We start from the raw sequence: 52,766 nt of genomic DNA on the forward strand, positions 1-52,766 counted from the left end.
CGGCAGCAGCGAGTGTAACGGTGTTATCGTTAGCACTTGTGAATGGCCCGTCACGGCGGAACCATACCGGGCAAAAACCGCGCCTTTACCACGCTCGTCGATCCTGGTTCGCCCCCATCGACTCCGCCCGAGGGCAGAGGTGAATGGTGGAGGCGCCGGGTACTGCCCCCGGGTCCGAAACGCTTATGCCACGCGGCGTTTATCGCCATAGTCGGTTTCCCGACCCCCCTAATATAGGCGTTCCCGCCGCCGTTTTGAAGACGAGTGCCGGCATGCCGAATTTATGCCGCGATTCTTCCTGTGATTTCCCCATGGTCGGCACCGTCCGCGGCCCATAGAGTCCGCGGCCAACGAAGGACAATGACGATGCCCCTCTCCACCGACCAACAGGCCGAGATCGACCAGGCCCGGGCCGGCGCGCAGCTGACCCTGCGCCCGGTCGCCCCGGCGCTGGAGGAAATTCTCTACCAGGCGATGCCGGTGCTCGATCACGGCTTCGTCCGTGTCGTCGATTACATGGGCGACGATGCCGCCGTCGTGCAGGCGGCGCGCGTGAGCTACGGGCGTGGCACCAAAAAGGTCAGCGAGGATCGCGGGCTGATCAACTATCTCATGCGGCATCGCCACACGACGCCGTTCGAGATGTGCGAGATCAAGTATCACGTGAAGCTGCCGATCTTCGTGGCGCGTCAGTGGATCCGCCACCGCACCGCCAATGTGAACGAATACTCGGCGCGTTACTCGATCCTAGACAACGAGTTCTATGTCCCGAAGCCCGAGCATCTGGCGGCGCAAAGCCAACAGAACCGGCAGGGGCGCGACGCGGTGCTGGCCGGCAAGGAGGCCGAACGCGTCTTCACCCTGCTGAAGAAGGACGCCGAGCTCGTCTACGAGCACTACATGGAGATGCTGAACGAGGGTGAGACCGGCGAGCCGCTCGATCCGGAACGCTCCGGCCTGGCGCGCGAGCTGGCGCGCATGAATCTCTCGCTCGGCTTCTATACCCAGTGGTACTGGAAGACGAACCTGCACAATCTGATGCACTTCCTGTCGCTGCGCGCCGACGCCCATGCGCAGTACGAGATTCGTGTCTATGCCGAGGTGATGCTCGACACGCTCAAGCGCTGGTGTCCGATCAGCCACGACGCGTTCGTCGAATACCGGATGGGCGGCACGCATCTTTCGAAGACCGGCCTTGCGATCGTCAAACGCCTGCTGGCGGGCGAAGCGGTCGATCAGAAGTCGAGCGGCATGAGCGCGCGCGAATGGCGCGAGCTGATGGCCGCGCTCGGTCGGTCCTGACGGCAGTCGGACGATGGCGGCGCCAACCCGTGATCCCGGTCGGCTGCGGTTGCTGCGCGAGCGTGCGCGCGACGGCGAGGCGATCGAGGAAATGAACGAGGCGGCCTTCGGGCCGGACCGCCAGCACAAGACGGTCTATCGGCTGCGCGAGGATGTGAAGCCGATCAAGGAGCTCTGCTTCGTCGCCATCGACCAGAAAGGCCGCATGGTGGCATCGATCCGCAACTGGCCGATCCTGATCAACGAGCGCTGGCCGGCCGTGTTGCTGGGGCCACTTGCCATTTCGCCGGAGCTGCGTGGACTGGGCTACGGCAAGGCGCTGATGTGGCACTCGATGGCGCAGGCTCGCATGCTGGGCCATAGCCGCATCATCCTGGTCGGCGATCCCGAGTACTACAATCAGTTTGGCTTTCGACGCGACCTGGCGCTGAACATCCAGCTGCCTGGCTGGGTCGAGGAGCGCCGCTTCCTCGCGCTCGAACTGGTCGCCGGCGCCATGATCGGCGTCCACGGCATGATCGGAAAGTGGCAGCCCGGCTGGCGCCCCAGCCGCAAACGCAAGAAGTAGCGTTTTCGGATCGTGGGCCTCCAGGCCCACGATCCGAACTACTGCACCACGATCCGCGGCGCGGCGCGGGGGCCGCGCTGGTTGGCGGAGAGCTGTTTCCAGACCCGGCCTGCGATGTTCTTGTAGACCTGCGCGTGTGCACTCTCCGGCTTGGAGACGACGATGGGATGTCCACTGTCGGAGGTCGTGCGGATATCGAGATGTAGCGGGATCTCGCCCAGGAACGGCACGCCGAGCTTGTCGGCTTCCTCGTGGGCGCCGCCATGGCCGAAGATTTCGGAACGCTCGCCACACTTGGGGCAGAGGAAGTAGCTCATGTTCTCGACGATGCCGAGGACGGGCACGGCGACCTTGCGGAACATGTTGAGGCCCTTGCGCGCATCGACCAGGGCGATGTCCTGCGGCGTCGAGACGATGACCGCCCCGGCAAGCGCCACGCGCTGCGCCAGAGTGAGCTGGGCATCGCCCGTGCCCGGCGGCATGTCGACCACCAGCACGTCGAGATCGCCCCACAGCACGTCGCGCAGCATCTGCTCCAGCGCGCTCGACACCATCGGGCCACGCCAGATCATCGGCGTGTCCTCGGCCACGATGTAGCCGATCGACATCGTCTTGATCCCGTAACGCTCGATCGGCTTCAGCTGCTTGCCGTCGATCGACTCGGGCTTCTCCTTGACGTCGAGCATGCGCGGCATGGAGGGGCCGTAGATGTCGGCGTCGAGCAGGCCCGTCGATATGCCGTTGGCGGCAAGCCCGAGGGCCAGATTGACCGCCGTCGTCGACTTGCCGACGCCGCCCTTGCCCGAGGCGACGGCGATGATGTGCTTCACCCCCGGCACCTCGATGCGGCCGCCACCGCCTGTCGTCTTGCCGCCTGGGGCGTGCGAATGGCCATGTGCGGGGCCGCGGCCACCAGGCGCCGGAGGCGGCGGCGTGGCTGGCCGCTCTGACGTCATGACAGCCGTCGCGGACAGGACGCCCGGCATGGCGCGCACCGCCTGTTCGCAGGCTTGCCGCAAAGGTTCCAGCGCGGTACCGCGTGACGGATCGACGTCGAGGGTGATTGCGACATGGCCACCACGGGTCGCGATACCGCCCACCATTCCGAGGGCAGCGACGCTACGTCCCGTCGCTGGATCGATGACGGTATCAAGAACGCTGCGGATGGCCGATTCGCTTATTTCCGCCATGATCCAATGCTTCCGCTGGCTGGCAATTTCGTGTCGCCGCTTGATTGAAGGAGTGCCTGCCGTCACATATATGCAGCGCGGCGTGAAATCAAAAGCGACAATGCGCCGAGGTGAGGCAGTGAGAGCGGCCCTGAGGTGAATATGGCGTGGAATAACAACAGCGGCGGCGGCGGCGGCCCATGGGGCGGCGGTGGCAGCGGTGGCGGCGGCGGCGGTCCCTGGGGCGGCGGCGGTGGCGGTGGCAATCGTGGTGGCGGGGGCGGCGGTCCGTTCGGCTCGCGGCGGCCTCCTGACATGGAAGACGTCATCCGCAAGGGCCAGGAGCGCCTCAAGAATCTCATCCCCGGCGGCTTCGGTTCCTACAAGGGCATCGCTCTCGTCGTGCTGGGTGCCCTGGTGATCTGGCTCGTCACCGGCTTCTTCCGCGTGCAGCCTAACCAGCAGGCAATCCAGCTCGTCTTCGGCAAGCCCTATGGCAAGCCAGTCGAGCCTGGCCTGCACTACAATTTGCCGAGCCCGATCGGTAACGTCGTCGTGGTCAATGTGCAGGATCAGCGCCGCACTGTACTGGGCTCACGCGGCAGTCAGGCCAGCACGCCGTACAATCGCGGCCCGCGTCCGACATCGACGGAAAACCTGATGCTGACCGGCGACGAGAACATCGTCGATATCGAGTTCGCGGTGCTGTGGCAGATCAAGGACGTGTTCAACTACGCCTTCGACGTGCGCAATCCCGAGGAGAACGTGCGTGCCGGCGCCGAGGCCGCGATGCGCGAAGTGATCGGCAAGTCGAACCTGCAATATGCCCAGACCGAGGGCCGCAGCCGCATTGAGCAAGACACCAAGGATCTGCTGCAGCGCATACTCGACGAGTATGGACTGGGCGTGCGCATCTCGCAGATCCAGTTGCTGCGTGTCGACCCGCCGCAGGAAGTGATCGCGGCCTTCCGCGACGTCCAGGCGGCGCGTGCCGACAAGGAGAGGCTGATCAACGAAGGCAACACCTATCGTAACCAGCAGCTCCCGCGGGCCAAGGGTGAAGCGGAATCGATCGTGCAGCGCTCCGAGGCCTACAAGGCGGAGATCGTGGCGCGTGCCAGCGGTGACGCTCAGCGCTTCGACCAGGTCTACGAGCAGTGGGCCAAGGCCAAGGACATCACGACCGAGCGCCTCTACCTCGACACGATGGAAGAGGTACTGCGTAACGTGAACAAGGTGCTGGTCGACAAGAACACCTCTGGCACGGGCGGCGTGTTGCCGTACCTGCCGTTGCCCGAGCTTAGGTCCGGCCAGCAGCCCGCGACCGGCGCGGCGCAACCACCCAGACAGCCACAGCCGCTGCCGGGAGCAACGCGATGAGCAACCGTTCGATCATTGCGCTGATCGCGCTCGCGGTCCTGGGCTTCCTGGTGACCCAGACCTTCTACACCGTCGATCCGACCAAGCAGGTCCTGGTACGCCAGTTCGGCGCCATCGTCGGCGAACCCAAGACCGAACCCGGTCTCTATGCCAAGATCCCGCTGGTGCAGGACATCCAGCGGATCGACCGCCGTCTGCTCGACTATGAAGCCGAGGAGTTCGAGGTCATCGCCGGCGATCAGAAGCGCCTCGTGGTCGATGCCTACGCTCGCTACAAGATCACGGCGGCCAAGCTCTATGCTCAGACCGTCCCGGGCGGCGAATCGGCCCTTCGCGGGCTGCTCGACTCGCTGATCAACTCCGAGATCCGCGGCGTTCTTTCCTCAGTACCCCTGCACGCAGTCCTGACCGACCAGCGCGCCAACCTGATGGACGAGATCACGAAGCGCGTGAACTCCAAGACCAAGGAGCTGGGCGTCGAGACGGTCGACGTGCGCATCAAGCGCGCTGACCTGCCGCAGGCCAACTCGCAGTCGGTCTACAACCGCATGAAGACCGACCGTGAACGCGAAGCCGGCCAGCTCCGCGCCGAGGGCGACGAGGAGAATGCCCGTATCAAGGCAACCGCCGACCGCGAGGTCGCCGTCATCAAGGCGGATGCCGGCCTCAAGGGCCAGATCCTGAAGGGTGAAGCCGATGCCGAAGCGACCCGGATCTATGCCCAGGCCTTCAGCAAGGACAAGGACTTCTATGCCTTCTACCGGCGCATGGAGGCCTACAAGCAGGCGTTCAGCTCGGGCGGCTCGACCATGCTGCTGAGCCCGGACAGCGACTTCTTCCGCTACTTCAACGACCCGTCTGGACCGGGACTCAACAACAAGAAGTAGCAGCGCCCGAAACCGAACCGAGCCGGCGGCTGTGGCAGTCCTGCCACGCCGCCGGTTCTTTTTTGGTCAGAGCCGTAAAAGGCTGAAATAATCAGCAACATAACGGCCTCTTTATTTGCGCCACAATCTGCCCACATGTAGACAGTCACTCTAACGCGCGGCGCCGGCCGTTACCGACCGTAGGGCCCTGAGCGCCGTTGGAGGTCGGACGTGATTCTGGCTGATTCTCATCGCTTTTTTCGGGGTGCCGCTCTCGCGGCTGTTGCAGCATTCGGCCTCGTGGTGACAGAGCCCGCCCTGGCTCGACAACCCAACCAGGTCAGTGAAAGCTTCGCCGACCTGGTCGACAAGCTGATGCCGACCGTCGTCAACATCACGACTACCCAGAACGTGCCTCAGCAGGGGCCGCGCCTGCGCGACATGCCGCAGTTGCCGCCGGGCTCGCCGTTCGAGGAGCTGTTCAAGGAGTTCTTCGACCGCCGTGGCGGCGGCGAGGAGCAGAAGCGGCGCGGCACGTCGCTGGGCTCGGGTTTCGTGATCGATGGTGAAGGCTACATCATCACCAACAATCACGTCATCCAGGGTGCCGAAGACATCACTGTCATCTTCAAGGACGACACGCAGCTCAAGGCCAAGTTGATCGGCTCCGACAGCCGCATCGACGTCGCCTTGCTCAAAGTCGAGCCGCCTAACAAGAAGCCGCTGCCTGCGGTGAAGTGGGGCGACTCGGACAAGGAGCGCGTGGGCGACTGGGTGATCGCCATCGGCAACCCGTTCGGTCTCGGCCATTCGGTGACCGCCGGCATCATCTCGGCACGTGGCCGTTCGCTGAACGATTCGCTGGACGACTACCTGCAGACCGACGCCGCCATTAACAAGGGCAACTCGGGCGGCCCGTTGTTCAACCAGGACGGCGAGGTCATCGGCGTCAACACGGCGATCTATTCGCCCTCGGGCACCAACGCAGGTCTCGCTTTCTCGATCCCGTCCAACCTCGTGAAGCAGGTCGCCGACCAGCTTCGCGAGTTCGGCAAGGTCAAGCGCGGCTGGATCGGCGTCAGCTACCAGAGCGTCACCGACGACATCGCCGACTCCTTTGGCCTCGACCGCGCGCGCGGCGTGCTGGTGGCCAACGTCACGGCCGACAGCCCGGCTGCGAAGGCCGGCCTAAAGCGTAACGACATCATCATCTCCTTCTCCGGTCAGGATGTACTCGACCTGCGCCGTTTCCCGCGCGTGGTCGCCAATGCCCGCGTCGGCAGCACGGTCGACGTCGTGGTCTGGCGCGGCGGCAAGGAAGTGCCGCTGAAGCTGCGTGTCGGCGAGCAGGAAGAGGCAGACAAGCAGAACGCCTCGGCACAAGGCAGCCAGAAGAAGCCGCCCGAGCCCGACCAGCAGATCACTTCGACCATCGAACAGCTCGGTCTCACCCTGCAGAAGGTCACTGACCAGCTGCGTGAGCGCTATGGCCTCAGCGACCAGATCAAGGGTGTCGTCATTACTAAGGTTGCCGCGAACAGCCCGGCGGCCGAGAAGCAGCTTCAGGCGGGCGACGTCATCCTTGAGGTCGACCAGAAGCCAGTGACGACGCCGCAGGAGGTCACCGATCTGGTGGCCAAGCTGCAGCAGCAGAAGAAGCGTTCGGTGCTGCTGTTCGTCGAACGCCAGGGCGATCCGCGCTTCGCCGCGCTGCGCCTGACGAAGTAGCGCCGCAGCCACCAAGAAAGAAAAAGGGCCCTGCTCGCGAGAGCGGGGCCCTTTTCCGTGGAGCGTCCCGGCAGACGCTAGACCTTCACCACCAGTTTGCCGAAATTCTCGCCCTTGAGCAGGCCCATGAAGGCCTGCGGGGCACTGGCCAGGCCGTCGATCACGGTTTCGCGGCTCTTGAGCTTGCCTTCCTTCACCAGCCCGCCGACCTCGTTCACGAAGTCGCCCATCAGGGCTGCGTGGTCGGAGACGATGAAGCCCTGCAGGTTCAGCCGGCGCTGCACGATGGTGAACATCTTCGGCGGGCCGGCCATCGGCTCCTTGTCCTGATATTCTGAGATGGCGCCGCAGAAAGCGACGCGGCCGAAATTGTTCAGCCGCTCGAATACGGCATGGAAGATCTTGCCGCCGACATTCTCGAAGTCGGCGTCGATGCCCTGCGGGCAGAGCTTGTCCAGAACCGCGCCGTAGTCGCGCTCCGTCTTGTGGTTGAAGCAGGCGTCGTAGCCCGCTTCGCGCACCGCCCACTGGCACTTCTGCTCGTCGCCGGCGCAGCCCACGACCTTGGCGCCGGCAAGCTTGGCGAGCTGGCCCGCCACCTGGCCCACCGCGCCGGTGGCTGCCGAGACGAACACGGTCTCCCCGGCCTTGGGCTTGCAGATGTGCTTCATGCCGTACCAGGCCGTGAAGCTCGGCATGCCCAGTACGCCGAGATGGGCCGACAGCGGCACGCCCGCGGCGTCGAGCTTGCGCAGGCCCTTGCCGTCATGGAGCGTGTGAGTCGCCCAATCCAGCATGCCCATCACGATGTCGCCCTTGGCGTAACGCGGGTTCTTCGACTCCACCACTTCGCCGACCGAGCCGCCGGTCAGCGGCTTGTCGAGGTCGAAGGGTGGTGTGTAGGAGCGCAGCTCGGTCATGCGCGGCCGCATGTAGGGATCGAGCGAGAGGAAGCGCGAGCGCACCAGGATCTGGCCATCGGCAGGCGCCGCCAGGGTCGCCGTCTCGTCGCGGAAGCAATCTGCAGTGACATCGCCCACCGGGCGCTTGGCGAGGACGATCCGTCGAATCTCGGTCATGGGTCTTTCCTTTCGTCGAAGTCAGTGCGGCGATAGCCCTGCAGGTAGAGCAGCGCGGTGAGATCGCCGTGGTCGATGCGGGCGTCTACCTGAGCCGCGACCGTGGGCTTGGCATGGAAGGCGACGCCAAGGCCTGCAGCCTGCAGCATCGGCAGATCGTTGGCGCCATCGCCGACAGTCACGGCCTCGGCCGGTGTGACACCCTGTTCGGCGGCCAGGCGCTGGAGGGCGGCGAGCTTCGCCTCCTTGCCCAGGATCGGCGGTTCGACCGTTCCCGTCAGGGTCTTGCCGTCGTGCTTCAAGATGTTCGCGGCGTCGAAGTCGAAGCCCAGCGACTGGCGGACCATCTCGGTAAAGTAGGTGAAGCCGCCCGAGACCAGCGCACAATGAGCGCCATGCTTCTTCATGGTGGCGAGCAAGGTCGCGCCGCCCGGCATGTAGCGGATGCGCGTTGCGGCCTCGTCGAGCTTCGCCACCGGCAGCCCCTTCAGCAGGCCGACCCGCTCGGTCAGCGCGCCGGCGAAATCGATCTCGCCGTTCATGGCGCGCGCGGTGATGCCGGCGATCTTCTCGCGCAGGCCCAGAAAGTCGGCCAGCTCGTCCAGCATCTCGTTGTGGATCATGGTCGATTCCATGTCGGCCACGAGGAGCTTCTTGCGTCGACCCGCGGCCGGAAGTGCGACGACGTCGACGCCGGGCACAGTCACGGAGGCCGCGGTGCCTTCGAAAGGCAGATCGCAGGCGATGCCAGCCGCCAGCCAGTCGGGCGTACCGACGGTGGCGCCCGCGGCGCGCAGCGCGTCAGCCGCGGCGTCGAGGACGGATGCGTCGAGAGCCGGACGGGCGGGATCTGAAATCAGGACGAGGACGTTTTTCACGCCATCGGCTCTAGCGGTGGGGTCGCGGATTTGCAATCTGTGCGCCGGTCTCATGGGTTCCAGGGCACAGGATCGCGTCATCGTCGTCACCGGCCCGACTGCCAGCGGCAAGTCGGCGCTGGCGCTCGCGCTTGCAGAACGGCGCAACGGCGTCGTGATCAACGCCGACGCCATGCAGACCTACGATGCCTTTCCCATTTTGACGGCGCAGCCTAGCGCCGAGGAACGGGCACGGGTACCGCATGTCCTGTACGGCATCCTGCCGCTCAGCGAGACGCTCACTGCCGCACGGTGGCGCGGCCTGGCTTCGGCCGAGATCGAACGCGCCCACGCCGAAGGCCGCGCCCCCATCCTGTGCGGTGGGTCGGGCCTCTATCTTCGGACCCTGATGCAGGGCATTGCTGTCATCCCCGATACGCCTGCGGAGCTGCGCCTTCAGGCCAATGAAGAATGGCAAGCAATAGGCGCAGACGCCTTTCGCGTGCGGCTGGCCGAGAAGGACCCCACCATCGTGGCCCGCCTCAAGCCGGGCGATCGCCAGCGCCATGTGCGGGCCTGGGAAGTGTGGCTGGCAACCGGCCGGCCGCTCAGCGCCTGGCAGGAGGGCGAAGCCAAGCCTGCGCCCTGGCGTTTTGCGAGCCTGCTGCTGGCGCCGGAGCGTGGCTGGCTGCGTGAGCGGATCGAACGCCGGTTCGACGCGATGCTGGCGGGTGGTGTGCCGGCCGAAGCGCGCGCTGTATTCGACCGAAGTCCCGATCCGCACTGGCCGGGCCTCAAGGCCCACGGCGCGCCAGAGCTTTTCCGTCACTTTCGGGGCGAGTTGTCGCTGGCAGAGGCACGCCGTATCGCCATAGATCACACCCGCCAATACGCCAAACGGCAGATGACGTGGTTCCGACATCAGATGGCACCAGATCTTGTGTTGGCTCCGGAGGCTGACCAAAGTTTGGCCGCTACTGAGAAATATTTGGACAATTCTGGGGTCTGAAACTTTACGTTTCGTGCATTTCGGGTTGACCCCCTCTGGCCCGGCCTCTATCTTCCGCCGCGCCGCAAAACCCCCGTTTTGCGGCACATTTGTCAGAAGGAGACTGCTGTCATGAAGCCCGAGGAGTCAGCCACGACCGGCGCCGATCTATTGGTGAAAGCCTTGATCGACGAGGAAGTCGAGGTCGTCTTCGGCTATCCCGGCGGCGCGGTCCTTCCGATCTACGATTCGATCTTCAAGCAGAACCGGCTGCGCCACATCCTGGTGCGCCACGAGCAGGCGGCCGTGCATGCGGCCGAGGGCTATGCCCGCTCGACCGGCAAGGTCGGCGTGGTGCTGGTGACCTCCGGTCCCGGCGCCACCAATGCCGTGACCGGCCTCACCGACGCCCTGATGGATTCGATTCCGATTGTCTGCCTGACCGGCCAGGTGCCGACGCATCTGATCGGCAACGACGCCTTCCAGGAAGCGGACACGACCGGCATTACGCGGCCCTGCACCAAGCACAATTACCTGGTGAAGGCGGTAGGCGACCTCGCTCGCACCGTTCACGAGGCTTTCTACGTGGCGCGCTCCGGCCGTCCCGGCCCGGTCGTCATCGACCTGCCCAAGGACGTGCTGATGAACAAGCACGACTACGTGGCGCCCAAGAAGCCGGTGCAGCACAAGAGCTATCGCCCGCAGACCAAGCCCGATCCGAAGAAGATCGAGCAGGCTGTCGAGATGATCGCGCACGCCAAGCGTCCGATCTTCTATGCCGGCGGCGGCATCATCAATTCCGGGCCCAAGGCCTCGAAGCTGCTGACGCAGTTCGTCCGCATGACGGGTTATCCCGTCACCAACACGCTGATGGGACTGGGCGCCTTTCCGGCGTCCGACAAACAGTTCCTCGGCATGCTGGGCATGCACGGCACCTACGAAGCCAATCTGGCGATGCACGGCTGCGACGTGATGATCAACATCGGCGCGCGTTTCGACGATCGCATCACCGGCAATCTCGGCAAGTTCTCGCCGGGGTCGAAGAAGATCCATGTCGACATCGACCCGAGCTCGATCAACAAGAACGTGCGTGTCGATCTCCCCATCGTGGGCGATGCCACGTTGGTCCTCGAGGAGATGATCAAGGTCTGGAAGGCCAAGCAGCCGAAGACCGACCAGAAGGCGCTGAAGGCCTGGTGGGCCGAGATCGAGACGTGGCGGGCCCGCAACTGCCTCGCCTACAAGAGCGAGAAGGGCACGATCAAGCCGCAGTACGCGCTCGAGCGCCTCTATCATCACATCAAGGACAAGGACCACTACATCACCACCGAAGTGGGCCAGCACCAGATGTGGGCGGCGCAGTTCCTGAAGTTCGAGCAGCCCAACCGCTGGATGACGTCGGGTGGGCTCGGCACCATGGGCTACGGCTTCCCGGCGGCGATGGGCGTGCAGATCGCGCACCCCGACGCGCTCGTCATCGACGTGGCGGGCGAAGCCTCGATCCTGATGAATATCCAGGAGCTCTCGACGGTGGCGCAGTACCGCTTGCCGGTGAAGATCTTCATCCTCAACAACCAGTACATGGGCATGGTTCGCCAGTGGCAGGAGCTGCTGCACGGCAGCCGCTACTCCGAGAGCTACATGGAATCGCTGCCCGACTTCGTGAAGCTCGCCGAGGCGTTCGGTGCCAAGGGCCTGCGCTGCCACGAGCCCGAGAAGCTCGACGACACGATCAAGGAGATGATCGCCCTGAAGCATCCCGTCGTGGTCGACGTCATCGTCGACCAGAAGGAGAATTGCTTCCCGATGATCCCCTCGGGTGCTGCACACAACGACATGCTGCTGGGCCCCGACGACAAGGCGCAGAAGCCGGTGTCCGAAGAAGGCATGGTGTTGGTGTAGTCATGCAGGAACTTGCCTCCAGCCACACCATCTCCGTCCTGGTCGACAACGAGCCCGGCATCCTGGCGCGCGTGGTCGGCCTGTTCTCGGGTCGCGGCTACAACATCGAGAGCCTGACCGTGGCGCAGACCGACGCCAAGGAGAACCTCTCGCGCATTACCATCGTCACCAGCGGCACGCCGATGGTGATCGAGCAGATCAAGGCGCAGCTCGACCGGCTGGTGCCGGTCCATCGTGTGCGCGACCTCACTGTCGAGGGCCCGCACATCGAGCGCGAACTGGCGCTGGTGAAGGTCAAGAGCACCGGTGAAAAGCGCGTCGAGGCGCTGCGGCTCGCCGATGTCTTCCGCGCCAAGGTGATCGACGCCAAGACCGACTCCTTCGTCTTCGAGGTCACCGGCAATTCCGACAAGGTGCAGACCTTCGTCGGTCTCATGGAAACGCTCGGCCTGGTCGATGTCGGCCGTACCGGTATCGTCGCCATGTCGCGCGGGGCCGAGCAGCTCTAGTGGAATACGTCGCCGCCCTCGCAGGCCTCGCGCTAGTCCATTTGCTGGCCGTCGCGAGCCCGGGGCCGTCGACTGTTCTCGTGATCCAGACGTCGGCCGTGTCCGGCCGGCGCGCCGGTCTGCTGGCGGCTTTCGCCATGATGCTGGGGGCGCTGGTCTGGGCTGCAGCGGCGCTCTATGGCCTGCAGATCCTGTTCGCCCGCTTCGAGTGGCTCTACGTCGCCTTCCGAATTGCCGGCGCGATCTACCTGATCTATCTCGGCTTCATGCTGCTGCGCCATGCCGGTGCGCCGCTGCCTGAAGCCGATCCCGCGGCGGCGCAGGCCGGCGCCTGGCAGGGTTTCGTCAAGGCGCTGCTGCTGCAGCTCAGCAATCCCAAGGTCATGGTCTTCATGGGCAGCATCTTCATTTCGCTGCTGCCTGCCCAGCCGCCGGCGTGGATGGACGCGACGGTGCTCGCCATCGTGGCGATCAACGAATTCACCTGGTTCGCCCTGCTGGCGCTGCTCTTCTCCGGCAGCACCGCGCGCGCCTTCTACCGTCGCACCAAGGTTTGGCTCGACCGCATCATGGGTGGAGCGCTTGGGGTGCTCGGTTTGAAGCTCGCCCTCGATCGCTAGTTGCGAATGCCCTGGATCGCTGCGACCCGGCCTTCGACCTCGGCGAGGTTGGCCGGCGTCTGCGTCAGGACGAACAGCGCCTGCGTGCGGCCCGCGATGCGCAGCGGATCGCCGCTCTCGCGCTGCTGCATCTCGACGAAGAAGGTTCCGGCCGGTCGGCAGGTCCAGTTGCTGCTGAGTCCGCCCAGATTGACGCCGGGGTAGCGCAGGCAGACCTGGATCAGCGGCTGGCCGCCGGCTTCGGTCGTCGTCTGCGTCTTCCATTCACCCTGGAAAATCCGCCGCTGGCCGACCAGCCAGGCGTAGTCGCGCCCATCGGCGGTCGAATAGTGGATCTGCGCCGGCCCGCCGCCGCGTGTCCACATCCAGGTCTTGTGGCTCATGGCGCGTTCGGCTTCGCCGGGCGTCGAATTGGCGACGGCATAGTCGATGCCCGGCATGGCCACGGCCGGTGTCGTCGGCGCTTCCGGATCGGGATTGGAGCAGGCGCCGAGGGCCAGGGCGGCCATGGTGAGGAGCGACGAAAAGCGGAAGATCGACATGAGTGTTGAGGTCCTTTGAGGTCTAGCGCTGTAGCAGTGCCTGCAATTGGCTGATGGTCAGGGGCTTGTGGCGGGAGACGAACGGCAATTCGCTCCGGCTGGCGAGCCCGAGTGGATCGCCGTCTACGCGCTCGCCCACCCATGCGAAGACCGAACCGGCAGCCTGGCAGTACCAGTCGGCGCCCGCGGCCTTGCTGATCGGATGGATCGCTTCGCCGGGGTAGCGCAGGCAGACTTTCGTAACCAAGGTTCCGCTGGGGCCTGCGGGGCCGGTTTCGACCTTCCATTCGCCCGCGACGACCTGGCGTCCCTCAATGAACCAGGCAAAATCCCGCCCGTCAGGTGTAGAATAGTGGACGGCAGGGCCGTAGAGGCTGCCGGTTGCGCGCCAAGTCTTGCCGCTGATGAGCGCCTGGGCCTGTTGCGGCGTGGTGCTGGCATTCGCCTGGTCGATCCGCCGCATCTGCGACGTACCATCCTTGCTGCCGGAGACGGAGGAGCTGTACCAGCAGCCGCCGAGGAAAAAGGACATAGCGAGCAGGGGCAGGAGGGAATGCAGGGCCGACATGCGAAGAGGCAGGATTCCAGACTGGTGTTTGTGGGCTGGGTTGTCTAGTAAGCCCCGTTTATTGCCAAGAGCGCACTGCCAGGAGGAATGGGCCCTATGCGTGTCTACTACGATCGTGACGCCGATGTGAACCTGATCAAGGGCAAGAAGGTCCTTGTCGTCGGCTACGGCAGCCAGGGCCACGCCCACGCCATGAACCTGCGCGATTCCGGCGTCAAGGACGTGCGCATTGCACTGAAGCCCGGCTCCGCGACGACGAAGAAGGCCGAAGGCGCCGGCTTCACCGTCATGAGTCCGGCCGATGGCGCCAAGTGGGCCGACATCGTGATGGTGCTGACTCCGGACGAGTTGCAGTCGGACATCTACAACGCCGATCTTGAGCCCAACATGAAGCAGGGCGCCGCGCTCGCCTTCGCCCATGGCCTTAACGTTCACTTCAACCTGCTGACGCCGCGTGCCGATCTCGACGTGTTCATGATCGCGCCGAAGGGCCCGGGTCACACGGTGCGTTCCGAGTATGTGCGTGGCGGCGGCGTGCCCTGCCTCGTGGCAGTGGCGCAGAACCCGTCGGGCAACGCGCTCGAGATCGCGCTCAGCTACTCCTCGGCGGTCGGCGGCGGTCGCGCCGGCACCATCGAGACCTCGTTCAAGGAAGAGTGCGAGACCGATCTGTTCGGTGAGCAGGTCGTTCTGTGCGGCGGTCTGGTCGAGCTGATCAAGGCTGGCTACGAGACGCTGGTCGAGGCGGGTTACGCGCCGGAGATGGCGTACTTCGAGTGCCTGCACGAAGTGAAGCTGATCGTCGACCTCATCTTCGAGGGCGGCATCGCCAACATGAACTACTCGATCTCCAACACCGCAGAGTACGGCGAGTATCGTTCGGGCCCGCGCATCGTCACGGCCGAGACCAAGGCCGAGATGAAGCGCGTCCTCGAGGACATTCAGTCCGGCCGCTTCGCGCGCGACTGGATGCTGGAGAACAAGGTCAACCAGGCTTCGTTCAAGTCCATGCGCAAGAAGATGGCCGAGCACCCGATCGAACAGGTCGGCGAGAAGCTGCGCGGCATGATGCCGTGGATCAAGGAAAAGGCTCTGGTCGACAAGGCGCGCAACTAAGCACGCCGATCAGATTAGATAAGAAAAGAGGCGCCGGTTTCGGCGCCTCAATTCTTTTGGGCCAGCGCATATGAATGCGCTCAGATCATGTATCCGCCACCCGAGGCGTCGAGCATCGCGCCGGTGATGAAGGACGACTGTTCCGAGAGCAGCCACAGGATCGTGTCGGCCATCTCGTGGCTCTGGCCTATTCGTCCCATCGGGATCGAGGCTTCGATGCTGGCGCGGAAAGTGGCGTCGTTCAGCCGGCCTTCGGTCATCTCGGTCAACACCATGCCCGGTCGCAGTGAGTTCACACGGATGCCCTCTGCCGCGACCTCGCGGGCAAAGCCCTTGGTGAAGGCATCGACGGCGCCCTTGCTGGCGGCATAGGCCGACGAGCCGGGGCGTCCGCCCAGTGTCCCGGCCATCGACGAGATGTTGACGATCGCGCCGCCCTTGCCGCCGTGCTGGGTCGACATGCGCCGCGCTGCTTCACGGCAGCAGAGCATCAGCCCAACGACATTCACGGCGAATAGGTTGGCGAGGATGGCCGCGTCGTACTCATCGACCCGGCCGCGCTTGCCGTTGATGCCGGCACTGTTGACGAGATGCGTGACGGGACCCAGCGCCCGCTCGGTCTCCTCGAACAGCCGCACGATGTCGGCCTCGTTCGCCATGTCGCCCGGCAGGGCGATGGCCTGGCCACCTTTGGTCGCGATGTCGGCCACGACCGCCTTGGCCTGGGCGTCGCGCGAGCGGTAGTTGATGGCGATCTTATAGCCATGCGCTGCCGCGCGGCGGGCCGTTTCGGCGCCGATGCCCGAGGCACCGCCGGTGATGAGAAGTGTTTTGGCTTCAGATGACATAGCCGCCTCCGGATGCGTCGAGCATGGCGCCGGTAATGAAGGAGGCTTCCTTCGACAGGAGCCACAAGATCGCCTCGGCGATTTCATGCGCCTCGCCAATGCGCTGGATGGGAATCGACGCGGCGACGGCAGTGCGGACAGCGGTGTCGTTCAACCGGCCCTCGGTCATCTCGGTCATGACCGCGCCGGGGCGGATCGAATTGACCCTGATGCCTTCGGCCGCGACTTCGCGGGCAAAGCCCTTGGTGAAGGCATCGACCGCGCCCTTGGTGGCGGCATAGGCCGACGCGCCTTTGCGTCCGCCGAGGGTGCCGGCCATGGACGAGACGTTGACGATCGCGCCGCCCTTGCCGCCGTTCTTGGTCGACATGCGCCGCGTGGCCTCGCGGCAGCACAGCATCAGGCCGGTGACATTGATCGTGAACAGGCGATGGAGCGTGGCGGCGTCATAGTCCTCGACGCGCGCCCTGCTGGGATCGATGCCGGCGCTGTTGACCAGATGGGTGATCGGCCCCAGCGTCCGCTCGGTCTCTGCAAACAGGCGCACGATATCGGCTTCGTTCGCCATATCGCCTGGCAATGCGATGGCCTGGCCGCCCTTGGCCGTGATGTCGGCCACGACGGCCTTGGCCTGAGCGTCGCGCGAACGATAGTTGATGGCGATCCTGTAGCCGCGTGTTGCAGCGCGACGGGCGGTCTCGGCGCCGATGCCCGAAGCGCCACCGGTGATGAGAAGGGTGTTGGTCATGCGGGCGATGATATAGTCCCGCCAACGATTCAGGAGGAAAAACATGAAGGCCGCTGTTCTGTTCAAGCCCAATGAGCCTTTGCAGGTCGTGGAGTGCGAGCTCGATCCGCCGAAGGCGCAGGAAGTGCGCGTGAAGATGCGGGCGTCGGGTGTTTGCCAGAGCGACTGGCACGTCATGAACGGGGACTGGCCGTCACCCATGCCGATCGTGCCGGGCCATGAAGCGGCCGGCGAGATTCTCGAATGCGGCGCCGGCGTCACGACGGTGAAGCCGGGCGACCACGTAATCTTCTCCTTCCGTCCGCATTGCGGCCGCTGCCGCTACTGCACGCAGGGCCGCACCGTCCTTTGCATCGGCCGCGCCTCGGTGCCGCCGGGCTCTCTCTACGACGGCACCTTGCGGCTGAAGCACAAGGGCCAGGGCATCAACCAGATGGCCCGCATCGGCACCTTCGCCGAGGAGGTGGTGGTGCCGGAGGAGATGGTGATTCCGATCCGCAAGGACATGCCCTGGGCGCAGGCAGCTCTGGTCGGCTGCTGCGTGGCAACCGGCGTCGGTGCGGTGACCCGTCATGCCAAGATCGAAGCGGGCTCGACCGTGCTGGTGATCGGCTGCGGCGGCGTCGGCCTCAACGCCATCCAGGGCGCCATGCTCTCGGGCGCGTCGAAGATCATCGCGGCCGACATCCTCGACAACAAGCTCGAGATGGCGAAGACCTTCGGCGCCACGCACACCGTCAACACCGCGACCGACAACGACCCGGTGAAAAAGGTGAAGGAGATCACCGGCGGATTGGGTGTCGACTATTCCTTCGATGCGGTGTCGATCGACAAGACCCAGGCCCTCGGTTTCGATGCCCTGGCGCCGGGTGGGCACGCCGTCGCCGTCGGTATCTCTGCGCCGTCGATGAAGGCGCAGTACTCGCCCTTCATGATGGTGTTCAGTGAGAAGAAAGTGAGCGGCACCTTCTACGGTTCCGTGCGGCCCGACCTCGATTTCCCGGTACTGGTCGACCACTACATGAACAAGCGTCTGAACATCGACGGCCTGATCAGCCGCACCTACAAGCTCTCGGAGATCAACGACGGCTTCAAGAGGATGATGGCCGGCGAAGTTGCCCGCGGCGTCGTTGTGTTCGACTGAAGCTAGATTGTTATTTCGAGAGTTTGATGACTGACTTGGATGATTTCGGTCTGACCGACGAACAGAAGCTGATCCGGCGCAACGTCTCCGAACTGCTGGCGCGCGTGCTGCCATCAGAGGAGGTGCGCCGGCTCGATGCCGCCAGCGAATTCCCGCACGCGGCCTTCAAGGCCTTGGCCGAAGCGGGCTACATGGCGCTGCCCTACGATCCCGCCTATGGCGGCATGGGCGGCAGCCGCAAGGATCTCGTCATCCTGGTCGAAGCGCTGGCGCGCCACTACAGCGGCGCGTCATCGCTCTACCTGCCGACCGTCGTCTATGGCGGTATGCACCTGCAGCTCACGGCCGGCGAGCATCTGCGCCGGCGCTATTTGCCGGAAATCTGCGCCGGCAAGTTGAAGTCCGCCTTCGCGCTTTCGGAGCCCGACACCGGCTCCGACGCCTCCGGCATCAAGACGCGCGCCGTGCGCGACGGCAACGGCTACCGGATCACCGGCCAGAAGCTCTACATCAGCGCCGCCCATGTCGCGGATTACCTGATGGTGGTCGCCAAGACCGACGGCGATGCGCGCCACAAGGGCGTGACGCTCTTCTGGGTCGATGCCAAAGCGGCCGGCCTCACCATGAAGCCGCTGGAGACGCTCGGCCGGCGGACCACGCATGCCAACGAAATCTTCTTCGATGGCGTGTTCGTGCCGGCCGATCATGTGATCGGCGAGGAGAATCGTGGCTGGTCCGGCCTGATGAAAGGGCTGAACCTCGAGCGCCTGTGCCTCGCCGCGCAGGCCTGCGGCAACATGCACTTCGCCATCGAGTACGCCAAACGCTTCGCTCAAGAGCGGGTGCAGTTTGGCCAGCCGATTTCGAAGTTCCAGGCGATCCAGCACAAGTTCGCCGACATGCGCATCATGCTGCGCACCACGCAGGCGCTGACTTACCGTTTGGCCGACATGCTCGACGCCGGGCTCGATCCCGTCGAGGAGACGGCTATCGCCAAGATCCAGGGCACCGACGGCGAGTTCAAATGCGCCCACCTCGCCATGGAGATCATGGGCGGCGCCGGCTACACGATGGCGCACGACATTCAGCGTCTGTTCCGCGACGTGCGCGTCGGCTCGATCGGCGGCGGCACCAACGACATCCAGCGCAACACCATCGCCAAGATGATGGGGCTGTAGCTGCAGGTGGCGCGTCTGTTCTTCGCGTCGCACGAAAGAGGAACACGTCTGAAGCGAGGTTGCAGGATGCTTGGCCTGAATCGTCTTGCGAGCGTTGGCCCGCCGGTCTAAACCCGGTCGCACCTTGGCGCCGGACCCAGGAATGGCGCTTTAAAATCAAGATTTCGCCGCAATTACAGAGACTTAACTCAATGCTGTCGCGCGTCATCGGGCTATTTTCGGCGGACATGGGCATCGACCTCGGCACGGCCAATACGCTGGTCTATGTGAAGGGTCGGGGCATTGTTCTCAACGAACCGTCCGTCGTGGCGTTGACCACGCAGAGCGGCAAGCGGCAGGTCCTCGCCGTCGGCGAAGAAGCCAAGATGATGCTGGGCCGTACCCCCGGCAACATCCAGGCGATCCGCCCGCTGCGTGACGGCGTCATCGCCGACTTCGAAGTCGCCGAAGCGATGATCAAGCACTTCATCTCCAAGGTGCATAACCGGCGCAGCTTTGCCCATCCGCAGATCGTGGTCTGCGTGCCCTCCGGCTCCACCGCCGTCGAGCGTCGCGCCATTCAGGAATCGGCCGAGAGCGCGGGCGCCCGTAAGGTGTGGCTGATCGAGGAGCCGATGGCGGCGGCGATCGGTGCCGGTCTGCCGGTGACCGAGCCGACCGGCTCCATGGTCGTCGATATCGGCGGGGGCACCACCGAAGTGGCCGTGCTGTCGCTGGGCGGCATCGTCTATCCGCGCTCCGTGCGCGTCGGCGGCGACAAGATGGACGAGGCGATCATCGCCTACATCCGCCGCAACCATAACCTCCTGGTTGGCGAAAGCTCGGCCGAACGCATCAAGAAGACGATTGCGTCGGCGTGCCCGCCGGACGACGGCGAAGGCCGCACCATGGAGATCAAGGGCCGCGACCTGATGAACGGCGTGCCGAAGGAGCTGATCATCACCGAGCGGCAGATCTCCGAGAGCCTGCAGGAGCCGGTGAGCGCGATCGTCGAGGCTGTGAAGGTGGCGCTGGAGAACACGGCGCCCGAGCTGGCGGCCGACATCGTCGACAAGGGCATCGTGCTCACGGGCGGCGGTGCGCTGCTCGCCAACATGGACACTGTGCTGCGTCAGGCGACTGGCCTGCCGGTCTCGGTGGCCGAGGATCCGCTGCTCTGCGTTGCTTTGGGCACCGGTCACGCTGTGGAGAACATCACACGCCTGCGCGGCGTTCTGTCCTCGATGTACTAAGAGAAACGCCTCCCCTTCGCGCGCTCCCCGACTAAGCTGGGGAGGAGAAGTCGAGCGAGTTGGAGTAGAATAGCCGAACATGGCGATTCGGGACGACTTCGAGGTGGTCGCGGGCCAAGTGCGCACAGTCGTGCAGCGCTTCGCCCTTGGCCTGGTCGTGGTCGCTGCCTTCGTCATCATGCTGATCGGCAAGGCCGACACCGTTCTCGTCGAACACGCCCGCGTCCTTGCGCTCGATATTGCGAGCCCGGTGCTCGAGGCCATTGCGCGGCCCGTCGCCTATGCCAACCGCGCCATCGCCGACCTGAGGGAATTCGCTTCGCTGCGCGAAGAGAATGCGCGGCTGCGCGAGGAGAACGCCCGGCTGCTCGCCTGGCAGACGGCCGCCCGGCGCCTCGAAAACGAGAACGAAGGCCTGCGGGGGTTGGCCAATTTCCGCGAGGGGCCCGAAGCCTCGTTCATCACCGCCCGCATCGTGGGCGACAGCGTCAACGCCTATATGCGCGGCGCGCTCCTCAATGTCGGTCGCAGGGTCGGCGTAGCCCCTGGCCAAGCCGTTGTGACAGGTGAGGGCCTGGCGGGCCGTATCGCCGAGGTCGGCGAGAACAGCGCCCGCGTCCTTTTCGTTACCGACGTGAACTCGCGCCTGCCAGTCCTGATCGAACGCACGCGCGAGCGCGCCATCTTGGCCGGCGACAACTCGACCCGCCTGCGGCTCACCTTGCTGCAGAGCGTGGCGGGCGTTCAGCGGGGCGACCGCATCGTGACCTCCGGACACGGTGGCAGTTTCCCCGTCGGCATTCCGGTCGGCGAGGTGGTCGAGACGAACGAAGGCAGCGTTCGGGTGCGACCGTTCACCGATTTCTCCCGTCTGGAGTTCGTGCGCGTCGTCGATTACGGCGTCACCGGTCTGGTGAGCGGCAGCACGGGAACGCCTGCACCCCAGGCCGCACCTGCCGGCACGCCGGCACCCGGCCAGAGGGTCCGCTGATATGCGCGCCGATGGCGTACTCGCCGGTCTCGATCGCTGGGGCAGGGCGGCCCTGCCGGGCTCGGTACTGCTCTTTTTCGTGCTGCTGACCCTGGCGCCGCTGCGCGCCCCTTATCTGTCCGACACCTTGCCGCTCCTGCCGGCGCTGGTCGTGTTCCAGTTCAGTCTCGCCACGCCCGAGCGACTTCCCGGACCGCTGCTGCTGGCCATGGGCGTGTTGCTCGACCTGCTATTGGGCGGCCCCGGTGCGCCGGTTGGGGTCAGTGCCCTGGGATTCGTGTTGATCCGCGCCGCCGTGGTCGCCAACCGCCGCTACCTGGTCGGTGTGCCGTTCCTTTTCCAGTGGATCGGCTTCTGCATCCTCATGTTCGGTTTCGTCGTCCTGGTCTGGGCCTTCACGACCCTGTGGACCTGGACGGCCATCGATCCTGTGCCGGCAATCAAGCAGTATCTCGTGGTGGCCGTGTTCTATCCTCTGCTGGCGCCGCTGCTCGCCCGGGTGCGCGCGCGCGATCCGCTGAACGTGCCGGAACTGTCGCGTGGCACGGCGCGGCCGGGTGAGACCACGACATGAAGCATTTTCGTAAAGGCGATGGCGAACGCAGCGGCCTCTTTACGCGTCGCGCCCTGGTGCTGGGCGGTGCGCAGGCCGTGCTGCTGACGGCGCTGGCTGGTCGGCTCTACCAGCTCCAGGTCGTCGAGACGGAGCGCTTCGCATCGCTTGCCGACGAAAACCGCATCAATCTACGGCTGCTGCCGCCGTCGCGCGGGCTGATCTTCGACCGCAGCGGTCAGCCGCTGGCCGTGAACCGTAACAATTTCCGCGCGATGGTGACGTCCGACCGCGGACGCGGCGCAGACGTCCTGATCGAGCGGCTCGATCAGATCCTGAGCCTGGGCGACGCCGACAAGAACCGCCTGCTGCGTGAGCTTCGCCGCAGCCGCAATTCCCAACCGGCGGTCGTGCGAGAAAACCTTGGCTGGGAAGAGGTGGCGCGGCTGGAGTTCAACGCGCCCGATCTCCCGGGCGTCTTCATCGATCTCGGCCAGTCGCGTGACTATCCCGAAGGCGAGCTGATGAGCCACATCGTGGGCTATACCGGCCGCGTCGCCGATGAGGACCTTGCCGGCCGGGACGATCCGGTGCTCAGCCTCCCCACCATGCGCTTCGGCAAGAAGGGTATGGAGCGCTCGCTCGAGGACGATCTGCGTGGCCGCGCCGGCGCCGTTCAGGTCGAGGTCAACGCCGTCGGCCGCGTCGTGCGTGAACTCGACCGCACCGAAGGCCAGCCCGGCACCAATGCGCTGCTCACCATCGACCTCGACCTGCAGCGCTTCGTTGCCGAGAAGATGAAGGAGCATCAGTCCGGCTCGGTCGTGGTCATGGACGTGATCACGGGCGACGTGCTGGCGATGGTGTCGACACCGGGCTTCGATCCCTCGACCTTTGCCCGCGGCATTACGCAGAGCGAATGGCGTGAGCTTCTGGATAATCCCGAGCGGCCGTTGCACAACAAGGCGATCGCCGGCGTCTATCCGCCGGGCTCGACCTACAAGATGGTGACGGCGCTGGCCGCGCTCGAATCCAAGGCGATCGATCCTTGGACGCGACTGCCCTGCGCCGGCTTCCTCGAACTCGGCAACATCAAGTTCCATTGCTGGCTGAAGGGCGGCCACGGCTCGACCAATGTCACCGAGGCGATCGCCTGCTCCTGCGACTGCTTCTTCTATGAGGCGGCGCGGCGCGCCGGTGTCGATCGTATTGCCGACATGGCCAACCGTCTCGGGTTCGGTAAGACGAGCGAGCTTGGCCTGCCGGGTGAATCGTCGGCCAATCAGCCGAGCCGCGGCTGGAAGCAGGAGAAGATCGGCAAAGCCTGGCAGCACGGCGATACCTTCAACCTCGGCATTGGCCAGGGTTACATGACGGCGACCCCGTTGCAGCTTGCCGTGATGACGGCACGCCTCGCCAATGGTGGCTACGAGGTTCAGCCCAATCTCTTGTTAGCCAAGGCGACGCCCCGCGAAGAGCTGGCGCCGCCGGCGCCCCGCGACAAGCCGACAGCGCCATCGCTCCGGTTGAATCCACAACACCTGCAGATCATCCGCCAGGGCATGGTCGATGTGGTCAATGGCAGCCTGGGCACGGCTATCCACCTGAGGCGCGACGGCGCCGGCAAGGTGCTGGACCCGGCCTTCACCTTTGCGGGCAAGACCGGCACGGCTCAGGTGAAGCGCATCACCGAACGCGAACGCGAGATGGGCATCACCCAGGCGCAGCTTCCCTGGCATTTGCGCCACCACGCGCTGTTCGTCTGCTTCGGTCCGGCCGACAAGCCGCGCTATGCCTGCGCCGTCATCGTCGAGCACGGTATGGCGGGTGGCTCCACCGCTGGCCCGATCGGCCGCGATGTGCTGGTGGAGACCATGAAGCGCGATCCGTCGCGCCGCACCGATGGCTTCAAGAAGATGGCGTCGCGGTGAGCCTCGCCCTCGACGCACCGGCGCCGATCGGCTTTGCCGAGAAGATCTGGCGCATCAACTGGGGGCTCGTCCTCGTCCTGACCGCAATCGCGGGGGTTGGCGTTCTGGCGCTCTATTCGGCGGCCGGCGGCCGCTTCGAGCCGTGGGCAGCGCGTCATGCCGTGCGTTATGGAGCGGCCTTCGGACTGATGCTGGTGGTAGCGCTGATCCACCCCAAGGTCTGGCTGGCGATGGCCTGGCCGATTTACATCGTCTCGGTCCTGATGCTGGTGGCCGTCGACGTCATCGGCAAGATCGGCATGGGCGCGCAGCGCTGGCTGGTGATCGGGCCGCTGCAGATCCAGCCTTCGGAAATCGCCAAGGTGGCGGTGATCCTGGTGCTGGCACGCTACTATCACGGGCTGCGCAAGGAACAGGCGTCGCAGTTCCTCTACACGCTGCCGCCGGTGGCCATGATCCTGGTGGTGGTGGCGCTGGTCATGGTTCAGCCCGACCTCGGCACGGCGATGATGGTGCTGATGGGCGGTGGCGCATTGCTGTTCGTGGCCGGCGTGCGAATTTGGATGTTCCTTGCCGCGGGAGTTTCGGCGGTCGCCTGCCTGCCGATCGCCTGGACGCTCATGCACGAATACCAGCGCAAGCGCGTGCTCACCTTCCTCGATCCCGACCGTGACCCGCTGGGCGCCGGCTACCACATCACCCAGTCCAAGATCGCCATCGGCTCGGGTGGCCTGTTCGGCAAGGGATTCCTGAAGGGCACCCAGTCGTCGCTGAACTTCCTGCCGGAAAAACAGACCGACTTCATCTTCACGACCTTCGTCGAAGAGTGGGGCATGGTCGGCGCCTGCGTACTGCTCGCCCTGTTCGCGCTGGTGCTGGTGTGGGGCTTCTCGATCGCCTTCCGCAGCCAGCACCATTTTGGCCGCCTGCTGGCGCTCGGCGTCACGTCGCTGATGTTCCTCTACGTCTTCATCAACACGGCGATGGTCATGGGCCTGCTGCCGGTCGTGGGTGTGCCACTGCCGCTCGTCAGCAATGGCGGCACGGCGCTGCTCTCGGTTATGTTCGCCTGCGGGCTGCTGATCGGGGTCAACGTCTACCGCGATGCGCAACTGCCGCGCACACGGTAGGCAGGTTTCCCCGGCCCGTTTTCCAGACGACTCGACAAGGGGAAAAGGCCTTGGTATAGCCGCGCCGCTTCCGGGCAATGCCTCCGGTCTTCGGGGGGCGCATAGCTCAGTTGGTAGAGCAGCTGACTCTTAATCAGCGGGTCCCAGGTTCGAGCCCTGGTGCGCCCACCATTCCCGGCAAGCACTTCGCGGACCAGTTCTTTCTCACCCTATGCAGGCTCCGGCAGCCGAGCATGCTTAGGCTATGTCCGCCTTTGCCTTGCCCTCTCCATCCGACGGTGGGATCGTACCATCGCCAACAGACTGGAGGGGCAGCATGAGCTTGCTAGACATTCTGAACGGCATCCAGACCGGTCCCGGCCGCGAGGCTCCCGCAGGGCGCAGCGGAAGTGGAAGCGCTCTCTCACCCATCATGATCGCGCTGCTCGGGCTGCTCGCCAGCCGGATGCTGGGCGGTCAGCAGCAGCAACAACCATCGGGAGGCAATACCTCAGCCAGTGGCGGCTTGTTGGGCGAATTGCTGGGTGGCGACCTCGGTGGCCTGCTGAAAGGCGGATTGGGCGGCCTGTTGGCCGGTGGGGCCGGTGGCTCCGCGGGCGGCGTCCTGAGCGGTGGCCTGGGCGACTTGATGAAACAATTCGAGCAGGCGGGCCAAGGCGATGCCGTCAAGTCGTGGGTCGGCACGGGCGCCAACCAGCCTATCGGTCTGGAAGATCTCGCGAAGGCGATCGGACCGGACAGACTCGGCACGCTCAGCCAGCAATCGGGATTGTCGCAGAACGATCTGCTTGCCGGCCTCAGCCAGCATCTGCCGGAATTCATCAATCAACTGACGCCTGATGGGCGGCTGCCGACGGACGAGGAATTCTCGCGCAACATGTAGCCCGCCGGACGCTCGAGGTCGGCAGAGAGAGGCTATCCCCATGAAGCATCTCGCACTCGCTGTCGTGCTGTCGCTTGCCGCCATTGCGACAGCGATGGCCGCCGATCCGGAGACCAACAAGAAAGTCGTTCTCGACTTCTACGAGAAAGGTCTCAATCAGAAAGACTTCGACGCGGCGGCCAAACATTTCGGGCCGAAATACATCCAGCACAATCCGACGGCGCCGGACGGTATCGAAGGCTTCAAGGCCTTCATTGCCATGCGCAAGGAGAAGACGCCGAATGCCCGCAGCGAGATCAAGCGCGCCTTCGCCGACGGCGATTTCGTGATCTTGCATGTCGAGAGCCATCGCGAACCCGGCGATCGCGGTGTGGCCATCGTCGACATCTTCCGCCTCGAGAACGGCAAGATTGTCGAGCACTGGGATGTGATCCAGCCGATCCCCGAGAAGGCGGCCAATAGCAACGGCATGTTCTGACGTTTTTTCGCTGCCGCTCATAAGTCCTGCGGGTTTCCGATTTGTCGTTGTGACAAATCGGAGCCGGTCGCCGATCTGTCACGTTTAGCGAGTAAACGGTCTGCCCCAGTGCATCGGAGGCAGCATGGATACGGAAAACGATCTCCGACTCAGTCCCAGTGAATGGGAAACCTTGAAAGCGATCGGCGGCTGGAACCGCGATCATCGTCTGCTCGATCACGTTGCGATCAAGCATCTCGTGGAGTCGGAACTCGCTGTAGTAACAGCCAACGGACCCGCGATTACCGCGATGGGACGCCGTGTCGTCGTACGCGGCTCACCGCAGCTCTGGAATTCCTGATCGCGCTCAGCCCTTCTTCAACGTGCTGGCGGCCGCCTGGTGTTCACGGCGCTCGCGGCCGGCCGCCAGCAGGCGTTCGCGCTCTGCCGGATCGACACGGCCGTAGCGGGCGCGCCAGCCGGGATCGTCCGCCTTCCAGGTGAAGGGCGCCTGCAGTGTCGTGCGTGGCCGGTCGGCCGTCTCGAGGAGGCCGATCGCCTGATCGACGATGGCGCGTTGCATGTCGCGGTTCCACGGAAGGCCACAGGGGTTGCCGAGTGGAAAGTCAGTGAACAGGAATCGCGGCACGCCGCAATATTCCACCACGTCGAGGGCCGAACCCACGATGACGGTCGGCAGTCCGTTGGCTTCGAGATGTCGGGCGACCAAACTCACGGTTTGGTGGCAGACGGGTCAAAGCGCGCAGAGCAGGGCGGCGTTGGCGCCATCTGCACGCAGCCGCGCCAGGACTTCAGGCGCGTCCTCGGTCAGGGTCTTCCGTTGGCTGTACTCGGTCGGCACCCCGTGGAAACGCGCGGCGAGGCCTGCGAGGCGGCCATCGTGCGCCAGTGCGGATGCGGTCTCGATCGGCAGGTAGCTTTCGCGATCCTCGGTGTGGGTCGATTCCTTGTCCCAGGCGAGGTTGTTGGTGAACAGCGAGGCCGGCGGCGGATCGATATCCCCCGACCAGACACGGCGCACGCCTTGGGCATTGCGATTGCTGAGCCCCGGTGGGCTCGCCGTGGTGACGAGGCCGAGACGTGTAGCCGAAAGAGGCTTGGTGAGCGGGGTGAACGGTACGTCGTCGAAGCGCGCCCATACATAATCCTGCTCGTATCCTAGCGCGCGATAATAGTGCCGCGTGCGCTCCATGTAGGAGACTGTGACATTATCCAGCGTACTGTCCCGCACATCGTCCGGCGTTTGGCCCATCGAGCTTTCCTCACCATTCTTTTCTGACATCCTGCTTGAGCTTTGCCGCTGCGGCAATGTTCTGGAGTCTTTCGCCATGCGCTTCGTCTGCCTCGTCCTCGCATCCGCTCTTGCGTTGGTCCTAGCGAATGGTGCGGTGCAGGCGCAGCGGACAGCATCTCCCTTCTTCGCCTTCGTGGTGTTCGGAGAGGGCACGGATGGCAGGCCTGTCCCGATGGTGCGCAGCGTCGCCGAGCGCGCAACGGCGTGTCCGTCGCTGCGCTCTTCCCACGGCGGCACGCCCGTCACCATGACGCCACGCCGACGCCCCGTAGGCGGTCAGTTCGACGACGTGCTGGTCTGCGAGGCGCGCTATCCCGTGGGCGAGGCGGCGAGCGTATTCCAGGGAGGTCGGCGCATTGATCTGCCGGTGGTATCACTCGGCACGCCGCGTCGGGTCGTGCTGGTAGGCGATAGCGGTTGCCGCGGCGACACCAAGGACAAGCCGCAGCCTTGCACCGGTGATGGCTTCGCCAAGGTCTGGCCGTTCGGCACGTTGTCGGACGAGGAGGTCGGGAACCGACCCGACCTGATCATCCATGTCGGCGACTACAACTATCGCGGCACGCCACGAGGCATGGTCGTGCCAGCTCGTGTCTCGGGTTATGGCCGCGACATGCCCGTCAGCTTCTACGACACCGGCGATCTCGACGATGAAGACGAACCGGACCTGCCAATCGGCGCCGCCTACTGGAGCCAGAACATGGAAGGCAGCCCGATTCCCGACAAATGGGCGTACTGGCGCGACGACTTCTTCCTGCCCGCCGCGCGCCTGTTGCCGGTTGCGCCCTGGTTGCTGAGCCGCGGCAATCATGAATTGTGCAGCCGTGCCGGTCCCGGCTGGTTCTATCTCCTCGATGCCAACTCGCCCCTGTTGGGGCCTGGCGCAAAGCAGCAGGAATGCCCGCCACAAACGCCGGCCGGATGGCAACTCGGCGCGTGGCCCAAGCCGCCGGCACTTCCTTTTGCTGGGCAGGCCTTTCCGACGATCACCAACCCGCCGTTTCGTCTCAAGTTCGGCAAGCTCAACATCGTCGCGATCGATTCGGCCAATGCCGCCGATGCCGTTCTCTTCAATCTCGATCTCTATCTTGGCCAGTATCGTGAGGTCGCGCGCCTGCTGGCCGAGGATCGCACGCCGACCTGGCTGGTCACCCATCGACCGATCTGGGGTGTCGTGAAGCGCGACAAAGGCGGGCCCATTCCGTCAACGCCCTATGGCTTCGTCAACGAAACCCAGCGCGAGGCTGTGCATCGCGTCTTTCCCAACGGGATACCATCCCACGTCAAGGTGGTGATCGTCGGTCACATGCATCGCTTCCAGGCAATCGGCTTCGACAGTCGGCAGCCGCCGCATCTCGCCGTCGGCACGGGCGGCATGGAACTCTCGCACGTTCAGCCCGTGCCTTCGCCAGACCATCCCAAGCGACCCGTCCGCGTGCCCGGTCTCGACCGCAGTGATGCCTATGTCGTGGGGCTACGTGACTTCGCGACCATGGTGGTGAACCCGGTGGATGATGGTACCTGGACCAGTGCGCTCTACGGCACAGAGGGAGAGGTGCTCGCTGTCTGCGATTCGCGCTGGCCGGGCCCCGGTCACGCCCGCTCGGTTTGTGAGCTCAAGTAGCCCGGCCAGCCGCGATCTCGCGTTGGTAGTAGAGCATGTCCAGCTCCGGGGCGGCCTTGCCGAGGCTGGTGAGGATCATATGCGCCTGGCCGCGATGGTGAGTCTGGTGATTGAACCAGTGATCGAGCGCCGGCATCAGCTCCTGCACGAACTCCTCGGGCGTGGAGACGCGACGATAGCGGATCACGCCCGTCAAGCGCGCCTCGTCGAGGCTCTGGACCCAGCCGACGATGCGGTGGTCCTCGGCCTCACGTGCAGCGCGTAGCGCGTCGAAATGCTCATGCAGAATGGTATCCAGCCGGTCCGGTGCTTCGCCTTCGCCGGTGAAGCGCTTCATCCAGATGCGATCGGTGGCCAGCAGATGATTGAGCGTGCCATGCATGGACTTGAAGAAGGCGCCTCGATCGGCACGATAGTCGGCGTCGGACAGTTGCGCCGCAGCTCCGTAAAGGCGGCGGTTGGCCCAGGCGTTGTAGCCTGCGAAAGTCCGATAGTGCTCTTTCATGTTTGCCATCTTGATGCTGCAACGGTGGAGTTCAAGATTGATTGAACCATTCAAGTTGTTCGCCGTTCCGTAGCCCGTAGTGTGCAGGAGTATCCTGATGACCAGACGAATCGGCATTCTCACGAGCGGCGGCGATTGCGCCGGCCTCAACGCTGCGATCCGGGCCGTCGCCTTGCGCGCTCAACATGGCTATGGCTGGACGACGGTCGGATTGCGCTATGGAACGCTCGGCCTGCTCGAGCGTCCTGTCGAGGCCGTGACGCTCGATCCGGCGCGGCTCGACGCGGCAGTTGCGCGGCAGGGCGGCACGTTCCTCGGCAGCACCAATCGCGGTGATCCCTTCGCCTTCCCGATGCCGGACGGCAGCAAGAAGGATCGCTCGGGCGAGATGGTCGAAGGATTGAAGCTGCTGGGTCTTGAAGGTCTGATCGGCGTCGGCGGTGACGGCAGCCTGGCGATCCTGCGCAATCTCCTGGCCGTGTCGGGCATTCCCTTCGTCGGGATCCCGAAGACCATCGACAACGATGTCGGTCACACAGAGCGCGCTGTCGGCTATTCGACGGCGGTCGCCATCGCCACGGAGGCGCTGGATCGCCTCCAGCCCACCGGCACCAGCCACGAGCGCACCATGGTGCTGGAGGTGATGGGGCGCGACGCCGGCCATATCGCCATTGCGGCAGCGATCGCGGGTGGCGCCGACGTGGTGCTGATCCCGGAAGTGCGCTGGCACCTCGAACGGGTGGTGAGCCGCATCGCCCGCCTGCGGGCGGCCGGCCGGACCTCGGCGCTGGTCGTCGTTGCCGAGGCTGCAGGTCAGTCGGACGAGGCGGCCGATCCTGCCGCCGACGCCCCCGACCACGGCGTGGGCGAATGGTTGGCCAAGCGGCTGGTCAAGGCCACGGGCGCAGAGGCGCGGGCGACGGTGCTGGGGCATGTCCAGCGCGGCGCCATGCCGACGGCGGAGGATCGTCTCCTGGCCTCGGCGCTGGGCGTGCGAGCCGTCGATCTGCTGGCGGAAGGCAAGGCGGACCGCATGGTGGCGTGGTGGAATCGTCAGGTGATCGACGTGCCGCTCGAAAAGGTGGTCGGCAAGTCGCGGACCGTCGATCCCGACGGCACGCTGATCCGCACCGCCCGGGCGCTGGGCATCTGCCTCGGCGATACGGCCTAATCAGCCTGCAAGGTCGGACCGCGTGATCCAGAACACTTCGCCCTCGCTGAGCTCGGTATCGAGCCAGAGGAAGGGCAGGCGGGGGTAGGCCGCCTCCAACGGATCACGACCGCGGCCGATCTCGCAAACCAGGCCACCGTTCTTCGTGAGGTGCTGCGGCGCCTCGGCCAGAATGCGATGCACTAGGTCGAGCCCGTCCTTACCGGCGGCCAGAGCGAGGCGCGGCTCGTGCCGGAACTCGGGCGGCAGCTTCGCCATGCCTCCGGCATCGACATAGGGCGGATTGCTGATGATGAGATCGTAACGACGTCCCGCGAGCGGCTTGAAAAGGTCGCCCCGATGAACGGAGATGCGATCGCCCAGCCGGTGGGCAGCCACATTGCGCCGCGCCAATGCCAACGCACCGGGCGAAAGGTCGACGGCATCGACCGTGGCGCGCGGGAAGGCGAGCGCGGCCAGGATCGCGAGACATCCCGAACCGGTGCAGAGATCGAGGATGCGGCGCGGCTTGGCGACAGGCAGGACGCCACCGGCCAGCATGTCGCCGATGAAGGAGCGCGGGATCAGCGCGCGCCGGTCGATATGGAACCGCACGCCCTGCATGTAGGCGACCCCCAGCAGATACGGCGCCGGCATGCGCAGGCTGATGCGGGCATCGATCAACGTGAGGAGCCGCGCCCGTTCGGCCGGCGTCGGCTTGAGGTCGAGCCAGGGATCGATGCGATGAATCGGGAGACGCAGGGCCTCCAGCATCAGGAAGGCAGCCTCGTCCACGGCATTGGTCGTGCCGTGGCCATAGGCCAGCCTTGCCTGGCGGAAGCGGCGGACCGCGAAATGGAAGAAGTCACCCAGTGTGACGAGAGAAGGTTTGTTCGCCTGAGCCATGCGGCCCTAGATTAGCCTGTCTGCCGCTGCCGGAGTGATCATGAATCGTCGCGCCTTTCTCGTTGCCGGCCTGCTCGCCTCGATGGCGTTGGGCCCGGTGCAGGCGGCGTCGGAGGTCAAGGTGATCTATGTGGGCGGCGCGGATTGCCGGCCCTGCTCTAACTGGAAGAACCAGTACAAGACGGCCTGGCTTGCTTCGCCAGAGTTCAAGAAAGTGACCTGGGTCGAGGTCGATCCGCCCAAGCTCAAGGAGGCCTATCAGGAGCGTCACTGGCCCGGCGATCTCAAGCCGATCCTCGATCAGCTCCCGCGCAAGACCGGCACGCCGCGCTTCGTGATCGTGCAGGACGGCAAAGTCGTATCGAACGAGTTTGGCACAAACAAATGGACACAGACCATGACCGATCTTCGCAAGATCCTTCACTAGCATCATGGCAGGCGCTCTCGACGGGTTGGTCGTTCTCGACCTCACCACCCACCTCTCCGGTCCCTTCTGCGGCATGCAACTCGCCGATCTCGGGGCCGACGTCATCAAGATCGAAAGCCCGCAAGGCGACGCCATGCGCGGCGCGCCGCCCTTCGTCGAAGGGGAGTCGGCGCCCTTCATGCTGTGGAACCGCAATAAGCGCGGCCTCAAGCTCGACCTCAAAGACAAGGACGATCTCGCTACTTTCTGGGAGCTGGTCGATGGCGCCGATGTCGTGCTGGAGAATTTCCGGCCCGGCGTGATGAAGCGGCTCGGCCTGGGCTGGGAGGCGCTGCATGCGCGCAATCCGCGGCTGGTGCTGGGGTCGATCTCGGGCTTCGGCCAGACGGGCCCCTATGCCGGCCGCGGCGGCTTCGACCTGATGATCCAGGCCATGTCCGGTCTGATGTCGGTGACGGGGCCGAAGGACGGTCCGCCCTACCGCATCCCGCTCGCCATCTCCGACGTCGGCGCGGGCCTCTATCTTACAATCGGCGTGTTGTCGGCCCTCCAGGCGCGCCACAAGACGGGTGAAGGCCAGTGGGTCGAGACCTCGCTGCTGGAGTCTACGGTGTCGCTGGGCGTCTACGAGGCGGCCAACTACTTCGCCAACGGCAAGCGGCCGGAGAAGCTCGGCCAGGCCCATCGCGGTTCCTCGCCCTACCAAGTGTTCCAGACCAGTGATGGCTGGCTGACCATCGGCGGAGCGCAGCAGAATTTCTTTCGCAAACTTTGCGCGTTGATCGGTAAACCGGAACTGGCTGACGATCCGCGCTTCAAGGCCAATGCCGATCGCGTACGCAACAACGAGCTGATCGTGGGCTTGTTGCAGGACGAGGTGCGCAAACGCAGCACCGCCGACTGGATGGCGACCCTTGAAGCCGAGGGCATTCCCGCCGGCCCGGTGCTGCACCATGACGAGGTGTTCGCCGATCCACAGATCCTCGCTCGCGGCATGGTGGCGGAGGTCGACCATGCCAAGGCTGGCCGCCAGAAGACGCTGGGCGTGCCGCTCAAGCTCTCCGCGACTCCCGGAATTATCCGCCGTGCCGCACCTACGCTCGGCCAGCACGACGGTGAAATCCGGAAGAAGAAGCCTCGGCCCTAGCGCCAACGACGCTGATACTTGTCGGGGACGCCGTCGCCGTTCTTGTCTCGATCATAGCGGTCCGGAATGCCATCACCGTCGCGATCGCGCCGGGGGCGATACTGCGGTGCCGGCGCGTAGTAAGTCGCCGGCCGATAGTAAGTCGGCTGGCTGCGGTAGTAGGTCGGTTGGCTGTAGTAATTGTTGGAGTAGTTGTGGTTCGGATACCTGTATCCGGACGAACCGTAAGCCGGGTTGTAGCCGTAGGTCGTCGGATAGGAACCTGACTGCTCTACGCATCCCGCCGTTACGACTATCAGACCCGCGGCGGCGAGCCATCTCGCGTTACGCATCCAATGCCTCCACCGGGGAAAGCCCTTTCTCGAGCGGGACGTTCCCATGATGTATTCAACGCACCGACGATGGCGTGGCAGCGGCGCAACTGAGATTTGTTCAAGGCATTTGAACGTAAAGAAAGCCGGCTCCCGTTCAGGGGAGCCGGCTTCGTCGATTAGAGCTTCACTCTAGCGCTGGTAGCGATCCGGCACGCCGTCACCATTGGCGTCGCGATCGTAGCGATTCGGAACACCATCGCGGTCGTAATCACCGCTCGGACCGCGGCGCGGGGCCTGGTTGTAGTAGCCGGGCTGATAGGCGTTGGCGTTGCTGTAGTGGGTGCCGGTTCGCCAGTAGCCGCTGTTGGAGCTGTAGTTCGGATAGCCGTAGCCCGTGGTCTGGTTACATGCGGCAGTCGTCGCGGCCAGCAACACAGCCACCACCACGATCTTGATCCTGGTCATCCTTACCTCCGTTGGACCTCAGCCACAGTTGCAGCCAGGCCTCTACAGACAACGAGGTAGGGAGCGCGCGGTGGCACTACCCAGGCGAAAAGATGAAGTTGTGTAAAGGGCACGGCGCCGGCACTCGGCTGGCACCGTGCGCTTTCGCACGCTAAAGCGCGCCGGGAGCGGGGCCGCGCGACACCTTGGCGTTGAGCTTCGGCGGGTGCGTCACGATCGACTTCAGCGCCTGCGTGGGCTTCCTGAGCTTGGCGATATTGGGCATCGGCCGCGCCAGGCCCGGAATGCTCTTGAACGCCTGTTCCATGGCATGGGCGGCGCCCAGCACTTCGCCATCACCGCGGAAGCGGCCGATCACCTGCAGACCGAACGGCATCTTCTTGTGATCGAGACCACAGGGCAGCGACACGGCCGGATTTGTGGCCAGCGACACGAAATAGACCGATGCCATCCAGTGATAGTAGTTGCGGAGCTTCTTGCCATCCATCTGGTCGATGTAGAGCTGCTTCCAGGGGAAGGGCGAGAAGCCCACCGTCGGCCCCAGCACCAGATCGTAGTCGCGGTACAGATCCTGGAACTTCCGGAAGATGCGGGTCTGCTCGCCGTGCGCCCAGGCGAAATCGGCCAGGCTCAGCTTCGCGCCTATCTCGTAGTTGGCGACGATGTTGGGGCCGAGCATCTTGCGGTTGTTGGTGTAGGCATCGTGATAGCGCGCCAGGAAACTCACGGCGCGGATCACGTCGAAGCAGCGGTCGGCGTCGCCGTATTCGATTTCGACTTTGTCGAGTGAGCGGAAGAGCGGCTTCATCGCCTTGATCTTCTCGCGCATCGTCGAGCGAATGCCCTTTTCGACGGGCGCGCCGCTGAAATCCTCGGTCCAGGCCACGCGCAGGCTGCCGAGATCGACCGGCCAGGGCTCGGCAAATGCCGCCCCGTCGATCGGGAACGACAGAGGGTCCTGATCGTGCTGACCGATCTGCGTGGCATAGAGCAGGCAGGTATCGGCCACCGAGCGGCCCATCGGACCCAACACGGAAATCGGGGTCCAACCCATGGAGCGACGTTCGACCGCGACCATGCCGGGTGAAGGGCGGAAACCTACGATGCCGCAATAGGCAGCGGGATTGCGCAGCGAGCCGCCGGTGTCGGAGCCCGTGCAGACCGGCAGCAGGTCGGTCGCCAGCGCCGCCGCCGAACCGCCCGACGAACCGCCGGCATTCAGGGTCGTGTTGAAGGGGTTGCCCGTGGCGCCCCAGACCGGGTTGCGGCTGTTCGAGCCGGCGCCGAATTCCGGCACGTTGGTCTTGCCGACCACCACCGCGCCGGCGGCACGAACGCGGCTCACCATCACGTTGTCGTAGTTCGGCACGTAGTCGCGGTAGAGCGGCGAGCCGTAGGTGGTGAGGAGGTCTTTCGTTTCCTCGAGGTCCTTGATGCCGGTCGGCAGGCCGTGCAGCAGCGGCAGCTCCTCGCCACGGCGTACCGCGGTCTCGGCGGCCTTCGCTTCTTTGCGTGCTCGGGCCACGCACATTGCCGTCACGGCGTTGATTGCCGGGTTCACTTCCTCGATGTGTTCGAGGCAGGCCTCGAGCAATTCGACCGGCGAAATCTCCTTAGTGCCGATGCGGCGACGCATCTCGACTGCGGACAGCGAAACCAGCTCTTGCTTTGACATTCTTCCCCCTTCGCTCGGAACGGAGCTTAGGGCACGATGCGCGCCGGAGGAAATCAAACATGGTGCATCCGCTTCGGGAGAAGGCGGCCGTGAGTGGCATCGGCGAAACCGCGTATACGCGCGGCACGCACAAGAGTGCGTTGGCCCTGCAACTCGAGGCGAGCCTCGCAGCCATCGCCGACGCCGGTCTCAGCCCGCGCGATATCGACGGCGTCGTCCCCTATTTTCCGGGCGGTGGCATCGCCGAGGATTTCATCGCCAACCTTGGCCTGCCCGACCTCAAGCTGTCGCTGTTCGTGCCGATGGGCGGCGCCACCTGCGTGGCAGCCATCCAGAGTGCCGCCATGGCCGTGGCGTCGGGCGTGTGTAACCACGTGCTGATCGCCGTCGGTCGTACCGGCTATTCGGGCGCCCGAGTCAGCACCCGCCTGCAGCAGTTCCCGCAATTCGCGCTGGCGGCCGAGTTCGAGGCACCGATCGGCATCTTTGCGCCGGCGCAGCTCTATGCCCCAGGCGCACGCCGCCACATGGAGCTCTACGGCACCACCGAACGGCACTTCGCGGAGATCGCTGTCGTCACGCGCCAGCACGCGATCCTCAATGGCAATGTCGTGATGAACAAGCCACTCACGGTCGAGGAGCATCATGCCTCGCGCATGATCTCCGACCCGTTCCGACTGTTCGACTGCAGCCTGGAGAGCGACGGTGGTGCAGCCATCATCGTGAGCCGCAGCGACCAGGCACGCGACCTGAAGAAGCCGCTAATCACCATCATGGGCGTGGCTGAGGGCCACCCCGAATCGCCAGCTTCGATCGCGCAGCGACCGGACCTGCTGGAGTTCGGCCTCGCCAAGTCCGCGCCGCGTGCCTACGAGATGGCCGGCGTCGGCCCGAAGGACATCGACGTCGCCGAGATCTACGACTGCTTCACCTTCACGGTGATCAACCAGCTTGAGCTGTTGGGCTTCTGCAAGAAGGGTGAGGGCGGACCGTTCATCATGGATGGCCGCATTGCGCTGGGCGGCGAGCTGCCGATCAACACGCATGGCGGGCTTCTGAGCCAGGGCCATGTCGTGGGTCTCAACCATGTGATCGAACTGACCCGCCAGCTCCGCCGCGAGGCCGGCAAGGCGCAGGTCAAGGACGCCGAAGTGGGACTGGTCACCGGCTATGGCGACATGGGCGATGGCTCGATCGCGATCCTGAGGAGGGCGGCATGAGCACCGCAACAACACCGCTGGCGCCGGAACGTCCGCTGCCGACGCCGACACGCGAGAGCCAGCCGCATTGGGATGGCATGCGCGAAGGTCGCTTCCTGCTGCAGCATTGCTCGGCCTGCGGCAAGGTCCGGCACTATCCGCGGCCGGTCTGTCCGCACTGCTTCTCGATGGAGAGCGAGTTCAAGGAAGCGCCGACGGGCGGGGCGATCCACACCTGGACGGTGTGCCATCATCCGTTCAACTTCTTCTTCAAGGCTACCGCGCCCTATATCGTGGCGCTCGTCGACATGGACGCTGGCGTGCGGGTCAACGCGCCGCTCCGGGGCGTCACCGAAGCCGATATCAAGATCGGCCAGCGCGTGAAGCTCGGTTTCGAACCGGTCAACAAAGAAGTGACGCTGCCGTTCTTCGTGGCGGAGTAAAGTCGCCAAGCAAAGTTTGGGAGGAAGAAGATGAAGCGTTCCACTTTCATCGCGGCGGGCCTCGCCGCGTTCGCGTTGCCGCTTGCCGTCATGGCGCCGGCAGTCGCGCAAACCGATTGGCCACAGAAGCCGATCTCCATGGTGGTGCCTTATCCGCCGGGCGGCGTGAACGACGCCGTGGCGCGTGTCTACGCCGACAAGCTCTCGACCGAGCTGGGCAAGCCGGTCATCGTCGACAACCGCGCCGGCGCGGCGACCACCGTCGCCTCCAACTTCGTCGCCAAGGCGCCGCCCGACGGCTACACGATCTACGCTGGTGGCACGTCGCTGGTGATCAATCCGACCCTCACCGGGCAGGTCCAGTACGACCCGCACAAGAGCTTCGAGCTCGTGTCGCTGATGTCGTTCACGCCGTTCATCCTGCACGTCAACGCCAACTTCCCGGCCAAGAACATGGCCGAGCTGATCGCCGTCGTGAAAGCCAATCCCGGCAAGTTCAACATCGCGAGTTCGGGCATCGGTGCCACCAACCATCTCGCGGCAGAACTCCTGAAGGCGCAGGCCGGCCTCAACATCACCCATGTGCCCTACAAGGGCGGCGCGCAGGCGGGGCAGGACGTGGCCTCGGGGCAGGCGCAGATGATGTTCTCGGCCGCATTGGAGGCGAAGCCGGTGCTGGCGACGGGCCGCACGCGCGCCATCGCGATCTCGAGCACCAAGCGCTCGCCTGCTTTTCCGGAAGTGCCAACCGTGATCGAGGCGGCGGGACTCAAGGATTTCGAGGCCGTGTTCTGGCAGGGTATGGTCGTCCCGGCCGGCACGCCGCAGCCGATCGTCGACAAGCTGCAGAAGGCGATCGCCAAGATCGCGGCCGATCCGGAAGTGATCGAACGCTTCAAGGTCCAGGGCGTCGAGATTCGCGGTTCCACCCAGGCCGAGTTCAAGGACTTCCTGAACAAGGAAGAGAAGCGCTGGGTGACCCTGATCAAGGAACAGAACATCAAGCCGGAGTAGTCCGGTTACAAAGCCTTCCTCATCGTGATGTTGAACCGGCGACGGCCGGTCAACGGGTGCTCGCCATCCTTGAGCGTGAGCACCCCGTGATGGAAGAGGCGCGAAGCACCGCCCCAGACCACGACATCGCCATGCCGCAGCGCCACCTTCTTCACGGGATCGCTGCGCTTCAGGCCGCCGAACTGGAAGGTGGCCGGCAGGCCGAGCGATACCGATACGATCGGATGGCCATAGTCGGCCTCGTCGCGATCCTGATGAAGTGACAGCCGCGTGCCGGGCTCGTAGCGATTGACCAGGCAGGCATCGGGCACGAAGCCCGGGAAACCTGCCTCCATTGCAGCGGCTTTGGCGAGATCCAGAAACTCCTTAGGGAGATGCGGCCACGGCTTGCCACTGTCGGGATCGTGCCTCGCGTACCGATAGCCTTTGCGATCGGTGACCCAGCCGGCGGTACCACAGTTGGTCATGGCCACCGACATCTCGAAGCCACCGGGCGTGATCATGCGGCGGAACGGAGCCGCGGTGGCAATGCTATCGATGGCCGCAAGAAGCATCGTATCGCGCGCTGCTGCGAAGCCACGCAACAGCATGGCGCCTTCGTCCAAGGGTTCGTGGAGGGCCTCTTTTTCGCCCGAAGGATCGAACAAGTCTTGCATGCCTGAGAATTCCAGTCCGTTGCCGGAGCGTAACGGCAAACGTCTCGCCCTATCTTCCCGCCATCGATCCACCGATGGAGAGAAACATGGCAACGACCGTCCGTTATGCAAAGGCTGAAAGCTCGCTCGGAACCTTCGTCGCGGCGATGTCCGACAAGGGTCTGGTCATGGTCGAGTTCGGTGACATGAACGAAGCGTTACGCGCCAAGCTCGCGGCGCGTTTCCCCGAAGCGACTTTGGTCGAAGATAACGTCGGGCTGCACGACTCACTCGATCGGCTGGCCCGACTGATCGATCATCCTGACTCCGGCGAGGATTTTGCGCTCGACCTGCAAGGCTCGGCCTTCGAGCTGAGCGTCTGGGAAGCGCTGCGGCAGATTCCCGCTGGCCAAACGGCGAACTACGGAGAAATCGCCACGAAGCTCGGCGTTCCGCGCCAGGCGCGTGAAGTCGGCGAAGCCTGCGCCGCCAACATGCTGGCGGTCGTCGTGCCTTGTCACAGGGTCGTGAAGAAGGACGGCTCCATTTCGGGTTATCGCTGGGGTGTCCGACGCAAGCGGGCGCTGATCGAGCGCGAGGCAAGGGCACAGTCCTTGCCTGGGCTCTTTGGCAACCCACATGGGGCGGCATCTACCTGAAAACACAGGAGAGAGAAAATGAAGAGCTGGATGGGCACGATCGTTGCGATTTCTCTGGGCTTGGCGGCATTGCCGGCATGGGCACAATCAGGTGAAGCAAGTCGCGGTCAGCGCGTGTTCAACCAGCAGTGCCGGGCCTGTCACACGCTCGACAAGGGCGGCGCGCAGACGGCAGGGCCCAACCTGCACGGCGTGTTCGGCCGCAAAGCCGGTACGGGCGAAGGCTATGCCTCCTCCGATGCCATGAAAGCTTCGGGCATCGTTTGGGACGATACGACCATGGCCGAGTACAACCGCGATCCCAAGGGCAAGGTGCCCGGCACCAAGATGGTGTTCAACGGCGTGAAGCAGGCCGGTCAGCTCGCTGATCTCGTCGCCTATCTCAAAGAGGCAACCAAGTAGTCAGCGCCTGATCCCACTGATCAGGGACTGCATGAAGCCATCGACCGCTGTCCGGCTGTTGGCCGGCGTGTCGACCCAGTCGAGCCGCAGCTTGAGGAAACGGTCGCGATAGCCCGTCACCATCAACGCGGTATGGAGTGGCTTCTTGGTGTTGGGCTGGATGGCCGATAGGGTCGCGCAGAGGAAGGTAAGGCCGCCGATCGTACATTTGTCCGGCCCGTCGACCGGCTTGAGCTGATCGTAGCGGCCGAGCTTCGCGCCTTCATAGATGTCGGCCAATGCGCGCTGGAATTGGGCAAGGACCGCGTCGTCCATCGGACCGTCGGGAATCGATCCAGTCCTGGGCGGATACACGTAAAGCGTCACGAAGAGCTGCTGGTTCGTCTGGTAGTTCCAGGCGTAACCCAGATCCGGCCGGTTCATGGTCTTGCTGTAGTCGATAGAGGTCGCCAGCCGTGCGTTGGCGATCTCGGCGGGAAAGGTCAGTCCCGTCACCGGCTCTCGATCGGGAGCGGGGATGCGGGGCGGCGGCGCGTTCTGTGCAATGGCGCTACCGATAGTGAGCGCCAACAGGGCGCAGCAGACAGCCGTGAGCGCGCGAACTTTCCGGACCAGCATGCGTTTCTCCTGGAGCGGTGGCAGTCTAGCTGTGCGCCGTGGCGCTGTCGCGCGAGCGGAGATAGACGGCAGCGCCCAGCACGAGGCCGAGGCCCAGTGCCGCGAACGCGATGCGATAGGCCATGTCGTTGGCGCCAAAGGCCTCGACGACATAGCCCATGCCGGCCGGCAGCACGGCCAGCCCCAGGCACTGCGCCATGTTCACGGTCGTGACGCCTCGTCCGGCCAGCCGGTCGGGAAAGAGCGCGCGGCCCTGCGCCACGATCACCGTGCCGAACGCGCATGCGAAACAGAAGGCCGAAAGAAGACTGACGGCGAGCCAGAGCGGCGGCTGCGGCAGGAGTGCCAGCACGGCCAGCAGAGCTGTCGAGAGTGCGGCCCCACCCAGCACCACCTTCTTGCGCGAGCGAAGCAGGCGATCCATCGGGCCGTAGGCGAGAATGCCCAGGATCTGCGCCACGCCCATCACCAGCAGCACATTGCCGCGCGCCACCGCGTCGAGCTTGTGCACGTCGTAAAGGTAAGGTCCGCCCCAGACGCCGAGGACGGTGAGCATCGTGGCATAGGCGAAGAAGTGCATGGCGAGGACGGGACCCAGTCCCGGCGTCATCCAGACCTCGACCAGACCCTTCATGATCTCGCTGAGATTCTCCTTCTTCGTCGGTGGTGCGGGCGCCTCCGGCGGACGGTCGCGCACGAAGGCATAGAAACAGACCGCGACCAGCACGGTGACGGCCGCAAGGCCGGCAAAGCCCATACGCCAGCCGACGGTGGCGGCCACCCAGGCGAGCGGCGTCGCGGCGGCCAGCGTGCCGATGTTGGAAGCCGCGAACACCCAGGACAAAACGGTCGCGAGCCTCGCCGGCGGGAACCACCGGGAGCACAGGAACACCACCGACATGAAAGAGGCGGCGCAGCCCACGCCGACGATTGCGCGCCCACCGATCAAATCGAAGGCAGTGGTGGAAACCGCGATCCAGAGCGCGCCAGCCATGGCGACGATCGACAGCGCGGCCACCGTCCGGCGCGCACCGAACCTGTCGAACCACATGCCGACCGGCACCTGCACGGCGAACAGGGCGAAGAAGAAGGCGCTGCCGGCCCAGCCGAGCTGACGCGCCGAGAGATCGAGGTCGCGCACGAGTTCCGGCGCGATCACGCTGTTGGAGACACGATAGAACTGGCTGAGGCAGGTGACTGCGATCAGCAGGACAAGGAGCGGTACTCTCGACGCCATGGCCTGCCTTGCTAGCACGCTCCTCCGGGGCTTTCCTTCGGCGTGGGCCGAAGGATCCGTCTAGCGACGTGCCGAAACCAGCAAAAAGGACGGGCGCTCGTCGGCGCCGGCCCAGTCGGGATGCGCGGCGACGTCGGCCGCGGTTGCGCCCCATTCCTCGATCTTGTCCAGCGTGAAGCCGAGACGCAGAAGCAGGTTGAGATAGGTAGCCACCGTACGGTGCTGCTTGATCACGCCCTTGGCCAGCCAGTCGGTCGAGCGCTCGCCCTGCTCGAAGTAGCGGTTGACCGGCCAAGCGAAGCGGCCATCGGCGTCGCGCGACCAGCCGGGATGGCCGGGCGCGGTGTACATCGGGTGTTCGACGGAGAAGACCAGGCTGCCGCCGGGGACGAGCGCGCGATGGACCTCGGTCATCAGGTGTTCGAGGTTGGCGAGATAGTGCAGCGCCAGCGAACTATAGACGAGATCGACCGAGCCCTTCGGCAAAGCGAGGGTCTCGAGGTCGGCCTGCCGGTAGGCGATCGCACCGTCCGATGTTTCGCGCGCGCGGGCGAGCATCTTCTCCGAGACATCGAAGCCCGTGACTTGCCGCGCACCTGCTTCATGGGCGAAGCGACAGAACCAGCCGAAGCCGCAGCCGAGATCGACGACGCGCAGACCATCGAGCTTCGGCAGCATCGCCCGCAAGGTCGGCCATTCCGGCGCCCCGTCGAGACCCTCGACGGAGCGCGGGAGCTTGGCGTATCCCGCGAAGAAGCCTTCGTTGTCGTAGATGTTCTGGGTCATCGCTTCGCTGCTTGGGACTGTACTACTTGACCGCCGCCGCTGCTTTGGCCTGGCGAACGGCAAGCGCCAGCGCGACGCCGAGGTCTGACAGCATCTTGCCCGTCGCCTCGTCGGTGAGCTTGCCGTCGGTGAACTTATTCTGTGCCTGGCCGATCATGACTTCCGGCTTATTGAGCGGCCGGCCGTCGAGGAACACCAGAGTCTGGCGCAGCTGATACTGCGCGCGCGCCGTGCCGAGCAGGCCCATCGAGGCGCCGAACAGGGCGATCGGCTTGGTCGCGAACGGTTGCGGCGTCGTACGCGACAGCCAGTCGATGGCGTTCTTCAAGACACCCGAGATGCCGTAGTTGTACTCCGGGCTCACCAGCACGATGCCGTCGGCCTCGAGCATGGCCTTCTGGGCCGCCTGTACTTTGTCGGGAAATCCCTTGGCCTGGATATCGGCATCGTAGAGTGGCCAGTCGCCGATCTCGATCGTCTGCACCGAGGTCCCCGCCGGCACGCGTTCGATGAACGCCTGCAACGAGAGGCGATTGAACGAAGCCTTGCGCAGGCTACCGCAGAAAGCGACGAGCTTCAGAGAGTCTGACATGCGGGACGTTCCTTCGTCGGAAAATGGCCAGCGGCTACATAAGAGGTTGCTGAGCGGCTTGGCAACGCACTAGCCGCAGCTTGAAAGTCGTCTCTCATCGGATCCAGCGAGGCCAGTGGGCGAAGCCATCGCAAGCTGGTAAGTGTTACCCACGAAGGTAAGGGAGATGAGAGACCGATGAAGCGATTCATTGCCGGCGGTTTGGGTTTTCTGGCGACGGTCGCGGCGAGCGGCGCCTTCGGGCAGGACCAGCCACCCAACAAGTGGGTGATGTACTGCACCGAGGAAGGCGGCCGGGATTGCGGTGTGCAGGCCACGATCGACGGTAACAGCCTGCTCGGCCAGTTCCTGGTCGTGCGCTATTCAGCGGCCTACCGGAAGCTTTCCGTGGTCGGCGATGGCCAGGGCGTGCAGGCCAGCATGCAAGTCGACTCCAACCCCTTCATCTCGACCAGCATCTGCGGGCAGGGGATCTGCCAGTACAATGCCGGCAAGTCGGCCCAGCTTCTCGGGGAGATGCGCTCCGGGTCTCAAATCCAGGTACAGATCCAGCTCCAGAACACGATGGCGGGTCCGTTCCAGCAGACGCTGAGCGGCTTCGACAACGAGCTGCAGAAGGCCCTCGCGGCGCAGCGCGGCGGCTGAGTTCTTCTCAGGCTTGGTTGTCGGGCTTTCGTTCTTGTGCCGCGGCATCGCGGATGAGTTCGAGCGCCGGACCGATGACGCCTATGTCGGCGTCCGTGGGGTAGACGACATAGGCCGATATCGAGAACTCGGGTCCGCCGGGAACGATTGTCAGTTTCCCGCTTTGCAGATGCGGGCGCACGAGGCGGATGGGGAAGTATCCCGAGCCGCCATTCTCGATCACATGCTGCAGGCCCAGCCAGCCGATGTTGGCGGTGAGCGCGGCGCCGAAGAACTCCGGAAAGCTCGCGCTGTGGCGCGCGAAGAACTCCGGCCCCCAGTCGATGTAGACGTAGCTGGAATCGAGGACCGGTCGCCGCTGCGCCTTGGTGGAGACCAGCACGAGTCTGTCGTCGAACAGGAACTCCACGTTCAGGCCAGGCCGGCTTTCTGGCGTGTACATGACGGCGACGTCCAGCCGCCCCTCGACGAGCCCTTCCATCAAATCGCTCTCCAAGCCGATCTCGGCGCGCACGGAAATATCGGCCGCTTTCTCCAGCAGAGATGGCATCCGCTTGATCAGGAATTGCTCCCATAGACCCAGTCGCGCGCCGATCGTGACGGCAGCGCGAAAGCCGCGGGCGACGCCGACGTCGTGGCGCGCCTGCTCGACCGTCCGGACGAGGGTGGAGGCATGCTTCTGGAAGTGCTTGCCCGGCGGCGTCAGGGTCGTGCCGCCCTTGTTGCGGACGAACAGCCGGCACCCCAGCGCGGTCTCCAGCGTGTGAATCCGCGTGCTGACCGTCGACTGCGTCACATGAAGCCGCTCGGCGGCGTTCACGAAGCTGCCGGTGGTGACGACTGCCAGGAAGGTGCGGGCCAGTTCGGTGTCCAAGAAGAGCCTCTCTTTGGCTTAATATCGAACAATTCGATATCATTTGCCATATTTCTTCATTTTCCAGATGTAATCCGACCTCTTACCATAGCGGCCTTAGGAGTAACGATGACGGACCAGATGCTTGCGCCAACCGGCCCGATCAGCCGGGACGAGCTGATCGATTTCCTGAACGAGCTGCTCGAAGCCGAGCGTGCGGGCGCGCGTGTCGCGCTCGAAAGCGCGCGCGACGCCAGCGATCCCGAAACGGTCGGACTGCTGAAGGCCATCCAGGACGACGAGGCGCGATGGTGTGCGATGCTGTTGCGGCAGATCCGGGTCCTCGGTGGTGCCGCGTCGCCGCGCATGGGGGCGTTCCATGCCAAGGCGATGGCCATCGAGGATTTGAAGGAGCGTCTGGCGTTCCTCAATCGCGGTCAGGGTTGGGTCGTGCGCAAGCTGCGCGAGGTCACGCCCAGAGTGAGGGACGACGCGCTCTTCTCCGACCTGAACCACATGCTCTCCTCGCATGTCGCCAACATCAACCTGACGAACAGTGCGCTCGGATGAACTCCGCCAACGACAATGACGACGAGGACATGCCGGAGGTCTACAGCTCGCCGCCCTGCATGATGCACCTCGTCGATCCACTCTCGGGGCAAGTGCTGCCGGAGGCCGATTTTCGCCAGCAGCTCGACCTGAAGAGATGGCGAAAGGCCGAGCGCGAACGTCTGATCGCCTTGCGCCTGGCAATCCCGGTGGAGGAAAGGCGCCGGCATTCGGCAAGGATCGCCGAGGAACTCGACAAGATGCTGGGGGACGTCTCCGGCAGGATCGTCGGCGTCTACTGGCCGTTCCGCGGTGAACCCGATCTGCGATCCTGGATGGAAGGATTGGGTGATCGGGGGGCCGTCTGCGTGTTGCCGGTCGTCGTCGGACCCCAGATGCCTCTCGCGTTTCGCGTCTGGCGGCGCGGTGACGCGCTCGAGCCGGGCGTCTGGAACATTCCGGTGCCGGTCGAACAGCAGGAGGCGACACCGGATATCGTTATCTCTCCCGTCGTCGGCTTCGATGGCGCCTGCTATCGCCTCGGCAACGGTGGCGGCTTCTATGATCGTACGTTGGCCGCCTTGTCCCGTCGGCCGAGGATTCTCGGTGTGGGCTACGACCGGCTCGCCATACCGACCATCTATCCTCAGCCCTACGATATCGCGATGGACATGATCGTCACGGAAAGCGGCACGACGTCAGCGGGATGAGCCTTCCGGGCATTTGGCCGGGTCGTGAGTCGCCTGCTTGAGATAGGCGATGAGGTCCGCGCGCTCCTGTGCGTTCTTCACCCCGGCATAAGCCATCTTGGTGCCGGGTACGGCTTTGAGGGGATTTTCCAGGAAGCGGTCGAGGGTCACTGCGTCCCAGGTGAGTCCGGCCGACTTCAGGGCTTGCGAGTAGGTGAAGTCGGGCAGGGCGGCGGCGGGTCGGCCGAACAGGCCGCAATGGCGCGGCCCGCTCCGATTGTGTTCCAGGGAATGGCACGCCAGGCATCGCTGGTAGATCTGCGCGCCTTTCCCGGCATCACCGTCCGCTGCATGGCACAGGGAGGCCACGACCATGACGCCGATGCAGACAGCGAACGGGATTTTCATGTTGATGCTCGTGACGAGGTTTCGGTCAAGACACGAAGGCCGAGGGCACCGGCGGCAGGCCCAGGGCTTGCCGCAGCACGGCCCAATGCATGGCCTCGTCGCCCAGGATGGAGGCCGCCACTTTCGCGAGCTCGCGATCGTCGAGGATGGGAATGGCGCCGAGATAGGCGCTGACGGCGCCTCTCTCGAGCTCGGCAGCGAAGCTCAGAACGTCGGCCTGCGTCTTCAGCTTTTCGACAGGGAAGGTGTACTTGGCCTTCGCGGCGACCGGCGTGCCGCCGAGCTTCTTGACGGTCGTCGCCAGGGCCGTGGCGTGTTCCTTGTGGTGCCCCTGGAACTGGACGGCGAGGTCGAGGACCGGCTTCTGGAGCAAGCCGCTGCTGGCGCCTACCTGATAGGCCGCGATCGCTTCCTGCTCGGCCGCCAGGGCGGCGTTGAGGATCGTCACGTCGTTGCCGGCAGTCTTCGCCTCGGCAGATCCGATCAGCGCCAGGCGGTCGCGGCCTGCGAGAAGAGCGATCGCTGTTGCCGAGAGCGTGAACTTGCCAAAGCCGGAAAGGAAGCTGCGCCGCGCTGCAGTCGTCGTGCTTGCCTGTGGGGTGGTCGAGGACATGGGGAGCTCCTTGGTTCGTCGAACGTCGAAATGTCGTTCGCTTCCTGGAGAACCCCGGCGCCTCCGGATTCGGATGCGATTTTTTATTTGCTGGCGCCTGCATCCGAACAGGCGCCGGCGGGGTAACTGGCCGGAGGAGGTCTTTCGATATGGTCGAGATTCTCAGGCTTCACGACACCGCGAGGGCAGCATCGATACCGCCTTCGCTCATCGCTTTGGCTCCTCCTCATTCGGCCACACCGCCATTCGATCCGCTGGCGAGGTTGCTGGCTGAAACCGCAGTCGGTCACGATCGAGCATTCGCGAGGCTCTATGAACTCATCAGCGCACGGCTGTTCGCGGTTGCGCGGCGCATCGTGCAGCGCGACGATGTCGCGGAGGATGTCCTGCAGGACTCCTTCCTGCGCATCTGGCGCGCGGCCTATCAATACGATCCTGCGAAGGGACCGGCCTATGCTTGGTTGATGCAGATCGTGCGCAATCGCGCGCTGTCGGCGCGACTGCGAGCGAGCCGGCGCGAAGGCGGGCAAACCGAGCTCGACGTCGAGACGATGGCGTCCGATGGCCCGGACCCCGCCACGCTGACCATGCGCAGCGACGAGGCACGTCGCGTGAATGCGTGTCTGGGTAATCTACCGGTAAATCACCGCCGGTCTGTCGCGCTGGTCTATTTCGACGGGCTGACGCATCAGGAGCTCGCGGAGCGTTTGGGCGTGCAGCTCGGGACGGCAAAGAGCTGGGTCCGGCGTGGCCTCGCGCAGATGGCCAAATGTCTCCACAAGGATGAGCTCGCCGACCGTCGTGCGCTTGTCGCTGCGGACTATGCGATCGGCAGCCTGCAGGGCGCGGCGCGTCGCGGCTTCGAGAGGCGTCGCGAACGCGATGCCAGGTTCTGCCGCGCCGCCGATCGCTGGGAGGCGCAACTGGCCATGCTCACGGAATTCCTGCCCGAACGATCCTTCTCATCGCGCGAGGTCTGGAAGCGCGTCCAGCAGGAGATCCGGCGCAACCGGCCGGCATTCTGCAGGCCACGCCTCTGGCAGGTCGCCGCCGCTTTGGCGGCGCTGCTGAGGGGACGCTAGCGTTCGCGGCGATAGAGGAAGCAATTGTCGGCCTTGGGCATCTTGATGCCCTCGTAGTAGCTCATCGCCGTCGGCGCGGAGAGCAGCAGGGTCGTCGTCGACGGTCCACCAGCCGCAGTGCGCGTCTCCTCGATCAGTCGGCGGCCGATGCCCTGGCCCTGGCAGGCCCTGTCGACGGCGAGGTCGGAGAGATAGCAGCAGAAGCAGAAGTCGGTGAGTGAGCGGGCGAAGCCTACGAGCTTGCCGTCCTGGCGGGCGGTGAGGATCAGGTTGGCGTGCGCCAGCATGCGCTCGATGCGACCGCGATCGCCGACCGGCCGGTTGAGACCGGACTTGGTGACGACATCGATATATTCGTCGGCGCCGAGATAATCCTCGCGGGCATAGACCGTATTCATTGCGTCAACCATCTCCTCAGGGCCGCCGATACTTCGGCTGGTCGTTCCAGGGGCGAGACGTGCCCGCATTCCTCGAGAATCACAAGCTGGGCGTTGGCGATGTCGGTGGCCATCTCCTGCGACCGCGGCAGCGGCGTCGCCATGTCCTGACGGCCGACGATCACCACGGCCGGCACCTCGATCTCGACTAACAACGGCCGGCTGTCGGGGCGGCCCAGAATTGCCTGTTGCTCGCGAACGAAGCCGTCGGCGCCAATCTCCAGGGCCATGTCGAGGATCGGCTGCGTGACGGCGGTATCCTTGAGCCGACTATGATGGACAATCTGCGGCAGCAGGGTTGGATGCACGCCATGGAAACGGCCGAGCCGCGTCTGCTCGATGAAGGCTTGGCGACGCGTGCGGATCTCCGGCGAGTCCGGGCTTGCCTGCGTGTCGATCAGGGCGATCCGCTCGATCCGCTGCGGAGCCTGGCGGAAGACCTCGAAAGCGACGTAGCCGCCCATCGAGAAGCCACCCAACGCGAATTTTGGCGGCGCCGCCGCCAGCACGGTCTCGGCCATGGCGCCGATCGTGTCGTGGTGCCAGAGCTCGGGAATGGTGATGTCCGCGATATCCTGCAGCGTCTCGACCTGGTGCTCGTAGACGCGCCGCGTGTTGAGCAGCCCCGGCAGCAGGACGAGCGGTGAACGCGGCATGTCGGCTCCCCCCTTTGATCTCAGATCGCGATCTCAGATCTGGATCTGGTTGCCGAGTTCGATAGCGCGGTTAGGCGGGATGCGGAAGAAGGTCTTGCTGGCCGAGGCCGAGTGCGAGAGCGAAATGAACCAGTCGCGACGCCACCTGCCCAGCTTGGAATGCTGCGACGGCACCAGGGTTTCGCGGCCGAGGAAGAAGGAAGTTTCCATCTCGTCGTAGGCGATGCCGTGCGGACGGCAGGCGCGCAGCGCTTCGGGGATGTCGGGCTGCTCGGTGAAACCGTAGTGGGCGATCACCGTATGGAAACCCTTGCCCAGCCGCTCGACCTCGACGCGGTTGGCCTCCGGCACGACCGGCACATCCATCGTGTCGACTTGCAGGATGATGATGCGCTCGTGCAGGACCTTGTTGTGCTTGAGATTGTGCAGGAAGGCCGCTGGCGTGTGGGAGGCGTCGGCGGTCAGGAAGACGGCGGTGCCGGCAACCCGGTCCGGCGCGCGCTCCATGCGGCCGAGGAATTCCTTCAGCGGCAGGGCGCCTTCGCTCATTTCGGCGGCGACCAGACGGCGGCCACGGCGCCAGGTCGTGATCGTGAAGTAGATCAACCCCGCCACGACCAGCGGCAACCAGCCACCGTCGGGGATCTTGAGCGCGTTGGCGATGAAGAAGACCAGGTCGGGAATGCCGAGGAAGCCGAACACGAGGACGGCGAGCGGCCACGACCAGCGCCACACCAGGATCGCCACGACCGTCGCGAGCGCCGCATCGACCAGCATGGCGCCGGTGACGGCAAGGCCATAGGCGCCGGAAAGTGCGCCCGACGAGCCGAAGCCCACGACCAGTGCGATGATGCCGGCCATCAGGAGCCAATTGACGCGCGGAATGTAGATCTGCCCGATCGCCGTTTCGGAAGTGTGCTGGATTTCCATGCGCGGCAGATAGCCGAGCTGAATCGCCTGTCGTGTGAGCGAGAACACGCCCGTGATCACGGCCTGCGAGGCAATGACGGCGGCGAAGGTGGAGAGAATCACCAGCCCGATGATGTAGTCCTGGGGAACGAGCTCGAAGAAGACGTGATGGACAGTGTCGGGGTTGGCGATGATGAGTGCGCCCTGACCGAAATAGTTGAGCAGCAGGCCCGGCATGGCGAGCCCCAGCCAGGCGATGCGGATGGGTCTGCGACCAAAGTGGCCCATGTCGGCGTAGAGCGCCTCGGCGCCTGTGACGGCCAGCACGATCGAGCCGAAGGCCCAGAAGATGCCGAAGCCCTGATCGGTCACGAGATGGAAGGCGTGGATCGGATTGACGGCGGCAAGCACGGCTGGGTTCTTCACCACCTGCCATGCGCCCAGCACACCCAGCACCACGAACCACAGCAGCATGACCGGCCCGAACAGCCGGCCGACATCGGCCGTGCCGCGAGACTGCAGCATGAACAGCCCGACCAGGATCACCAGCGACAGCGGTACGACCAGCGGCGTGAAGGCCGGTGTGATCGCCGACAGACCCTCGACGGCGCTCATCACGGTCATGGCCGGCGTGATCATGGCGTCGCCATAGAATAGGGCGAGCCCGACCACCGCAAAAAGTATGATGGCATGGCGTACCCGGCGTGCCTTGCCGCTCAGGCCGCGCGTGGCGAGCGTCGCCAGGGCCAGCACGCCGCCTTCGCCCTTGTTGTCGGCGCGCATGATCAGCACGACGTACTTGATGGTGACGGTCAGGGTCACCGCCCAGAACAGCATGGAGAGTACGCCCAGCACGTGCTCGGGCGTCGGCGCCATGCCGGTACCGTGAAGGAAGGTTTCCCGCAGCGCGTAGAGCGGGCTGGTGCCGATGTCACCGAACACCACGCCGAGCGCACCGACGACCAGGGCGGCGCCTGCAGGGTGGGGTGCGGGCGAACCATGGGGGGCGGTGTGGGGAACGGATGTCTGGCTGGTGTCGGCTGGGGCCATGAGCTGAAACGCCGCCAATTGAGGCGGCGGCGGGGCGAGGGTGTGCGCCCCTGCCTTCGGCCTGTCAACGCACCAGATGTGAGGTTGTTGCGACGAAAGAGCTTGACTTGCCTGTGAGCTGCGGGCGCCGTGCAGGATTATGGATCAAGCCACGCCCCTGGAACCGCAGCCGAGGTCCGCCGTGAACGTACCTGTACTGGACGAGCCTATCGACGTCAGCCAGCCACGCCTCTACCGCGACGATAGCTGGGGCTCCCACTTTGCGCGCCTGCGCCGGGAGGATCCTGTGCATCTCCATCCGGAGAGTCCGTTTGGGCCCTATTGGTCGATCACGCGCTATGCCGACATCATGAAGGTCGAGCTCGATCACGGCACTTATTCGTCGTCCCAGGAGCTGGGCGGAATCCAGATCGCCGACCAGGCCAAGGGATCCGAGCTGCCGAACTTCATCCGCATGGATCCACCGCGCCACACCGCGCAGCGCAAGACCGTGGCGCCGATCGTGGCGCCGACCAACCTCGCGAACATGGAAGGGCTGATCCGCGAACGCACGGCGGGTGTGCTCGACGGTCTGCCGCGCAATGAAGTCTTCGACTGGGTCGATCTCGTGTCGACCGAACTCACCGCCATGATGCTGGCGACGCTGTTCGACTTTCCCCAGGCGGACCGACGCAAGCTCACCCATTGGTCCGACGTCGCCATCGCCAACATCGAAGCCGAAGACGCCGTCGTGCGCAGCGAAGCCGAGCGCATGGCCGAGCTACGCCAGATGGCCGAGATCATGGGGGCACTCTGGAAGGAGCGGGCCGCCCAACCGCCGAAGTTCGACCTGATCTCCATGATGGCCCATGCCGAGGCCACGCAGAACATGCCGTTGAACGAGTTCATCGGGACGTTCGGTCTCCTGATCGTGGGTGGCAACGACACGACGCGCAATTCCATGACGGGTGGTCTGATGGCCGTGCTCGATCATCCGGAGGAACTTGACAAGGTTCGCAGCGACGCGAGCCTCCTGCCGAGCCTGGTGTCGGAGACGATCCGCTGGCAGTCGCCGGTCATTCATATGCGGCGAACCGCGCGGAAGGATACGGAGCTGGCGGGCAAGACGATCCGTCAGGGCGACAAGGTGGTGATGTGGTACGTCTCGGGCAATCGTGACGAGACGGCGATCGACCAGCCCGATCGTTTCATCGTCGGGCGGCCCAAGGCGCGCCAACATCTTGCCTTCGGTGCCGGCATCCATCGTTGCGTTGGCGACCGACTGGCCGAGATGCAGCTTCGCATCCTGTGGGAGGAGATTCTGAAGCGCGACCTCAGGGTCGAGGTCGCGGGTCCGCCGGTGCGGCTCTACTCCAACTTCATCCGCGGCATTCGCGCGTTGCCGGTGAGGATCGCGGGCTGATCCGAGCCGTTGAGGGGATCGACGCCGCTATCGCCTGGACAGTCACATGTGCAATTTAGCAACTTGCAACG

59 protein-coding genes, 1 tRNA gene and 1 other RNA gene are annotated in these 52,766 nt (G+C 64.8%); 35 read left to right on the forward strand and 26 right to left on the reverse strand.

Annotation, left to right across the window (positions count from 1 at the left end; all coding sequences use genetic code 11):
- Positions 1-263: a transfer-messenger RNA gene (gene ssrA / locus EPO50_RS11840) on the reverse strand; the annotation flags it as partial.
- Positions 264-366: 103 nt separating this feature from the next.
- Between ssrA and thyX the strand changes: the two genes are divergently transcribed.
- Both thyX and EPO50_RS11850 read left to right on the forward strand, forming a co-directional pair.
- Positions 367-1,302, forward strand: coding sequence for an FAD-dependent thymidylate synthase (gene thyX, locus EPO50_RS11845; RefSeq protein WP_296344203.1), 936 nt, complete (start codon positions 367-369; stop codon positions 1,300-1,302).
- Positions 1,303-1,315: 13 nt separating this feature from the next.
- Positions 1,316-1,870, forward strand: a complete 555-nt coding sequence (locus EPO50_RS11850; RefSeq protein ID WP_296344206.1) for a GNAT family N-acetyltransferase — start codon at positions 1,316-1,318, stop codon at positions 1,868-1,870.
- Between the two features lie 38 nt (positions 1,871-1,908).
- Here the strand turns inward: EPO50_RS11850 and apbC are convergent, their stop codons facing one another.
- On the reverse strand, positions 1,909-3,060 hold the full coding sequence (gene apbC / locus EPO50_RS11855) for an iron-sulfur cluster carrier protein ApbC (protein WP_296344208.1): 1,152 nt from the start codon (positions 3,058-3,060) through the stop codon (positions 1,909-1,911).
- Between the two features lie 141 nt (positions 3,061-3,201).
- On the opposite strand from apbC, the gene hflK reads away from it, so the two are divergent.
- The 3 genes from hflK to EPO50_RS11870 all read left to right on the forward strand — a co-directional run bounded on the left by hflK (position 3,202) and on the right by EPO50_RS11870 (position 7,013).
- Positions 3,202-4,419 carry an FtsH protease activity modulator HflK gene (hflK, locus tag EPO50_RS11860; RefSeq protein WP_296344210.1) on the forward strand — a complete coding sequence of 406 codons (1,218 nt, stop codon included), beginning with the start codon at positions 3,202-3,204 and terminating at the stop codon, positions 4,417-4,419.
- Positions 4,416-5,306, forward strand: a complete 891-nt coding sequence (gene hflC / locus EPO50_RS11865) for a protease modulator HflC (RefSeq protein ID WP_296344212.1) — start codon at positions 4,416-4,418, stop codon at positions 5,304-5,306. The genes hflK and hflC overlap by 4 nt, the downstream gene beginning before the upstream one ends.
- A gap of 210 nt (positions 5,307-5,516) precedes the next feature.
- A complete protein-coding gene (locus tag EPO50_RS11870; protein ID WP_296344214.1) occupies positions 5,517-7,013 on the forward strand; it encodes a DegQ family serine endoprotease in 1,497 nt (498 codons plus the stop codon).
- 77 nt (positions 7,014-7,090) lie between these two features.
- Here EPO50_RS11870 and EPO50_RS11875 read toward each other — a convergent pair whose 3' ends face one another.
- Positions 7,091-8,092, reverse strand: a complete 1,002-nt coding sequence (locus tag EPO50_RS11875) for an NADP-dependent oxidoreductase (protein ID WP_296344216.1) — start codon at positions 8,090-8,092, stop codon at positions 7,091-7,093.
- Positions 8,089-8,970 (reverse strand): phosphoserine phosphatase SerB, encoded by an 882-nt coding sequence (serB, locus tag EPO50_RS11880; RefSeq protein WP_296344218.1) that lies wholly within the window; start codon positions 8,968-8,970, stop codon positions 8,089-8,091. The genes EPO50_RS11875 and serB overlap by 4 nt, the downstream gene beginning before the upstream one ends.
- Before the next feature lie 52 nt (positions 8,971-9,022).
- Here serB and miaA point away from each other — a divergent pair, with 52 nt between their 5' ends.
- The 4 genes from miaA to EPO50_RS11900 all read left to right on the forward strand — a co-directional run bounded on the left by miaA (position 9,023) and on the right by EPO50_RS11900 (position 12,968).
- Positions 9,023-9,958 carry a tRNA (adenosine(37)-N6)-dimethylallyltransferase MiaA gene (miaA, locus tag EPO50_RS11885; protein WP_296344220.1) on the forward strand — a complete coding sequence of 312 codons (936 nt, stop codon included), beginning with the start codon at positions 9,023-9,025 and terminating at the stop codon, positions 9,956-9,958.
- Positions 9,959-10,069: 111 nt separating this feature from the next.
- Entirely contained in the window at positions 10,070-11,839 is a 1,770-nt protein-coding gene (locus tag EPO50_RS11890; RefSeq protein ID WP_296344222.1) for an acetolactate synthase 3 large subunit, read from the forward strand.
- Positions 11,840-11,841: 2 nt separating this feature from the next.
- Positions 11,842-12,348 (forward strand): acetolactate synthase small subunit, encoded by a 507-nt coding sequence (gene ilvN / locus EPO50_RS11895; RefSeq protein WP_296344224.1) that lies wholly within the window; start codon positions 11,842-11,844, stop codon positions 12,346-12,348.
- The gene (locus EPO50_RS11900; protein ID WP_296344226.1) at positions 12,348-12,968 is read left to right on the forward strand and encodes a LysE family transporter; all 621 of its coding nucleotides are present in this window, start codon (positions 12,348-12,350) and stop codon (positions 12,966-12,968) included. The genes ilvN and EPO50_RS11900 overlap by 1 nt, the downstream gene beginning before the upstream one ends.
- On the opposite strand, the gene EPO50_RS11905 is transcribed toward EPO50_RS11900, so the two are convergent.
- Complete coding sequence (locus tag EPO50_RS11905; RefSeq protein WP_296344228.1) at positions 12,965-13,510, reverse strand: hypothetical protein; 546 nt, start codon at positions 13,508-13,510, stop codon at positions 12,965-12,967. The genes EPO50_RS11900 and EPO50_RS11905 overlap by 4 nt on opposite strands.
- A 22-nt stretch (positions 13,511-13,532) precedes the next feature.
- A complete protein-coding gene (locus tag EPO50_RS11910) occupies positions 13,533-14,078 on the reverse strand; it encodes a hypothetical protein (RefSeq protein WP_296344230.1) in 546 nt (181 codons plus the stop codon).
- Positions 14,079-14,174: 96 nt separating this feature from the next.
- Between EPO50_RS11910 and ilvC the strand changes: the two genes are divergently transcribed.
- Positions 14,175-15,194, forward strand: coding sequence for a ketol-acid reductoisomerase (gene ilvC, locus EPO50_RS11915; RefSeq protein ID WP_296344232.1), 1,020 nt, complete (start codon positions 14,175-14,177; stop codon positions 15,192-15,194).
- Positions 15,195-15,274: 80 nt separating this feature from the next.
- Here the strand turns inward: ilvC and EPO50_RS11920 are convergent, their stop codons facing one another.
- Together EPO50_RS11920 and EPO50_RS11925 are read right to left on the reverse strand one after the other, a co-directional pair.
- The gene (locus EPO50_RS11920) at positions 15,275-16,042 is read right to left on the reverse strand and encodes an SDR family oxidoreductase (RefSeq protein WP_296344233.1); all 768 of its coding nucleotides are present in this window, start codon (positions 16,040-16,042) and stop codon (positions 15,275-15,277) included.
- Complete coding sequence (locus EPO50_RS11925; protein ID WP_296344235.1) at positions 16,032-16,790, reverse strand: SDR family oxidoreductase; 759 nt, start codon at positions 16,788-16,790, stop codon at positions 16,032-16,034. Before EPO50_RS11925 ends, EPO50_RS11920 begins: the two co-directional genes overlap by 11 nt.
- Before the next feature lie 43 nt (positions 16,791-16,833).
- Between EPO50_RS11925 and EPO50_RS11930 the strand changes: the two genes are divergently transcribed.
- The 11 genes from EPO50_RS11930 to EPO50_RS11980 all read left to right on the forward strand — a co-directional run bounded on the left by EPO50_RS11930 (position 16,834) and on the right by EPO50_RS11980 (position 26,650).
- Complete coding sequence (locus tag EPO50_RS11930) at positions 16,834-17,934, forward strand: Zn-dependent alcohol dehydrogenase (protein ID WP_296344236.1); 1,101 nt, start codon at positions 16,834-16,836, stop codon at positions 17,932-17,934.
- A gap of 26 nt (positions 17,935-17,960) precedes the next feature.
- A complete protein-coding gene (locus EPO50_RS11935) occupies positions 17,961-19,112 on the forward strand; it encodes an acyl-CoA dehydrogenase family protein (protein ID WP_296344240.1) in 1,152 nt (383 codons plus the stop codon).
- A 191-nt stretch (positions 19,113-19,303) separates the two neighbouring features.
- Positions 19,304-20,344, forward strand: a complete 1,041-nt coding sequence (locus EPO50_RS11940) for a rod shape-determining protein (RefSeq protein WP_020694014.1) — start codon at positions 19,304-19,306, stop codon at positions 20,342-20,344.
- A gap of 79 nt (positions 20,345-20,423) precedes the next feature.
- Entirely contained in the window at positions 20,424-21,335 is a 912-nt protein-coding gene (mreC, locus tag EPO50_RS11945; protein WP_296344243.1) for a rod shape-determining protein MreC, read from the forward strand.
- A 1-nt stretch (position 21,336) separates the two neighbouring features.
- The gene (locus EPO50_RS11950) at positions 21,337-21,909 is read left to right on the forward strand and encodes a hypothetical protein (RefSeq protein WP_296344245.1); all 573 of its coding nucleotides are present in this window, start codon (positions 21,337-21,339) and stop codon (positions 21,907-21,909) included.
- A complete protein-coding gene (mrdA, locus tag EPO50_RS11955) occupies positions 21,906-23,819 on the forward strand; it encodes a penicillin-binding protein 2 (protein WP_296344247.1) in 1,914 nt (637 codons plus the stop codon). Before EPO50_RS11950 ends, mrdA begins: the two co-directional genes overlap by 4 nt.
- Positions 23,816-24,949, forward strand: a complete 1,134-nt coding sequence (rodA, locus tag EPO50_RS11960) for a rod shape-determining protein RodA (RefSeq protein WP_296344248.1) — start codon at positions 23,816-23,818, stop codon at positions 24,947-24,949. The genes mrdA and rodA overlap by 4 nt, the downstream gene beginning before the upstream one ends.
- Positions 24,950-25,044: 95 nt before the next feature.
- Positions 25,045-25,120, forward strand: a tRNA-Lys gene (locus EPO50_RS11965).
- A gap of 145 nt (positions 25,121-25,265) precedes the next feature.
- Positions 25,266-25,832 (forward strand): YidB family protein, encoded by a 567-nt coding sequence (locus tag EPO50_RS11970; RefSeq protein ID WP_296344250.1) that lies wholly within the window; start codon positions 25,266-25,268, stop codon positions 25,830-25,832.
- Positions 25,833-25,872: 40 nt separating this feature from the next.
- The gene (locus EPO50_RS11975) at positions 25,873-26,310 is read left to right on the forward strand and encodes a nuclear transport factor 2 family protein (RefSeq protein WP_296344251.1); all 438 of its coding nucleotides are present in this window, start codon (positions 25,873-25,875) and stop codon (positions 26,308-26,310) included.
- A gap of 124 nt (positions 26,311-26,434) precedes the next feature.
- Positions 26,435-26,650 (forward strand): hypothetical protein, encoded by a 216-nt coding sequence (locus tag EPO50_RS11980; RefSeq protein ID WP_296344253.1) that lies wholly within the window; start codon positions 26,435-26,437, stop codon positions 26,648-26,650.
- Positions 26,651-26,656: 6 nt separating this feature from the next.
- On the opposite strand, the gene EPO50_RS11985 is transcribed toward EPO50_RS11980, so the two are convergent.
- Together EPO50_RS11985 and EPO50_RS11990 are read right to left on the reverse strand one after the other, a co-directional pair.
- Positions 26,657-27,025 carry a hypothetical protein gene (locus EPO50_RS11985; RefSeq protein ID WP_296344255.1) on the reverse strand — a complete coding sequence of 123 codons (369 nt, stop codon included), beginning with the start codon at positions 27,023-27,025 and terminating at the stop codon, positions 26,657-26,659.
- Positions 27,026-27,043: 18 nt separating this feature from the next.
- The gene (locus EPO50_RS11990; RefSeq protein ID WP_296344257.1) at positions 27,044-27,562 is read right to left on the reverse strand and encodes a hypothetical protein; all 519 of its coding nucleotides are present in this window, start codon (positions 27,560-27,562) and stop codon (positions 27,044-27,046) included.
- Between the two features lie 76 nt (positions 27,563-27,638).
- Between EPO50_RS11990 and EPO50_RS11995 the strand changes: the two genes are divergently transcribed.
- Positions 27,639-29,228 (forward strand): metallophosphoesterase, encoded by a 1,590-nt coding sequence (locus tag EPO50_RS11995; protein WP_296344258.1) that lies wholly within the window; start codon positions 27,639-27,641, stop codon positions 29,226-29,228.
- On the opposite strand, the gene EPO50_RS12000 is transcribed toward EPO50_RS11995, so the two are convergent.
- Positions 29,221-29,733 (reverse strand): DinB family protein, encoded by a 513-nt coding sequence (locus tag EPO50_RS12000; RefSeq protein ID WP_296344260.1) that lies wholly within the window; start codon positions 29,731-29,733, stop codon positions 29,221-29,223. The two genes, EPO50_RS11995 and EPO50_RS12000, sit on opposite strands and share 8 nt — an antisense overlap.
- 97 nt (positions 29,734-29,830) lie before the next feature.
- Here EPO50_RS12000 and EPO50_RS12005 point away from each other — a divergent pair, with 97 nt between their 5' ends.
- A complete protein-coding gene (locus EPO50_RS12005; protein WP_296344261.1) occupies positions 29,831-30,904 on the forward strand; it encodes an ATP-dependent 6-phosphofructokinase in 1,074 nt (357 codons plus the stop codon).
- On the opposite strand, the gene prmB is transcribed toward EPO50_RS12005, so the two are convergent.
- Complete coding sequence (gene prmB, locus EPO50_RS12010; protein WP_296344263.1) at positions 30,905-31,789, reverse strand: 50S ribosomal protein L3 N(5)-glutamine methyltransferase; 885 nt, start codon at positions 31,787-31,789, stop codon at positions 30,905-30,907.
- A 40-nt stretch (positions 31,790-31,829) separates the two neighbouring features.
- Between prmB and EPO50_RS12015 the strand changes: the two genes are divergently transcribed.
- Positions 31,830-32,216, forward strand: coding sequence for a hypothetical protein (locus EPO50_RS12015; protein ID WP_296344265.1), 387 nt, complete (start codon positions 31,830-31,832; stop codon positions 32,214-32,216).
- Between the two features lie 4 nt (positions 32,217-32,220).
- Complete coding sequence (locus tag EPO50_RS12020) at positions 32,221-33,363, forward strand: CaiB/BaiF CoA-transferase family protein (protein ID WP_296344269.1); 1,143 nt, start codon at positions 32,221-32,223, stop codon at positions 33,361-33,363.
- Here EPO50_RS12020 and EPO50_RS12025 read toward each other — a convergent pair.
- From EPO50_RS12025 to EPO50_RS12035, 3 genes are all read right to left on the reverse strand, one after another.
- Entirely contained in the window at positions 33,360-33,695 is a 336-nt protein-coding gene (locus tag EPO50_RS12025) for a hypothetical protein (RefSeq protein ID WP_296344270.1), read from the reverse strand. The two genes, EPO50_RS12020 and EPO50_RS12025, sit on opposite strands and share 4 nt — an antisense overlap.
- A gap of 171 nt (positions 33,696-33,866) precedes the next feature.
- Positions 33,867-34,142 (reverse strand): hypothetical protein, encoded by a 276-nt coding sequence (locus EPO50_RS12030; RefSeq protein ID WP_296344273.1) that lies wholly within the window; start codon positions 34,140-34,142, stop codon positions 33,867-33,869.
- Between the two features lie 151 nt (positions 34,143-34,293).
- Positions 34,294-35,817: an amidase gene (locus EPO50_RS12035; RefSeq protein ID WP_296344274.1), complete on the reverse strand. Its 1,524-nt coding sequence runs from the start codon at positions 35,815-35,817 to the stop codon at positions 34,294-34,296.
- 59 nt (positions 35,818-35,876) lie between these two features.
- Here EPO50_RS12035 and EPO50_RS12040 point away from each other — a divergent pair, with 59 nt between their 5' ends.
- The 3 genes from EPO50_RS12040 to EPO50_RS12050 are packed head-to-tail and all read left to right on the forward strand — an operon-like array spanning position 35,877 to position 38,473.
- Entirely contained in the window at positions 35,877-37,037 is a 1,161-nt protein-coding gene (locus EPO50_RS12040) for a thiolase family protein (RefSeq protein ID WP_296344276.1), read from the forward strand.
- Complete coding sequence (locus tag EPO50_RS12045) at positions 37,034-37,459, forward strand: Zn-ribbon domain-containing OB-fold protein (RefSeq protein ID WP_296344278.1); 426 nt, start codon at positions 37,034-37,036, stop codon at positions 37,457-37,459. Before EPO50_RS12040 ends, EPO50_RS12045 begins: the two co-directional genes overlap by 4 nt.
- Before the next feature lie 30 nt (positions 37,460-37,489).
- Positions 37,490-38,473, forward strand: coding sequence for a tripartite tricarboxylate transporter substrate binding protein (locus EPO50_RS12050; RefSeq protein ID WP_296344280.1), 984 nt, complete (start codon positions 37,490-37,492; stop codon positions 38,471-38,473).
- Between the two features lie 5 nt (positions 38,474-38,478).
- Here the strand turns inward: EPO50_RS12050 and alkB are convergent, their stop codons facing one another.
- Positions 38,479-39,129, reverse strand: coding sequence for a DNA oxidative demethylase AlkB (gene alkB, locus EPO50_RS12055; protein WP_296344282.1), 651 nt, complete (start codon positions 39,127-39,129; stop codon positions 38,479-38,481).
- Between the two features lie 86 nt (positions 39,130-39,215).
- Here alkB and EPO50_RS12060 point away from each other — a divergent pair, with 86 nt between their 5' ends.
- Entirely contained in the window at positions 39,216-39,767 is a 552-nt protein-coding gene (locus tag EPO50_RS12060; RefSeq protein WP_296344284.1) for a methylated-DNA--[protein]-cysteine S-methyltransferase, read from the forward strand.
- An 18-nt stretch (positions 39,768-39,785) separates the two neighbouring features.
- Positions 39,786-40,169: a cytochrome c family protein gene (locus tag EPO50_RS12065; RefSeq protein ID WP_296344285.1), complete on the forward strand. Its 384-nt coding sequence runs from the start codon at positions 39,786-39,788 to the stop codon at positions 40,167-40,169.
- Here EPO50_RS12065 and EPO50_RS12070 read toward each other — a convergent pair whose 3' ends face one another.
- The 4 genes from EPO50_RS12070 to EPO50_RS12085 are packed head-to-tail and all read right to left on the reverse strand — an operon-like array spanning position 40,170 to position 43,402.
- Positions 40,170-40,787 carry a hypothetical protein gene (locus EPO50_RS12070; protein ID WP_296344287.1) on the reverse strand — a complete coding sequence of 206 codons (618 nt, stop codon included), beginning with the start codon at positions 40,785-40,787 and terminating at the stop codon, positions 40,170-40,172. It abuts the gene before it with no gap.
- Between the two features lie 25 nt (positions 40,788-40,812).
- Positions 40,813-42,024 carry an MFS transporter gene (locus EPO50_RS12075; protein WP_296344291.1) on the reverse strand — a complete coding sequence of 404 codons (1,212 nt, stop codon included), beginning with the start codon at positions 42,022-42,024 and terminating at the stop codon, positions 40,813-40,815.
- 60 nt (positions 42,025-42,084) lie between these two features.
- A complete protein-coding gene (locus EPO50_RS12080; RefSeq protein WP_296344292.1) occupies positions 42,085-42,810 on the reverse strand; it encodes a class I SAM-dependent methyltransferase in 726 nt (241 codons plus the stop codon).
- 22 nt (positions 42,811-42,832) lie between these two features.
- Entirely contained in the window at positions 42,833-43,402 is a 570-nt protein-coding gene (locus tag EPO50_RS12085) for an NADPH-dependent FMN reductase (protein ID WP_296344294.1), read from the reverse strand.
- Positions 43,403-43,579: 177 nt separating this feature from the next.
- Here EPO50_RS12085 and EPO50_RS12090 point away from each other — a divergent pair, with 177 nt between their 5' ends.
- A complete protein-coding gene (locus EPO50_RS12090; RefSeq protein ID WP_296344296.1) occupies positions 43,580-44,047 on the forward strand; it encodes a hypothetical protein in 468 nt (155 codons plus the stop codon).
- A 7-nt stretch (positions 44,048-44,054) separates the two neighbouring features.
- On the opposite strand, the gene EPO50_RS12095 is transcribed toward EPO50_RS12090, so the two are convergent.
- Positions 44,055-44,921: a LysR family transcriptional regulator gene (locus EPO50_RS12095; protein ID WP_296344298.1), complete on the reverse strand. Its 867-nt coding sequence runs from the start codon at positions 44,919-44,921 to the stop codon at positions 44,055-44,057.
- Between the two features lie 108 nt (positions 44,922-45,029).
- On the opposite strand from EPO50_RS12095, the gene EPO50_RS12100 reads away from it, so the two are divergent.
- Together EPO50_RS12100 and EPO50_RS12105 are read left to right on the forward strand one after the other, a co-directional pair.
- On the forward strand, positions 45,030-45,470 hold the full coding sequence (locus tag EPO50_RS12100; RefSeq protein WP_296344300.1) for a DUF6306 domain-containing protein: 441 nt from the start codon (positions 45,030-45,032) through the stop codon (positions 45,468-45,470).
- A complete protein-coding gene (locus EPO50_RS12105; protein ID WP_296344302.1) occupies positions 45,467-46,159 on the forward strand; it encodes a 5-formyltetrahydrofolate cyclo-ligase in 693 nt (230 codons plus the stop codon). The genes EPO50_RS12100 and EPO50_RS12105 overlap by 4 nt, the downstream gene beginning before the upstream one ends.
- On the opposite strand, the gene EPO50_RS12110 is transcribed toward EPO50_RS12105, so the two are convergent.
- Entirely contained in the window at positions 46,148-46,546 is a 399-nt protein-coding gene (locus EPO50_RS12110; protein ID WP_296344304.1) for a cytochrome c family protein, read from the reverse strand. The genes EPO50_RS12105 and EPO50_RS12110 overlap by 12 nt on opposite strands.
- Before the next feature lie 25 nt (positions 46,547-46,571).
- A complete protein-coding gene (locus tag EPO50_RS12115) occupies positions 46,572-47,159 on the reverse strand; it encodes a ferritin-like domain-containing protein (protein WP_296344305.1) in 588 nt (195 codons plus the stop codon).
- Positions 47,160-47,308: 149 nt separating this feature from the next.
- Between EPO50_RS12115 and EPO50_RS12120 the strand changes: the two genes are divergently transcribed.
- Positions 47,309-48,241, forward strand: coding sequence for a sigma-70 family RNA polymerase sigma factor (locus tag EPO50_RS12120; RefSeq protein WP_296344307.1), 933 nt, complete (start codon positions 47,309-47,311; stop codon positions 48,239-48,241).
- Here the strand turns inward: EPO50_RS12120 and EPO50_RS12125 are convergent.
- Genes EPO50_RS12125 through EPO50_RS12135 form a run of 3 tightly spaced genes read right to left on the reverse strand, consistent with a single transcriptional unit; the run spans position 48,238 to position 51,293 of the window.
- Positions 48,238-48,639: a GNAT family N-acetyltransferase gene (locus EPO50_RS12125; RefSeq protein ID WP_296344309.1), complete on the reverse strand. Its 402-nt coding sequence runs from the start codon at positions 48,637-48,639 to the stop codon at positions 48,238-48,240. The two genes, EPO50_RS12120 and EPO50_RS12125, sit on opposite strands and share 4 nt — an antisense overlap.
- Entirely contained in the window at positions 48,636-49,334 is a 699-nt protein-coding gene (locus tag EPO50_RS12130; RefSeq protein WP_296344311.1) for an alpha/beta hydrolase, read from the reverse strand. The genes EPO50_RS12125 and EPO50_RS12130 overlap by 4 nt, the downstream gene beginning before the upstream one ends.
- 33 nt (positions 49,335-49,367) lie before the next feature.
- Positions 49,368-51,293, reverse strand: a complete 1,926-nt coding sequence (locus tag EPO50_RS12135) for a potassium transporter Kup (protein WP_296344313.1) — start codon at positions 51,291-51,293, stop codon at positions 49,368-49,370.
- Between the two features lie 181 nt (positions 51,294-51,474).
- Here EPO50_RS12135 and EPO50_RS12140 point away from each other — a divergent pair, with 181 nt between their 5' ends.
- Positions 51,475-52,695 (forward strand): cytochrome P450, encoded by a 1,221-nt coding sequence (locus tag EPO50_RS12140; protein WP_296344315.1) that lies wholly within the window; start codon positions 51,475-51,477, stop codon positions 52,693-52,695.
- The last annotated feature ends 71 nt before the right edge of the window (positions 52,696-52,766 follow it).

Source organism: Reyranella sp. (assembly GCF_004297405.1).
Classification (GTDB): domain Bacteria; phylum Pseudomonadota; class Alphaproteobacteria; order Reyranellales; family Reyranellaceae; genus Reyranella.

What these genes read in the sequence shown, in the direction of transcription:
- thyX (WP_296344203.1), top strand. Translation starts at nt 367, where the DNA reads ATGCCCCTCTCCACCGACCAACAGGCCGAGATCGACCAGGCCCGGGCC.
- EPO50_RS11850 (WP_296344206.1), top strand. Translation starts at nt 1,316, where the DNA reads ATGGCGGCGCCAACCCGTGATCCCGGTCGGCTGCGGTTGCTGCGCGAG.
- apbC (WP_296344208.1), bottom strand. Translation starts at nt 3,060, where the DNA reads ATGGCGGAAATAAGCGAATCGGCCATCCGCAGCGTTCTTGATACCGTC.
- hflK (WP_296344210.1), top strand. Translation starts at nt 3,202, where the DNA reads ATGGCGTGGAATAACAACAGCGGCGGCGGCGGCGGCCCATGGGGCGGC.
- hflC (WP_296344212.1), top strand. Translation starts at nt 4,416, where the DNA reads ATGAGCAACCGTTCGATCATTGCGCTGATCGCGCTCGCGGTCCTGGGC.
- EPO50_RS11875 (WP_296344216.1), bottom strand. Translation starts at nt 8,092, where the DNA reads ATGACCGAGATTCGACGGATCGTCCTCGCCAAGCGCCCGGTGGGCGAT.
- miaA (WP_296344220.1), top strand. Translation starts at nt 9,023, where the DNA reads ATGGGTTCCAGGGCACAGGATCGCGTCATCGTCGTCACCGGCCCGACT.
- EPO50_RS11890 (WP_296344222.1), top strand. Translation starts at nt 10,070, where the DNA reads ATGAAGCCCGAGGAGTCAGCCACGACCGGCGCCGATCTATTGGTGAAA.
- ilvN (WP_296344224.1), top strand. Translation starts at nt 11,842, where the DNA reads ATGCAGGAACTTGCCTCCAGCCACACCATCTCCGTCCTGGTCGACAAC.
- EPO50_RS11905 (WP_296344228.1), bottom strand. Translation starts at nt 13,510, where the DNA reads ATGTCGATCTTCCGCTTTTCGTCGCTCCTCACCATGGCCGCCCTGGCC.
- EPO50_RS11910 (WP_296344230.1), bottom strand. Translation starts at nt 14,078, where the DNA reads ATGTCGGCCCTGCATTCCCTCCTGCCCCTGCTCGCTATGTCCTTTTTC.
- ilvC (WP_296344232.1), top strand. Translation starts at nt 14,175, where the DNA reads ATGCGTGTCTACTACGATCGTGACGCCGATGTGAACCTGATCAAGGGC.
- EPO50_RS11920 (WP_296344233.1), bottom strand. Translation starts at nt 16,042, where the DNA reads ATGTCATCTGAAGCCAAAACACTTCTCATCACCGGCGGTGCCTCGGGC.
- EPO50_RS11925 (WP_296344235.1), bottom strand. Translation starts at nt 16,790, where the DNA reads ATGACCAACACCCTTCTCATCACCGGTGGCGCTTCGGGCATCGGCGCC.
- EPO50_RS11930 (WP_296344236.1), top strand. Translation starts at nt 16,834, where the DNA reads ATGAAGGCCGCTGTTCTGTTCAAGCCCAATGAGCCTTTGCAGGTCGTG.
- EPO50_RS11935 (WP_296344240.1), top strand. Translation starts at nt 17,961, where the DNA reads ATGACTGACTTGGATGATTTCGGTCTGACCGACGAACAGAAGCTGATC.
- EPO50_RS11940 (WP_020694014.1), top strand. Translation starts at nt 19,304, where the DNA reads ATGCTGTCGCGCGTCATCGGGCTATTTTCGGCGGACATGGGCATCGAC.
- mreC (WP_296344243.1), top strand. Translation starts at nt 20,424, where the DNA reads ATGGCGATTCGGGACGACTTCGAGGTGGTCGCGGGCCAAGTGCGCACA.
- EPO50_RS11950 (WP_296344245.1), top strand. Translation starts at nt 21,337, where the DNA reads ATGCGCGCCGATGGCGTACTCGCCGGTCTCGATCGCTGGGGCAGGGCG.
- mrdA (WP_296344247.1), top strand. Translation starts at nt 21,906, where the DNA reads ATGAAGCATTTTCGTAAAGGCGATGGCGAACGCAGCGGCCTCTTTACG.
- EPO50_RS11970 (WP_296344250.1), top strand. Translation starts at nt 25,266, where the DNA reads ATGAGCTTGCTAGACATTCTGAACGGCATCCAGACCGGTCCCGGCCGC.
- EPO50_RS11975 (WP_296344251.1), top strand. Translation starts at nt 25,873, where the DNA reads ATGAAGCATCTCGCACTCGCTGTCGTGCTGTCGCTTGCCGCCATTGCG.
- EPO50_RS11980 (WP_296344253.1), top strand. Translation starts at nt 26,435, where the DNA reads ATGGATACGGAAAACGATCTCCGACTCAGTCCCAGTGAATGGGAAACC.
- EPO50_RS11990 (WP_296344257.1), bottom strand. Translation starts at nt 27,562, where the DNA reads ATGGGCCAAACGCCGGACGATGTGCGGGACAGTACGCTGGATAATGTC.
- EPO50_RS11995 (WP_296344258.1), top strand. Translation starts at nt 27,639, where the DNA reads ATGCGCTTCGTCTGCCTCGTCCTCGCATCCGCTCTTGCGTTGGTCCTA.
- EPO50_RS12000 (WP_296344260.1), bottom strand. Translation starts at nt 29,733, where the DNA reads ATGAAAGAGCACTATCGGACTTTCGCAGGCTACAACGCCTGGGCCAAC.
- EPO50_RS12005 (WP_296344261.1), top strand. Translation starts at nt 29,831, where the DNA reads ATGACCAGACGAATCGGCATTCTCACGAGCGGCGGCGATTGCGCCGGC.
- prmB (WP_296344263.1), bottom strand. Translation starts at nt 31,789, where the DNA reads ATGGCTCAGGCGAACAAACCTTCTCTCGTCACACTGGGTGACTTCTTC.
- EPO50_RS12015 (WP_296344265.1), top strand. Translation starts at nt 31,830, where the DNA reads ATGAATCGTCGCGCCTTTCTCGTTGCCGGCCTGCTCGCCTCGATGGCG.
- EPO50_RS12020 (WP_296344269.1), top strand. Translation starts at nt 32,221, where the DNA reads ATGGCAGGCGCTCTCGACGGGTTGGTCGTTCTCGACCTCACCACCCAC.
- EPO50_RS12025 (WP_296344270.1), bottom strand. Translation starts at nt 33,695, where the DNA reads ATGCGTAACGCGAGATGGCTCGCCGCCGCGGGTCTGATAGTCGTAACG.
- EPO50_RS12030 (WP_296344273.1), bottom strand. Translation starts at nt 34,142, where the DNA reads ATGACCAGGATCAAGATCGTGGTGGTGGCTGTGTTGCTGGCCGCGACG.
- EPO50_RS12035 (WP_296344274.1), bottom strand. Translation starts at nt 35,817, where the DNA reads ATGTCAAAGCAAGAGCTGGTTTCGCTGTCCGCAGTCGAGATGCGTCGC.
- EPO50_RS12040 (WP_296344276.1), top strand. Translation starts at nt 35,877, where the DNA reads ATGGTGCATCCGCTTCGGGAGAAGGCGGCCGTGAGTGGCATCGGCGAA.
- EPO50_RS12045 (WP_296344278.1), top strand. Translation starts at nt 37,034, where the DNA reads ATGAGCACCGCAACAACACCGCTGGCGCCGGAACGTCCGCTGCCGACG.
- EPO50_RS12050 (WP_296344280.1), top strand. Translation starts at nt 37,490, where the DNA reads ATGAAGCGTTCCACTTTCATCGCGGCGGGCCTCGCCGCGTTCGCGTTG.
- alkB (WP_296344282.1), bottom strand. Translation starts at nt 39,129, where the DNA reads ATGCAAGACTTGTTCGATCCTTCGGGCGAAAAAGAGGCCCTCCACGAA.
- EPO50_RS12060 (WP_296344284.1), top strand. Translation starts at nt 39,216, where the DNA reads ATGGCAACGACCGTCCGTTATGCAAAGGCTGAAAGCTCGCTCGGAACC.
- EPO50_RS12065 (WP_296344285.1), top strand. Translation starts at nt 39,786, where the DNA reads ATGAAGAGCTGGATGGGCACGATCGTTGCGATTTCTCTGGGCTTGGCG.
- EPO50_RS12070 (WP_296344287.1), bottom strand. Translation starts at nt 40,787, where the DNA reads ATGCTGGTCCGGAAAGTTCGCGCGCTCACGGCTGTCTGCTGCGCCCTG.
- EPO50_RS12075 (WP_296344291.1), bottom strand. Translation starts at nt 42,024, where the DNA reads ATGGCGTCGAGAGTACCGCTCCTTGTCCTGCTGATCGCAGTCACCTGC.
- EPO50_RS12080 (WP_296344292.1), bottom strand. Translation starts at nt 42,810, where the DNA reads ATGACCCAGAACATCTACGACAACGAAGGCTTCTTCGCGGGATACGCC.
- EPO50_RS12085 (WP_296344294.1), bottom strand. Translation starts at nt 43,402, where the DNA reads ATGTCAGACTCTCTGAAGCTCGTCGCTTTCTGCGGTAGCCTGCGCAAG.
- EPO50_RS12090 (WP_296344296.1), top strand. Translation starts at nt 43,580, where the DNA reads ATGAAGCGATTCATTGCCGGCGGTTTGGGTTTTCTGGCGACGGTCGCG.
- EPO50_RS12100 (WP_296344300.1), top strand. Translation starts at nt 45,030, where the DNA reads ATGACGGACCAGATGCTTGCGCCAACCGGCCCGATCAGCCGGGACGAG.
- EPO50_RS12105 (WP_296344302.1), top strand. Translation starts at nt 45,467, where the DNA reads ATGAACTCCGCCAACGACAATGACGACGAGGACATGCCGGAGGTCTAC.
- EPO50_RS12110 (WP_296344304.1), bottom strand. Translation starts at nt 46,546, where the DNA reads ATGAAAATCCCGTTCGCTGTCTGCATCGGCGTCATGGTCGTGGCCTCC.
- EPO50_RS12115 (WP_296344305.1), bottom strand. Translation starts at nt 47,159, where the DNA reads ATGTCCTCGACCACCCCACAGGCAAGCACGACGACTGCAGCGCGGCGC.
- EPO50_RS12120 (WP_296344307.1), top strand. Translation starts at nt 47,309, where the DNA reads ATGGTCGAGATTCTCAGGCTTCACGACACCGCGAGGGCAGCATCGATA.
- EPO50_RS12125 (WP_296344309.1), bottom strand. Translation starts at nt 48,639, where the DNA reads ATGAATACGGTCTATGCCCGCGAGGATTATCTCGGCGCCGACGAATAT.
- EPO50_RS12130 (WP_296344311.1), bottom strand. Translation starts at nt 49,334, where the DNA reads ATGCCGCGTTCACCGCTCGTCCTGCTGCCGGGGCTGCTCAACACGCGG.
- EPO50_RS12135 (WP_296344313.1), bottom strand. Translation starts at nt 51,293, where the DNA reads ATGGCCCCAGCCGACACCAGCCAGACATCCGTTCCCCACACCGCCCCC.